This window comes from Collinsella sp. AM09-41, assembly GCF_003473245.1.
In the GTDB taxonomy this organism is placed as follows: domain Bacteria; phylum Actinomycetota; class Coriobacteriia; order Coriobacteriales; family Coriobacteriaceae; genus Collinsella.
This window is the reverse complement of record NZ_QRMJ01000001.1, coordinates 471,947-529,617: the sequence shown is the minus strand read 5'-3', so window position 1 is coordinate 529,617 and position 57,671 is coordinate 471,947. Positions and strand designations below refer to the sequence as shown.

The window sequence follows — 57,671 nt, the reverse complement described above, 5'->3', positions numbered from 1 at the left end:
CGCGGTTCCCACCGAGCAGCTTTCACTCGATTCGGGCATTGTGGACGCAGTCGCCGCTATGGTGGGGCGCACCCACCCGCTGACGATGGTCGTGGGCGTGGCCTTTTTGGTGACGTTGTTCGCCAATATGATCTGCTGGAGCTTTGGCGTCAACAACGTAGCGAGCTATGCCGCGCGCCATGGCAACATGCCGCGTCCCTTTGCGTTGGTGTCCAAAAAGACCGGCATGCCCAACGGCTCGGCGCTCATTAACGGCTGTTTTGCCAGCCTGGTGCTGCTGCTCCAGATTCCGCTGGGTGAGGGTTCCGACGTCTTTTGGGTCTTCTTCTCGATGAACGTCGTCTTTCTGCTCATGAGCTATATCCCCATGTTCCCAGCGTTTTGGCGTCTGCGCAAGCACGATAATCGCTCGCGTGTGTTCCGTGCGCCTTTCGAGGGCAAGGTGCTCGCGGTGGCGCTTGCGATTCCCGTGGTGGAGCTCGTGCTTTCGATTGTTGCTACGATTGTGCCGCTCAACAGCTCACCTGCCGAGATGGCAAAGTTGCCGATTCTCGCGGGCGTAGTGATTGGCCTGTTATTGGGCGAGGTTTCGCGCCTCATATCGCGCCGCGGCCGAAGCGTCGACAATCCCGGCGTTGGTGCACGGGGGTCAGGTTACTTTGCACCAAAACAGTAAGCGCCGCGAGTTGCGCAGCGCTTGGTGCATCTTGGATTACTGTTCGCGGTGCTCGGGATCGGAAACGAGCTTAGGCGCAAAGAAGGGGACGTGGCCCAGATAGGGGCAGCTGTCCGAACGCTCTTCGACGACACAGGGGACGTCATTGTAGGTAAGTGAGTCGCACAGGTGGACGATGGCCTTGGCGGCAGGGGCAACGAGTATTTTGAGCGGTGCGATAGGCGCCATGGCATCTCCTTTCATCGGTGAGACACAGCTTGTTTATCTAAACGATACAGTACGTTTAATCGGTGAGTCTAATCTTGCGGCAAAGAATCTGTCAACATCCTCACGGCATCTAGACAGGGGAGGCGGGCATGAGTTTCGCGTTCTATATCTACACCACGATTATCATGGGTGTGGCTCTGGTGACCAGTGCCGTGGCATTGGTGGTTTGGCTCATGACGCGCCGTCGCGACAGCCTGGTGGCCGCGGCGGGCTTTTTGCTCTACATGCTCGATATGTCGGTCATTTTTTTTGACGAGTACAATCGGCTCAAATACGAATACGCTGTTACCTTTAGCGAGCCGTTGCAGCACCCCTTGCTGCGCTGCGTGCTCGGTATTGCCATCTATGCCTGCGTGGTACTGTGGATGTTTGCGCGCTTGCGCAAAAGACCGACGTCGCGCATGCTCGGACTTGCTATCGTGCCGTTTTCAATCTTGCAATTGGTGCTGGTGCCTCGCAGCGGTGCTGCCGGAGAGGTGCAGCAGTATCTCTTTTGGCTCACGCGTGACCTGGGCAATGTAGGATGTCTTGCCTATGCCGCCTGGCATTACCGGCACAGGGCCACGCGTGTTGAGAAACTCGACCTCGACCGCTCAAAGCTCTTTTGGAAGGTGGCACTCGTTCTTGCGTTTTGCGTAATCGCCGAGGACACCTACATGATTTTGCTCTGCCGCCCCGACTCTCAAAACCCCGTCATCAGCCTCTTTTTGTGGTATCTGTCCGAGCGCAATATCTCCGAAAACGTGCTGCTCGTGGTATGCGCGGTCCAACTCTTTTGCCAGTTTAGCCATATCCTGCGCGTGTATGCCCGTCATCCGCGTGCCGATGAGGACGTGGCGGCCGAGAGCGCACGCTCTGGGGACGATCTAGCATCACGCGTTGTGATCTATGCCGATGCCCATAAGCTGTCGCGGCGCGAGCAGGAGGTGCTCACGCTGGTGCTGAAGGGCAACGACGCCCAAAACATCGCCAGCGAGTTGGTCATCAGCCCTGGCACTGTCAAGGCGCACTTGCATCGCATCTACGTTAAAAGCGGTGTCTCCAACCGAGATGACCTCATAGATGCCTTTTGGCGTTCCTAGCCCTATTCTTCCTTGCATGCGGGTCTTGCCGTGTGGGCGGGCACGCCGTTGGGCGTAATGACGCGGTAATAATCTCAGACAATAAACCTGCAGGTAAAGCGTGTAAACCTGCTTAAACTGACCGTTTGCGGTCCCTGGCCTTGGCATGGATTTGCCCCTGTGTATCAATGGGTGTAGCGCGAAGCCGCGGACGTGGGACAGACGTCCGAGCACGGCTTGTAGGCACGCGCCGATGCGGGAGCGCTACGCTCCCAACCGAGTGCCCACGCGGGCGGTGCGTCCGCGTTGCAACCAAAGATGCCTGAGGAGGCTCACATGGACAAGGCTGATGTAGTTATCAAGAGCAACGCCGTTTTTACCGGCGATGGGCTCGAGCCGTTTAAGGGCGGCGTTGCCGTGCGGGGCGATAAAATCGTTGCCTGCGGTGACGATGCCCACCTGGCACCGTTTATCGGTCCCGATACCGAGGTGCGCGACTTTGGCGACCAGCTCGTCATGCCCGGCCTGATTGACTCGCACACGCATTTTGCCCAGGGCGCGTTCATGACCGACCCCGATTTTGCCGTCAACCTCATCGACTGCACCAGTTTTGAGATGGCGATGGAACGTGTCGTGGCGTTTGCGGCCGACCATCCCGATAACGAGTGGATCCTGGGCTGCCAGATTATCCAGTTCCAGTGGGATGTCCCCGAGATGCCCACAGCCGCGATGATCGATGAGTACATCTCGGACCGCCCGGTCTTTCTGCAGCAGGTTGACCTGCATACCTTTAGTGCCAATACCTGCGCCATCAACAAGGTGGGAGTAACTTCGCAGACGCCCGATCCCGCAGGCGGCAAGATCCTTAAGGATGCCGAGGGCAATCTGACGGGCGTGTTTTCCAACAACGCCGGCGTCTTCTTTATGGACGAGGTCTACGACCCAGCGCCCGAGGTTGTTGACGCGTCGTTTGCAAAAACCGCCCGGCGCGCCAATGCCCTGGGAATCACTACGGTCGGCATGGTCAATCCTACGTTTGTGAGCATGGAAAACCCGTATGCGGTGTTGGCAGGTCTTAATGCCAAGGGCGACTTGCCACTGCGCGTGTTCCTGTACACCGATCTGTTCGAAAACGAGTCCTTAACGCTCGAGCAGATCAAGGAGAAATACGCCTTCTCGGGTACGCAGGTCGAGTGGCACGGCTTTAAGCAGTTTCTTGATGGCGTGTGCTCCGACCACACCGCTTGGATGCTTGAACCCTATTCCAACGCGCCCGATACCTGCGGTGAGCCCGCGGAGGATCCAGAGCGCATCCGTGCCGCCATTGTCAGGGCGCAGGAATGGGGCGTTGACACGCGCGTCCATACGATCGGCGATCGCTCGGTGCGTTTTGTGCTTGATTGCTTTGAGGAGGGCGAGCGCTTGCATGGTAAGCGGGGTTGCCGCCACTCCATGGAGCACAACGAGACGGTTGAGCCCGAGGATCTGCCGCGCTATGCCGAGCTGGGTATATGCCCTGGTATGCAGCCGTGGCACATGCTGCTCGATATGGCTGACCTTGCCAAGGACGATGCCGTGGGCCCCGAGCGTGCTGCGCTTTCGTGGCCCCTGCATAGCCTGCTTGCCAGCGGTGCCGTGGTGCACCTGGGCAGTGACTTCCCCGTTGTGGGCTTGGAGCCCATGGAGGAGGTGTACGGCGCGGTCTTCCGCATGCTCGAGGACGGCTCCAACCCAGAAGGGTGGTTCCCGCAGGAGCGCATCACCATGGCCGAGGCCCTGCGCGCCTACACCTACGGCAGCGCCTACGCCATGCATGCCGAGGATCGCATCGGTACGCTCGCATGCGGCAAACAGGCTGATATCTGTGTGCTCGACCGTAACCTCTTTGACTGCGAACCGGCTGAGGTCCTCGAGGCCACGGCGTCTCTCACGATGATTGCCGGCAAGGTGGTCTACGAGGCCTAGCGGGGCTGCTGCATCGCTGGGCGGTGCCGCAGCCTGTGCGTGCCGCCCATCCATTCATGCATCCATTCATCAATCTCTCATGGAAAGGGGAGAACAATGGCAGAAGAAACGACCGCCGCTGTTGAGGAGGAGCGTGAGCTTGCCTCGCAGCCGATTCCCGGCCTGGTGCGCAAGTACACCATCATCACCGGCCAGGGTATGCTCGCCCAGATTATCATGGTGGTCCTTGAGGGCCTCGTGATGGGTTGGGGCCTGGGTGCACACGGCCTGGCCTGTGTTTCGATCATCATGTCGGTCGAGTACATTAACCTGGCCTTTGGCAACCTGTTTGGCACCGGCGTGCCCGCCGTGGTGGGCAACCTTTTGGGTGCCGGCGACATTAAGGGCGCCAGCAAGGCGTTTAGCCAGGGTTTTTGGCTTACCACGATTGTGAGTGTGCTGCTTGCTGTGGTGATGGCTGTGTTTACCGAGCCCATCTGCGCATTCTTCGGCGCCACGCCCGACATCATGGCCGATACCGTTGCCGGCGTGCGCACCTTCTCCGTGCTGCTGCCGCTCACGGTCATTGGTCAGATGGTCACCGCCGTCATGCGTGTGGACGAGAAGGTTCAGATCCAGGCCAACCTCATGACCGTGTCTGCCATCGTCGCTATCTGCTGGCTTGCGCTTTCCACGTTTGTGCTCAAGCTTGGCGTTATGGGAGCTGGTGTGTACTACGGTCTTTCCATCGGTATCTGGGCCATCGGTATCTTCTGGTTCATCGGCGGTAAGAAGTCGCAGCTCCAGATCAGCGCCGCCGACCTCAAACTCGACATGGCCATCTGCGGCCAGATCATCAAGATTGGTTTCCCGTTCTTTTTGGTGCAAGCTGCCACGTTCATCTTCAACACCGTTGCCAACTCGTTGCTTGGCCAGCTCGGCGGCGACATGGGTTCGCTCTACATCGCGGCCTTTGGTGTGATCAACGGCTACATCCTCTACATTACCATGATGGTCGCCCAGTGCTTCTCGTACGGCCTGCAGCCCATTGCCGCCTTCAACGCCGGCGCCAAGGCGTGGGCGCGCCTCAAGGAAACGCTCTCCTGCACGCTTAAGTACCAGGTCGTGACGCTTGCTGCGGTGTCTGCTGTGCTATGGGTGGCCGCAACGCCGGTCTGCGCCTTTTTTGCTGGTAGCGATCCGGCGCTCGTCGAGGTTGCCGCCAACGCCACGCGCATCGTTATCCTGGCCGTGGCCCTGGGCTATCTTGCCATGACCATGTCGATGTACTTCCAGGCGGTTGAGAAGGTGGGTATCGCCACGTTCACCGGTCTGCTCCGCTACGTGATCTGCTCCGTGCCGCTTATGTACCTGCTTGGCAACATGATGGGCGTTCAGGGTGTCTGGTTTGCCTTGGTGGCGGCTGACGCCATCACTGGTCTTATCTCCATCGCCCTCGCCGTCCGCGAATCCAAGCGACTTGCCACGCTCTAGACTCGGACACGGCCGGCCCGCGATAGTCGAATAAGTCAACTCGCCTGCAAGCCACCACAATGGGGACAGTTCCCATTGTGGTGGCTATTGTTATTTAGGGTCTGAGATTTCGGCTCTATAAATAACGTTTTTGAACTGGGCTACTAAAAGATTGTGGAAAACACTACTACAAGATTATGGAAAACGCTACTGCAAGATTATGGCAAATGATACTATACGATTATGGTAACAGCGTTATAAGGGGCGTTGATATGGCCGAGTACATTAACAGGGATTTGCATGAGTTGCTCATTCGCATGGCGGGTTGGTTTCCTGTTGTGTCGTTGACGGGGCCTAGGCAGAGCGGTAAGTCTACGCTGGTTCGGCATGCCTTTCCCGACTATTCCTATGTCACGCTTGAGGACCCCCAAACGAGGCGCGCGGCCTTGGAGGATCCGGTGAGTTTTATCCGCAACCGAAAGGGCGGACTCATCATCGATGAGGCGCAATACGCCCCGGATTTGTTCTCGATGATTCAGGTTGTTTCGGATGAGCGGGGAGACGCCGGTCAATACATCCTTACGGGATCGCAAAACTTTTTGATGATGAAAAGCATCGGCCAGTCTCTTGCCGGGCGAGTCGGGATCTTAAAATTGCTGCCATTTTCGTTTCGAGAAGCGGAGAGGGGCCAGCAGGGGCAGTTGGAAGTGGATTTGTTTGCGCTCGAAGGGGGATACCCTCGCCTGCGTTCCGCCGGAATGCCGTCCTCGGTTTATTTCCCCAGCTATATTGATACCTATGTTGAGCGCGATGTTGTGGGCTTGCTTGACGTGCGCAATAAAGCAGAGTTTCATAAGTTTCTGTCCATAATTGCCCAGAGCGCCGGTGCTCTCATTAATATATCTTCGCTTTCTCGAGATACGGGTGTGAACGTATCGACCATTAAAAGCTGGTTGTCTATCCTGGAGCAGAGCTACCTGACGTTTTCACTGCAGCCCTATTATGCAAATGCCAGGAAACGTTTGACTAAAACGCCCAAGCTTTATTTTTACGACACGGGGCTGCTCTGCTACTTGCTCAAAATTGGATCACTGGAGCAACTTTTGGAGAGCCCTTATCTGGGGGCAGTTTTCGAAAACCTCATCGTTTCCGAAACGGCGAAGAGCCATCTCAACGTGGGCGAGAATCCCGAGTTGTATTTCTATAGGGACGACGGCAAGCGAGAAATCGATTTGCTCGACTGCACAAACTCAGGGAGGCCCAAGGCTATCGAAATAAAATCATCCAGAACGTATCACGATAAGTACGCCCGCCATTTACAGGCTGTATGCGATGAGATCGACATTGCAAAAGATGCGCGCTATGTTGTGGCCCGCGTGGATTCAACGTATGAGTCGAAAGACTGTAGCGTGGTCTCGGCGCGTGATTGGCTTTTGCGATAACAAGTTCGGCGTATTAACAACTGCCGCGAAGAGGATCGGACCCCTTTCGCGGCGGTTTTTTGCCGATCCGGTGCGCCTCAGATGCAAGTGAGTAGGCTTTTTTGGATCTGTCGAGCACACCGCGACAAACGCTAAATAAAACCGCAGGTCAGAGCTGTGGCGTTTTGGAGTGTGCTCGGCCTCCTGCAAAAGGTCTACTCACTTGGTTTTTCGGCGAGAAGGCCGCCGCAAGGGCAAGCAGCTCTCCTCACGGCGGTTGGCGTTTGCCCAGATAAAACCTGCCAAAATAAACCTGTCCCTTTTGGCGTGGCTGATTGGTTTGGGCTGTTTTGGAGAAAGCCCATGAGGCGGCACTCAGGCTAATCCTGCGTGTCGCCTCCGTACATGTAGACGATAAAACCGTCGCCGGTGTCTTGACTGTGATCCTCCAGGATGCGCTTCATGTTGAGGTGCTCGTAGAACTGCCAGTCGGAGTTGCAGTCGCTCATCAGGAAGAACTTGGTGCAGCCTGCCTTGGCGAGCTCGGCGCGCGCAAGGTCGATAAGCGCGCGGCCGAGCCCCTTGCCCTGCCACTCGGGCACGATGATGATCAGGTTGAGCTGGCCCTGGGCATACTCGTTGCCTGTGGCGGCAAAGCGATCCGCCGTGGCCTTTTCGCGACTGTCGCCGAAGAGCGAGCCCTCGAGCTTGGCGTCGGCAGCCTTTGCCATTTCGGTTGCCTGGGCGAGCATCTCGTTGTAGCAGGACTCCCACGTGGGGTTGGTGCGCGGCTTGCCGTCCTCGAAGATGCCGATGCAGCAGGCGGCGATAATGCGGCCCTCGGCCTCGGCGACAAGCGCGATAGGTGAGCGTTGCAGCTGCATAGCGATGTTAAAGCGCGCGCAGAAATCGGCAGCTTCGACGTCGCCGCGGTTGCGCAGCGTGTTGCACCACAGCTGGTTGTAGATGGCAGCGATGCCGGTCAGGTCGTCGAGCGTGGCGGCGCGCAGGGTTACGTTGTCAAGGCTCATGAAGGCTCCTTCCAAGTTGGGTCAGGCCACCTCTGAGTGTGACATGGACGCAGGGCGGCCGCATCAATCATTCGGCAGGCGAGCCCCGATCCCTCGGGGACGGAGGAAAAGGGGTCACGAGTGAGGATTTTCGGACGCTTGCCCGACGAGAGTGGATAATCTCCCACTTTGAGCGCGAACATGGGCCAAAAACGGGAGATTATCCACTCTCGTGGTGAGCGGGCCCTTGTGTCGATTCATTCCCTTTTTAGTAGGCTGTGCTTGCACTTTAGCGTGCGACAGCGGATAATGCCGAGCACTCGACAATACGCTTTTTGCTCTCTCTATAGATTGAGGAGGCCCCTATGGCCATGGATTTCAAACGCAGGCTGCCGATCCCCATGGAGATCCGCGAGGAAATGCCGCTTTCCGCCGAGCTTACCGCTAAGAAGCAGGCATTCGACGCCGAGGTCGCCAAGGTCTTTACCGGCGAGGACGCGCGCAAGGTGCTCATCATCGGCCCATGCTCTGCCGATCGGGAGGATTCGGTCCTCGAGTACATGAACCGCCTGGCCAAAACCGCCGAGGAGGTCAAGGACAAGCTCATCATCATCCCGCGTGTCTACACCAACAAGCCGCGCACCAAGGGTACCGGCTACAAGGGTCTACTGCACAATCCCGACCCCGAGGCGCCCGATGACCTGCTCGAGGGCGTCAAGGCCATTCGCCACATGCACCTGCGCGTCATCGAGGAGACCGGCTTCTTTACCGCCGACGAGATGCTCTACCCCTCTAACTATCAGTACCTTGTCGATCTGCTGAGCTACGTCGCTGTGGGCGCGCGCTCGGTCGAGAACCAGGAGCACCGTCTGGTGTCGAGCGGCATTTCGGTGCCGGTGGGCATGAAGAACCCCACTGCCGGCTCCACCACCGTCATGCTCAACTCCATCTACGCCGCTCAGGCGCATCAGAGTTTCATCTTCCGCAACTGGGAGGTCGAGTGCGACGGCAATCCGCTCGCGCACGCCGTTATGCGTGGCTACATCGGTCTCGATGGGCGCACCTACCCCAACTACCACTACGAGCACCTCGAGCGCCTGGCCGAGCGCTATACCGAGCACGCCGGCTATGCCAATCCGGCAGCGGTCATCGACTGCAACCACGACAACTCGGGCAAGCGTCCACTGGAGCAGTATCGCATTTGCAAGGAGGTGCTCGACAGCTGCCGCCGCAACGAAGCCATTTCAAGGCTGGTCAAGGGCTTTATGATCGAGTCCTACCTTGAGGACGGCAACCAGCCGGTCGACGGCGGTGTCTTTGGCAAGTCGATCACCGATCCGTGCCTGGGCTGGGAAAAGACCGACTACCTCATTCACGAGATCGCGGAGCGGGTTTAGTTACGCGGGTTTTCGCTGACTCTGCCAAGACATCGGCGGTCCCGTTGCTGCCGGGCACTCATTGGGGACAGACTTAAATGAGTGCTCGCAGAATGAGAGTGGATAATCTCCCGTTTTTAAGTAGTCGTTGGGGACGTTCTTGTTTGACTGGTCGTTTAAGAACGTCCCCAATGACTACCCTGTTGGCCTTTTCCAGGCCCTGTGGGCAAAAAATGGCAAATATGAGTACTGTTGCTATCGTAGTGTCATATTGCCGGCATAAGATAATAGACATAACAGAAAATATGTTCATTAACCTTAACACATATAAGCCCGCTATAGAACTATTTGAGTAATTTAGGGGCGCTTGCAAGCCGTGCGGGCAGCATATGGGGCTGTTTTGGCTGTTACTAAAAAGGTAACAGTACTCATATTTGCCATTTTTTGCCCACAGGGGCTGGAAAGGACCGTCAATTCGGCTCCAGGGGATGCGGTCCAAGGGCCGCAGAACGAAAAATGGGGGCGCTGGTTGTCCTGCGCCCCCATTCTTTGGGTATTGCGGTTGTTTGCCGCCGGTTTTACGCCGCCTCGTCGAACTGCGAGTTGTACAGGTCGGCGTAGAAGCCGCCCTGGGCGAGCAGTTCGTCGTGTGTGCCCTTCTCGACGATGTCGCCGTCGCGGATCACCAAGATCACGTCGGCGTTACGGATCGTGGACAGGCGGTGCGCGATGACAAAGCTTGTACGGCCTTGCATCAGCGCATCCATGGCGCGCTGAATGAGCTCCTCGGTGCGGGTGTCCACGTTGGAAGTCGCCTCGTCTAGAATCAGCGCCGGGCGGTCGGCCAAAATGGCGCGGGCGATGGTCACGAGTTGGCGCTGGCCCTGTGAGAGGTTGGTGCCCTCCTCATTGATCATAAAGTCGTAGCCGCCGGCGAGCGTATGGATAAAGTGGTCGCAGCGTGCGGCGCGTGCGGCGGCCTCGACCTCGGCGTCGGTCGCATCGGGGCGTCCGTAGCGGATGTTCTCGCGGATGGTGCCGTTAAACAGCCAGGTGTCCTGCAGCACCATGGCAAACTCGCCGCGCAGCGCCGCGCGGTCCCAGTCGCGCACGTCGACGCCTTCGACGCGCAGCGAACCGCCGTCCACGTCGTAAAAGCGCTGCAGCAGCTTAATGAGCGTGGTCTTGCCGGCGCCGGTGGGGCCGACGATGGCAATGGTTTGGCCGGGCTGCGCCTCGCAGCTAAAGTCGTGGATGATGGTCTTGTCGGGCGTGTAGCCAAACTTGACATGGTCGAACTCCACGTGGCCGGGACGCTTCTCGGGGATCTGCGCGTCGGCCTTCTGCTCCTCCTCGGGCGCGGCCAAGAACTCAAAGACACGCTCGGTGGCGGCGGCCATCGACTGCATCGTGTTGCTCACGTTGCCCAGCTGCTGCACGGGCTGCGTAAAGTTGCGAACGTACTGGATAAAGCTCTGAATATCGCCAGGCGTGGCATTGCCGGTCAGCGCGAGCTGCGCGCCCACCACGACGACGCCCACGTAGCCCATGTTGCCCACCAAGCTCATAAGCGGCATCATCAGGCCCGACAGGAACTGCGAGCGCCAGCCACTAATAAAGAGGCGGTCGTTTTGACGGTCGAACTCCTCGATCGAGGCCTCGGCGCGGTCGAACACCTGAATGACGTTCTGGCCGGCAAAGTCCTCCTCGATAATGCCGTTGACGGTGCCCAGGACCTGCTGCTGCTCGCGGAAGTACGGCTGCGAGAAGTGAATCATTACGGTTAGGATAATCGCGGCTGCCGGCAGCGTGAGCACGGTGACGCCGGTAAGTGGCAGGCTGATCGATAGCATCATGACGAGCACGCCGATAATCTGCGTCACTGACGTGATGAGCTGCGTCACGGACTGGTTGAGGCTCTGACCCAGCGTATCGACGTCGTTGGTGATGCGGCTGAGCACGTCGCCCTTGCTGTGGCCGTTGAAGTAGCTCATCGGCACGACGGCGATCTTGGCGGCGATTTCCTTGCGCATACGGTAACAAATCTTTTGCGTGACGCCGGTCATAAGCCAGCCTTGGATGAGGCTGCAGACAGAGCTTGCCAGATACAGGCAGAGCAAAAAGCCGAGCGTCTTGGCGATCCAGGCAAAGTCGACATCGCCGGTACCGTTGACCTTGGAGACCAGGCCTTCGAACAGTTTGGTCGTAACCTGGCCGAGCACCTTGGGTCCCACAATGTTAAAGATGACCGAGCACACGGCAAAGGCGACGGCGGCAAACACGGCAACCTTGTGTTGACCGATATAGCCGAGCAACTGCCTCATGGTACCCTTAAAGTCCTTGGCCTTTTCGCCGCGGCCCATGCCACCCATGCGGCCCATGGGACCGCGCCGGCGGGTGGGCTTGGGAATCTGAGTCTTGGTCTTGTCTGCCATTAGCGCTCGCCTCCTTCCATGACGGCTTCAATTTCTTCTTGGGTGAGCCCCAGCTCCTCGGCGGAAAGCTGCGACTGTGCGATCTCCAGGTACGCTGGGCAGCTGTGCAGCAGCTCCTCGTGCGTACCGGTGCCCACCACGTGGCCGTCGTCGAGCACGATGATCTGGTCGGCGTGCATGATGGTCGCGATGCGCTGGGCCACGACCACGAGCGCGGCGTCGGTAACGTTTTTGGCAAGCTCCTCGCGCAGGCGCGCGTCTGTTTTGTAGTCGAGGGCGCTAAACGAGTCATCGAACACCACGACCTCGGGCTTTTTGGCCAGGGCGCGGGCGATGGCCAGACGCTGGCGCTGGCCGCCCGAGACATTGGATCCGCCCTGGCTGATGGGGGAGTCGTAGCCGCCCTCGCGCTCGGCGATAAAGTCCTCGGCTTGGGCGATGCGCGCGGCCCGGTGCATGTCCTCGTCGCTCACCATGTTGCCGGCAAACTTGAGGTTGCTCTCAACGGTGCCCGAGAACAGACGACCCTGCTGCGGGATGTAACCAATGCGGCGGCGCAGCTCGGAAAGGGTCATGTCGCGCACGTCGATGCCGTCGAGCGAAATGCTGCCGCCCGTGACGTCGTACAGGCGCGGAATCAGCTGCACGAGCGTGGACTTGCCCGAGCCCGTGGAGCCAATGATGCCGAGCATCTGACCGGCGTGCGTGGTGAAGTTCACGCCGCTGATGACATCGGCGCGGGCGTCGGGGTATTGGAAGCTCACGTCGCGGAAGCACAGCTCGCCGTGCGGCGCGCTGGCCGCGGGCAGTTTGGGCGAGGCGGGGTCGTTGATGCTCGTGGGGCAAGTGATGACCTCTTCCACGCGCTCGGCTGCGACCTCGGCACGGGGCAGGATAACCGAAACCATGGTGAGGATCATAAACGCCATGACGATCTGCATGGTATAGGAGATAAACGCCATCATGTTGCCGACCTGCATCACGCCGTCGGACACACCCTGCGCGCCAAACCAGACGATAAGCACGGTGATGCAGTTCATGACGAGCATCATGAGCGGCATCATAAAGCTCATAGCTCGGTTGGTGTAGAGCTGTGTGGTCATCAGGTCGAGCGATGCCTTGTCAAAACGCTCGAGCTCATGCTCCTCGCGGTTGAACGAGCGGATGGGCATAAGGCCGTCGAGCAGCTCGCGGGCGGTGAGGTTCACGCGGTCCACAAAGCTCTGCATCTTTTTGAACTTGGGCATGGTAAGGCCCATGAGCACGCCGACGACGGCCGAGACCGCGATGATGGCCACGGCGATGGTCCACTCCAGGCCGGTGTGGTTGGCCAGGACGCGCATGACCGCGACGATACCCATGACAGGCGCCATGAGGCACATGCGAATGAACAGAGTCGCTGCCATCTGGATCTGCTGAATGTCGTTGGTGCAGCGGGTGATGAGCGAGGCCTGGCTAAACTTGCCCACCTCGGCCGGCGAGAAGTGCATGACCTTGTTGAAGGTCTCGCGGCGCAGGTCGCGGGCGATGGAGCAGGCGGTGCGCGACGCCACAGCGCCGGTCAGGATGGTGGCGACCAGCGAGATCAGGCACAGGCCAAACATCGTGGTCGCCATGCGGCTCAGGTAGGCGTTCTGCACGTCGGCGGGGTCGATGCCCTGCGCCTTGTACTCGTCCTGCACGTAGGTCACGGCGCGCTGCGTGACGATAGAGCCCGACATGGAGCCCATTTTGTCCGCCATTTCGTTGGCGCCTTCGACGAGCTTGCCCTGGTCGATCAAGCCACCTTCAACGCCCAGACGCAGGCTCTTCATGGTGATCTTGCCGCCGTCGGCATCAATCTGCTTTTGCATGTTCTGTGCCGCTGCGGCCTTCTGCTGCATCTCGGCGAGCTGCTCGGGCGTCATCGCCGCCATCTGCTCGGGGGTGGGCATGTCCTGGGCGGCGCTGTTGTCTTTTTCGCTGGACGTGCCCATCATGTCGCCCATGGAGCTGGCGTCGATGCCCTGGTTGAGCGAAAGGACGACGGTCTCGGGCAGGCTCATGATGTCGGCAATCTTGCCGCCGTCGGCGCGCTCCTCCTCGGTGCCCTTGTACGTTCGAATGCCGTTGTTGTCCGCCTTGCTAAACACGGCATCCACAGCTTTGGCGTCCTTGGCGCCCATAAAGAGCTTGAGGTCATCGAGCGATTCGGCGCGAATGGTGTCGGGCACGGGTGAGGCGATGCCGCCTTGCTGCACGCCCACATCGACGATGTCACTCATATACGTAGGCAGCGCTAGGTCGGCATTGCAACTGATTACGATAAGTACGATAGCCGTGAGCAGCGCCAGGACATGTTTTTTAAAGAGCTTGAGAATCCTCACTCGGCATCTCTCCTTTCTTGGTTGCGGTCGATAATTTCGTTGGCACGCCTTAGAAGGCGCACCATCTCTTGGGTATCCGTTTCGCCGAGCTGCTCGAGAAAGGCCGCGGTGCGGTCCTCGAATTCCCGACGTTTGATTTCGAGGTCTTGTCGGCCTTTGTCGGTCACCGTGACGTGTACGCGACGACGGTCGGTTTTTGAGTGCTCGCGCTCGACCCAGCCCTTGCCCTCGAGGGCGCGCAGGATGTTGGCGATGCGGGCGCTCGAGACCCAAGCGCGATCGGCGAGTTCGCTCGGCGTAAGCGAACCGCCGGCGAGCATGAGAGCGCGCATGACGGCCATCTCGCCGCTCATCGCCTGGTCGACAAAACGCGAAACGTGCTGGTGCATGCTGCCAAACTCGGTAAAGAGCTGACGCCCAAGCTCATGGAAATCGGTATCTTCCACCGAAAACCCCTAACACTAGAAACTATTTTCGGTGGAAGATGATACCCCTGCACGCGCACCCTATACGGTAGATTTTTGGGACATGTCTAGAAAACTACCTTTAGGCGACCTCCGTGCACCGTCGGTACCAGCAAAGTTAGGGGTAGATCTCTAGGCATGTCCCAAAGCCTACTCAGAGGCACTTTACCCTGCTAAAGCTGGCATAACAGCTAGAGTGAACGTCGTACAAAGGCAAGGAAAAATACCAAACAAATCGGTGAACGGTAGTTGTTCGCGATCGCATTTCCTGCGGATTTGTTAAAAACGCCCTAATGGTATAAAAAAAGAAACATATAACAGCCCTGATGAAGGGGGTGGCTATGTTATCCTTCTCAAACGGGTGAAATCTTGGGTTTGGGTTGCAGTTCCAAGGTGGACAAACGTTTTTCCCTGCACCAACGTGTGGTGAAGAACGGAAGAAGCCGGTAGTGCAAGCCGAAAATTCAAGAATTCAATAAGCAGCGGTGTGAGAGAGCGCCGCATTACACGTAACTAGGAGCGTGGTTACACAATGCAGGAGGCATGGGAAGGCTTCAAGGAAGGCATCTGGACGGGAGAGGTTGACGTCCGAGACTTCATCCAGAAGAACTACACCCCCTACGAGGGCGACGAGTCGTTCCTCGCCGGTCCGACCGAGCGTACCAAGGAGCTGTGGGGCGAAGTTCTCGACCTGCTGCTCAAGGAGCGTGAGCAGGGCGGCGTCCTCGATATGGACACCAAGACCGTCACGGGCATCGTGAGCCACCCCGCTGGCTACATCGATAACGCCCACCGCGAGAAGGAGACCATCGTTGGCCTCCAGACCGACAAGCCGCTCAAGCGCGCGCTGCACGTCAACGGCGGCATCCGCATCGCTTGCCAGGCTGCCAGCCAGCACGGCTACAAGGTCGACGAGAACGTTGTCGAGCGCTACACCTTCGAGCGCAAGACCCACAACGCCGGCGTCTTCGATGTTTACACCCCCGAGATGCGTGCTTGCCGCTCGGCTCACATCATCACCGGTCTGCCCGATGGCTATGGCCGCGGCCGCATCATCGGCGACTACCGTCGTGTCGCCCTGTACGGTGTCGACTACCTGATCAAGGACAAGGAGGCCCAGAAGGCTTCCACCCCGACGGTCATGACCGCCGACAACATCCGCGATCGTGAGGAGCTGCAGGAGCAGATTCGCGCCCTCGGCGAGCTCAAGATGATGGCCGAGACCTATGGTTTCGACATTTCCAACCCTGCTACCAACACGCAGGAGGCCATCCAGTGGATGTACTTCGCCTACCTCGCTGCCGTTAAGGAGCAGAACGGCGCCGCTATGTCCATCGGCCGCACCTCCACGTTCATCGACATCTACGCTGAGCGCGACCTTGCCAACGGTACCTTCACCGAGGAGCAGATCCAGGAGTTCGTGGATCACTTCATCATGAAGCTCCGCATGGTCAAGTTTGCCCGTACCCCCGAGTACCAGGCCCTGTTCACCGGCGATCCGCAGTGGGTCACCGAGTCCATCGGCGGCATGGGTGTTGACGGCCGTACGCTCGTTACCAAGATGAGCTACCGTTACCTGCACACGCTCGAGAACATGGGCACCAGCCCCGAGCCCAACATGACCGTTCTGTGGTCGACCCGTCTGCCCGAGAACTTCAAGAAGTTCTGCGCCAAGACTTCTGTCGCCAGCTCCTCGATTCAGTACGAGAACGACGACCTCATGCGCGTCTACCACGGCGACGACTACGGCATTGCCTGCTGCGTGTCCTCCATGCGCATCGGCAAGGAGATGCAGTTCTTCGGCGCCCGCGCCAACCTGGCCAAGTGCCTGCTGTACGCACTCAACGGCGGTGTTGACGAGGTCTCCAAGAAGCAGGTCGGCCCCAAGTATCGCGCCGTCGAGGGCGATACGCTCGATTACGACGACGTTGTGGCCAAGTACAACGACATGATGAAGTGGCTCGCTGGCGTGTACGTCAACTCGCTGAACATCATCCACTACATGCACGACAAGTATTGCTACGAGCGCATCCAGATGGCTCTGCACGACAAGCACGTGCACCGCTGGTTCGCTACGGGCATTGCTGGCCTTTCCGTCGTGGCTGACTCCCTGTCCGCCATCAAGTACGCCAAGGTCCACCCCGTCCGCGACGAGAACGGCATCATTGTCGACTTCGAGACCGAGGGCGAGTTCCCCAAGTACGGTAACGACGACGACCGCGTCGACCAGATCGCTCACGACGTTGTGCACCAGTTCATGGAGTACATCCGCATGAACGACACCTACCGCAACTCCGTGCCCACGACCTCGGTTCTGACCATCACCTCCAACGTCGTGTACGGCAAGAAGACCGGTTCTACGCCTGATGGCCGCAAGGCTGGCCAGCCCTTCGCCCCGGGTGCTAACCCCATGCACAAGCGCGATAGCCACGGCGCCATCGCTTCGCTGTCTTCGGTTTCCAAGCTCCCGTTCCGCGATGCTCAGGACGGCATCTCCAACACCTTCTCCATCATCCCGGGTGCGCTCGGCAAGGAGGACCAGGTGTTCTTTGGCGATATCGACCTTGATCAGCTGGGCGAGTAACTATTGTTAGTGCTATACTAACAATAACGATTACTGATTAGTGCGCCGGTTTCGGCCGGCGCCTATCGATCGAAGGAGACACATTATGAAGGTTTCTGAAGTTTCCGAGACTCAGGCCGATAACCTGGTCCACATGCTCGACGCTTACGCCGAGAAGGGTGGCCACCACCTGAACATCAACGTCTTCAACCGTGAGACGCTGCTCGACGCTCAGGCTCACCCCGAGAAGTACCCGCAGCTGACCATTCGCGTTTCCGGCTACGCCGTGAACTTCCACACGCTCACCAAGGAGCAGCAGGACGAGGTCATTTCGCGTACCTTCCACGACAAGTTCTAAAGGGGTTTAACTCCCGCAGGATCGCCGGGCCGCTTTGGGTTACTTTCCAAAACGTCCTCGGACATGCAAAGGGCTCCGCTGCGCGCTTCGCGCGGCGGAGCCCTTTGCGTCCTGCGGAAATGTTTTGGAAAGTAACCCAAAGCGGCCCGGCGGGGGTCCTGTGTAGTCACCCTTTAGGCGGAACTCTCCTAATTATTTGGATGAGTCGTTTACTTACTTGTGCTGTTACCGTCTTCCCGCTGTTGTTGGGGTATGCTGTGTTCGTATGTAAACGTATGACATGTTGATGGGGGAGGGTGCTATGGCTCGCGAGGGCGCTCGTTCTAAGGATTCTGCTAAGCCTGGCATCAAGGAAGTTGCAGCGGTGGCGGGGGTTTCGCCTACTACGGTATCTCGCGTGCTGAATAATCGCGGCTATATTAGCCAAGAGACCCGCGATAAGGTCCATGCCGCGATGGAGCGCATCAACTATACGCCCAACGATATCGCCCGTGCCATGCTCAACGGTCGCCTTAATCTTATCGGTATGATCGTTCCCTTTGTGAGCAGCCCGTTCCATGCTCAGGTTGTGCAGGCGGTCGAGCGCACGTTGGCGGAAAATGGCTTTAAGATGTTGCTGTGCAACAGCGCCAATCGACCCGATCTTGAGCGTTCCTATATCGACATGCTCCGCCGCAATATGGTCGACGGCGTCATCGTCAACTCCCTCAATATCGGTGCCGAGGCATATGCCGAGATGGGCTTGAGCCTGGTTGGCATCGACTGCGATCTTGGCGAGGGCTCTGTCCAGATTGCAAGTGACAGCTATGGCATTGGCGAGCTCGCCACGCGCCGTCTGATTGATGACGGCTGCAGGCGTATCCTGTGCCTGCGCAGCAATAGCCGCATGCGCATGCCTGCCAATAAGCGTACCGATGCCTACCTCGATGTTGCTGAGCAAGCCGGCTTGTCCGCGCTTGTCCGTGAGGTTGAGTTCGTTAAGCCCGACGACGAAAAGGGCGCGGTCGTTGCGAAGATCCTCGATGAGAACCCCGATATTGACGGCATCTTTGCGGGAGACGATACGATGGCGGCCATCTGTCTCAACGTGATGAAGCAGCGCGGCTTGAGCGCTCCAGACGACATTAAGGTCGTGGGCGCGGATGGCGCCCGCCGCACTATGACGTTTATGCCTGACTTAACAACCGTTCGTCAAGATATCGATCGCATCGGAGAGCTCGCGGCGCAATCCATCATCGCTCTTGTTAACGGTGAAAAGCCCGAATCGAATACCAAGCTCCCCGTTGAACTCATTGAGGGCAAAACCGCGTAGTTCATCCCGTGCCAAAAGAATTCCTCAAACGCCTCTGATGACCGTTCGCCGCCATATGTCAACCGTTTGCCGACGACTGGAACTGCGAAAAGACGTATTAGTGTGAAAACGTTTGACATATGAAAACGATTGACATATCTTGCAGTTGTACCGAGTTAGTATCTTGTGGGAAAGGAAGTCTCGGATGCACAAGGTGTATTACCAGCCTGGGGGAATTTGGGTAGGCGACATCATGCCGTACGGCGAGGACGGCACGTTCTATCTCTATCATCAGCGTGACACGCGTAACCCCGAACCTTTCGGAGAGCCGTTTGGCTGGGCACTCGCTACGACCAAGGATTTCGTCAACTACAAGGACTTTGGCGAGAGCCTTGAGCGCGGCGGCGACGAGGAAGTCGACCAGTACATTTATGCCGGCACGGTGTTTAAGGTGGGCGACAAGTACCATGCGCTCTACACTGGTTGCAATCGCGATAAGGTCCGCGCACGTTTGATGAAGCAGGTTCTTCTTCACGCAACGAGCGACGACGCCGTCAAGTGGGAGAAGAACATCGCCGAGACGCTGCTTCCGCCCCAGGAGGGTTACGATGACCGCAACTGGCGCGATCCCTTTGTGCTTTGGGATGAGGAGAACGAAGAGTACATGCTCATCCTCGGCACGCGTGTGGGCGAGGACAAGCGTCTGATGACCGGCCGCCTGGTCAAGTTCACCTCCAAGGATCTGACCAACTGGGAGTTCCAGGGCGACTGGTGGAATCCGGGCCTGTACACCATGTTTGAGATGCCTGATCTCTTTAAGATGGGCGACTGGTGGTACCTCGTCTTTTCCGAGTACAGCGACGGCAACAAGACCCGTTACCGCATGTCCAAGTCCATCAACGGTCCTTGGATTACCCCCGCTGACGACTCCTTCGACGGCCGCGCGTACTACGCCGCTCGCACCGCATTCGATGGCGAGCGTCGCGTTCTCTTTGGTTGGGTTCCTACGCGTGACGAGGGCGGCGACCCCAGCTCTTACCTATGGGGTGGCACCTTTATGCCCCTCGAGATCGTTCAGCGTGCCGACGGAACGCTCGGCACCAAGCTCCCCGACAGCATGCTTGGCGCCTTTGGCGAGGCTAAGGCAGTCGAGACCTTTGAGCTTTCCTGCGAGTCGGGCAAGGTCGAGCAGGTGCTCGCCGCGGATGCCGGCTCCACCTATATGCTCGATGCCGACATTGAGCTCGGCGGTAACGCTGCCGGCTTCTCGGTCAAGTTCGCCGAGGACGCCGAGACCGGTCTTGCCTATGAGTTCCGCGCCAACCTGCGCGAGGGCAAGCTCGAGTTCACGCCGGCTCCCCAGTACCCGTGGTTCCAGGTCAACAACATGGGCCTCGAGCGTCCGTTGTTCTTTAAGGGCGAGGGCACTCACCATGTGCGTCTGGTCGTCGACGACGACATCGCGACCATCTTTGTCGATGACGTTGCGCTCAACGCTCGCTTCTGCAACAAGCAGGGCCAGGGTGTGGCGCTTACCGTCACCGACGGTGCGCTCAAGTGCGCAAACGCAACGATCGCGTCTCTGTAGCGGCAACGAATCGTTTTATGATTTAGAAAAGGAATGGAGAGGAACATGGACTACAAGGCAGTGTCCCAGCAAGTCGTCGACAACGTCGGCGGACTGGAGAACATCGAGGGCGCCACGCATTGCGTGACCCGTCTGCGTCTGGTGCTCAAGGATACGAGCAAATACAACAAGGCCGAGCTCGAGAACATCGATGGCGTCAAGGGCGTGCTGTACAACAGCGGCCAGCTCATGATCATCTTCGGTACCGGTACCGTCAACAAGGTTTACGATGAGTTTATGGCTCTGACGGGCGTTAAGGAGATTAGCGCTTCCGAGGTCAAGGGCGCCGAGGCGGACAAGAAGGGCAAGTTCTTCTCGGTCCTCAAGGTATTCTCGGACATCTTTATCCCCATCATTCCCGCCTTCGTCGGCGCTGCTATCATCATCGGCCTTAAGTCGTTGATCGTTGCCAACGGCCTCTTTGGCATGGAGGGCAGCCTCGCCGATCACAGCGAGTTCCTCAAGAACCTCGCAAGCTTCTTTGCCATTATCGCCACCACGTTCGACTACCTGCCTGTCCTGGTTATGTACAGCGCGGTCAAGCGTTTTGGCGGTAACCCGATCCTGGGCATCCTCGTCGGTATCGTCATGGTTCACCCGAGCCTTATGAACCGTAACACGTTCGTTATGGACCCGACGGGTGCTGAGTACTGGAACTTCGGTCCGCTCTCCATCCCCATGGTTGCTTTCCAGGGCGGCGTGTTCCCTGCAATCCTGACTGCCTGGTTTATGGCCAAGGTCGAAAAGATTGCCCAGAAGTACATCCCCGAGGTCGTCTCGTTTGTCTTTGTCCCGACCGTTACCCTGATTCTTGCTAACGTTGCCCTGTTCACCGTGTTCGGCCCGCTCGGCAACCTGATCGGCGACGTCCTCGCTGGCGTAATCGATGTCCTGTACAACAGGATGGGCGTCTTTGGTGCCTTTGTCTTCGCCGCGTTCCTGCAGCCGCTCGTCGTTACCGGTACGCATCAGTTCATCCAGGGTATCGAGGCAAACCTCGTTGCCACGACTGGCTTCAACTACATCCAGGCCATCTGGTCGGTCTCCATCATCGCCCAGGGCGGCGGCGCCATCGGCATGTACCTCATTCACAAGAAGCACTCCAAAGAGCGCAACATCTGCATGTCGTCCTTTATTCCGACGCTGGTCGGTATCTCCGAGCCCGCTATCTTCGCTGCAAACATGCGCTATTCGATCATTCCGTTCATCTGCGCATGCATCGGTGCAGGCTGCGGCGGTGCCTTCGTGAAGTTCTTTGAGGTGCGCGCCATCGGTCAGGGTCTGACCGGTGTGCTTGGCCTGCTCATCGTTACGCCCGAGACTCTCGTGTGGTATGTGGCTGGTAATCTCATCGCCTTTATCGTGCCGATCGTCTTGATCTTTGCCTACAACAAGGCAAAGGGCGTTCCGACCACCGATGAAGAGGGCGCTGGTGCTGGCTTCGATGTCAGCTTCTAGTTGAGCCGTTCAGCGTAATGTGCGGATAAGTCCATTTGAGGAAGGGCGCTCGGCTCGTGCGAGTCGAGCGTCCTTCCCTATAGACGAGAAAGTCAATGGCGATGTTTAATCAAAAAAATAAGGTGACACGCGCGGACTATGAGCAGTGGCGTGCCGGACAGGATGAGACGGCTGGTCGCATCGCGTCCGACCCCGATAGGCTCCTGTTCCATGTGGAGCCTGAGCTTGGCTGGCTCAACGACCCCAACGGTTTGGTTCAGATTGGTGATACGTATCACATCTATCATCAATACGATCCGTTCGATGCTGCGCATGGCGGTCCAGTGCTTTGGAACCATCTGACGACAAAGGATTTTGTGACGTACGAGAATCATGGCTCCGTGCTGTTCCCCGATTCCGATTTGGATTCGAACGGAGCGTATTCTGGTTCTGCCTTTGTACGCGATGGCAAGATTCACTACTTCTATACCGGCAACGTCAAGCATTTTGACCGCGATGATTACGACTACGTGTTGACGGGTCGTGAGCAAAACCAGATTCATATGGTTGCCGAGAATCCCGACGAATTGGGCGAGAAGTGCATAGCTGTTGGACCGGTCGATTACCCCGACGATATCGGTACGCACGTGCGCGACCCCAAGATCCTTGAGCACGACGGTATCTACTACATGGTTCTGGGCGCTCGTACGAAAGACGATCGCGGCTGCGTGCTTGTCTATACCTCGCGCGATCTAGAGGACTGGAACTATGCGACGCGTATTGAGCTGGGCGAGAAGTTTGGCTTTATGTGGGAGTGCCCCGATCTGTTCGAGCTCGATGGTGAGCTTATTCTCGTTTGCTGTCCGCAGGGTGTGCCTGCCGATGGATGGCGTTACCGCAATCCGCATCAGTGCGTGTGGTTCTCCATCGAGGCCGATTGGGAGGCGCCGAGCTTTAAAATCGTCGGGCAGGGCATGCCCCCGATGGTCGATGCCGGTTTTGATTTCTATGCTCCGCAGTCCTTTGAGGATGCTGCAGGCCGGCGTTTGATGATCGGATGGTCGGGTTGCCCCGACGCGACGGCAGAAAACCCGACGGTGGCGCGCGGGTGGCAGTGCGCGTTGACGGTGCCGCGAGAGCTGAGCATGCGCGATGGTAAGCTCTGCCAGCAGCCGGCGCACGAGATTGAGAGGATGCGCGGCGACTGCGTTCGCGCGACAGGCGGTGAAACCGTTGAGGAGCCGGGCCGCCTGTTTGATGTTGTGGTTTCCTGTGAGGGCGCCAAGATGGTCGAGCTCGAAATCCGCAAGGGTGTCTTTGTGCGCTATGCAGACGGGATGCTTGCCCTCGACATGGGTGACGAAGGCTATGGGCGCGACCAGAGGTCGATCGAGCTCAGCGAGCTTCGCGACCTGCGCGTGCTTTCGGACACTACGATGGTCGAGATTTTTGCAAATGGCGGCGAGGCGGCACTTACGAGCCGTACCTATTCGCCGGCGGTTCCGGCGATGGGGTTGCATGCCGAGAGTGCGGCGTCGATGGATTTCTACCGCCTCGCGCATTAACCATGCGTGAGGCACGATTGGACTTGCTGGGCGGAATGTGTTGCAGTTGCCGCAGCGAACTACCGTTTATCGCGTATAGCTACCGTTTGCGGGATAAGTAACACTCATTTATAAACCGTGTAAAATCTCAGCCAAGCACGGAGTTTTCCAGGGAGACGCTGTCCTTTGTTATGTGCAAGGGACGGCGTCTCTTTGGCGCTTGGACGCCGTTGTGCAACAGTGCGGCGGCGCGTGCCATGTATTGAAAAACCAATGTCGAGATGGGTCGTGATAAGAATGGGCAAGTACGTAATCGTGGTTGAATCTGGTTCGGATGTGACGCCAGAGCTCTGCGAACGCTACGGCATCGTGCGCGTGCCCATGCATGTCACGATTGGTGACGAGACCGTCGAGGACGGCTCGATCGATCCGCTCGAGATTTATTCGCGCTGCAACGAGTTTGGCGTGATGCCCAAGACCAGTGGCTGCGCACCGGCAGATTTCTCCCGTGTGTACGACCGCATTCACGCCGAGCAGCCCGACGCGACTATTCTGCATCTCGCGTATTCCGAGGCCACGACCTGCTCGCATCAGTCCTCAAAGATTGCGGCCCAGGGGCGCGACTACGTGTTCTCCATGGACACGCGCTTTGTCTCGGTGGGCCAGTCGCTCGTTGTCGTCGAGACCGCCAAATACATCGAGGCTCACCCCGATGCCACCGTCGACGAGATCTTTGCATTTACGAACTCCGTCATGGACCGCGTGCTGTTGGGCTTTGTTCCTACGGACCTTGCCTTCCTTAAGGCGGGCGGTCGCTTGTCCAACGTCGCGTTCCTAGGCGCCCATCTGCTCAAGATTAAGCCCTGCATTGAGGTGACGGGCGGCAAGTTCGTGGCGACTAAGAAGTTCCGCGGCTCTATGCTCAAGTGCGCCCGCGCCTTTATTGACCACATGGTTGCCAAGGGCGAGATCGACTACTCGCACATTGGCCTGGCGTATTCGGTGGGCCTTTCCCAGGAGCTGCGCGACGACATGGAGGTCTATGCGCATGACCTGGGCTTTAAGGATATTACCTGGACTCAGGTTGGCGGTGTCATCTCGAGCCATTGCGGCCCGACCGCCTTCGGTGCGGTGCTCACGCTTAAGGCGTAAGGCCTGGCGTCTATCGATTTCTATTGCCTCGGCGACGGGCGGGTTGTGACAACCTTCCCGCCGCTTTTGCGTGAAGTAAAATAGGACGACCTAATTGACCCCTAAACCGTTTTGCCATCATGCGTATGGGCTAGAATGGCTCTGACATTTATGTAACTAAAACCAATGAGAGGCAAGGTAGCGGGAATGGCTGAGATGACGCTCGAGGGTGTGGACGCTCGTCCCGAGGACTCTGCGTTTGCCCTGGGCCGCGTGCATTCGATTGAGACGATGGGTACGGTCGACGGTCCCGGCATCCGCTTTGTGGTGTTTGTTCAGGGCTGCCCCATGCGCTGCGCGTATTGCCACAATCCCGATACCTGGTCTGTTAACGGTGGCACGATGGTGACCGTCGAGCACCTCATGGATGAGTTCCAGAGTAACCATGAGTTCTATCGCAGCGGCGGAATTACGGTTTCGGGTGGCGAGCCGCTCCTCCAGCCCGAGTTTTTGGCCGGTCTGTTCCGTGCAATGCACAACAATTCAGATGGTCGCGTGCATACCTGCCTTGACAGCTGCGGATATGCGTTTGACCCCAACCACCCCGAGAAGTTCGATGCCGTTCTCAGCGAGACCGACATGGTGCTGCTCGACATCAAACATGCCGATCCGGCTGAGCATAAAAAGCTGACCGGCTGCGATCCCGCACGCATTCTGGCGTTTGGCGATGAGCTGGCGCGTCGCAAGATTAAGGTCGTTATCCGTCACGTGGTAGTGCCGGGCATTACCGACACGGTGGAGGAGTGCGAGGCACTCGGTCGCCTGATCGCTCCATGGCACAACGTGGTGGGTTTGGAGATGCTGCCGTATCACACGATGGGTGTCGTCAAGTACGAGCAACTGGGCATTCCCTATAAGCTTGAGGGCGTACCTCAGATGGATACCGCGCGCATGCCCGAGCTGCGCAATGCCGTTATGGCCGGTATGAAAAAGCGCCGTGCGGAGCTCAGGTCGGCCATCGGCTAACAAGCCATTTTTGCCCCTTTATGATACCCGAGCTGTACTGGCCTAACGGCTTGGTGCTGACACGGTTGAGCCAAAATGCTGGTACCATACCGTGGATAAGCAATTTGCACGGATTTGGGGGATGGCATGGCAACCATCGCGATCATAGGCGCACTCGAAAAAGAGGTTGCGCAGATTAAGGAAGAGCTGAGTGGCACGCATGAGTCGCAGGAGGCGGGCTTGACCGTTGTGAACGGTGGGCTTTCGGGTCTGACAGTAGTCGCCACGACGGCAGGCATGGGGACCGTGAACGCCGCTGCCGCAACGCAGCATCTCATCAGCAAATACGCCCCGCAGGCCGTTGTGTTTTCGGGCATTGCGGGCGGCCTAAACCCTAAACTCCATATTAACGACGTGGTTATAGGCAAGTGCCTGCGCTATCTGGATACCGATACGGCACTCATCGCCGAGTCCGCGCCGGGGCTCGAGGAGTTTGTCTCGACACCGGCGTTGGCTGATGTTGCCGCCGCCGTGCTTGCCGAGCATGGATTTGTGGATGCCTCGGCGGATGAGACTTCTGCGGAGAAGGACCCCAAGCAGTTCCTGTGTGGCACTATCGCCACGGGTGATCGCTTTGTTACGGGTGACGCCATGCGTAACGCTGCGATTGAGGCCACGCATGCCGATTGCGTCGAGATGGAGGGCGCGGCAATTGCGCACATCGCGGCCAAGAATGGTGTCGATTGCCTGGTACTGCGCGCTATCAGCGATAATTGTGACGAGGCATATGACGCGTTTTGCGAGCGCGAGTTCGATCTGGACGAGTACGCTCGCACCGCGAGCGGCATCACGCTTGACATCGTTCGTCGTATCGCCGCCGCGCAATAGCACGCCCGTTTTGTAAGAACCTACGACCAAGGAGTGTCCATGGCCGATTCAATTAACTACCAGCTTGCCAAGTTCGTCGCCAGCTACGGCAAGGTTTCGCAGATTCCCGAGTCAACCTGTCCCGAGGTGAGCTTCGTCGGCCGCTCCAACGTGGGCAAGTCCTCCATCATGAACAAACTCTTTGGCCGCAAGAACCTGGTCAAGGTTTCGAGCACGCCGGGCAAGACGAGCAACATCAACTTTTTTGAGGCCGACGACGTGCATTTTGTGGACCTGCCGGGCTACGGTTTCGCCCGTCGTTCCAAGGCCGAGCGCGACCGCTGGGCCGAGCTCATTGGCGATTTCTTTGACTCCGAGCGCAGCTTTAACTTGGTCGTCTCTCTGGTGGATATCCGCCACGACCCCAGCAAGCTCGATCACGACATGATTGACTACCTGCAGGGCAACGAGTTCAACTTTATCGTCTGCCTCACCAAGGCCGACAAGCTCAGCCGCACCCAACAGGCCCGCCAGGCAGCAGCCATCAAAAAGCAGCTCAACGTCCCTGCCGAGAATGTGATCATCACGAGCTCCCAGACCGGCACCGGCATCGACGAGCTTAAGCGCCGCATTGCCGAGGCCTGCCTCTAGTGAGTGCCCCTTACCAGCAAGAGCCCCTGCCAATAAAAATCAACTATCAGCCTGGCGCCCCTTCAAAGCGTGGGTCCCTGTAGACATCCTCAGCAAGGTAGGCGCAGGGACGGTCGGGATATTCCCTCAAAATCATTCCGCAGCGCGAAGGCCCCTTGTCCGTCGCTCCGTAGGAGCAGGACAAGGGGCCTTCATGCGCGAGGACGATTTTGAGGGAATATCCCGACCGTCCCGGACAGGTATATGAGGAGGATGTCTACAGGTACTCGATTTGAGCGCCTTCCGTGTCGCACGTGAGGATATGCGTGTCGCACTTGGGGAACTGCTCGCGCAGCTTGACCTGCAGGAACTTTGCCACGATGGTGTCGTCGGTCACAGCCATGAGGGTCGAGCCCGAGCCGCTAATCCAGATGGTTTTAGCGCCGCCGTTAAGGCAGGTGTCGCGCACGGCGTTGTAGTCGGGAATCAGGCGGCGACGATAGGGCTCCTGAATGCGGTCGTCATTAGCGGCGGCAATCAGGTCAAGGTCGCTGGTCTCCAGGCCGCGCGTCATGCCGGCGATGCGGCCCATTTGCCATACGGCAGTGGAGAGTGGAATCTCCTGCGGCACGACCTTGCGCGCCTCGCTCGTATGTACCTCGTAGGGCGGAATCACGGTAATAAAACGCAAGCGATCGCTCACCTCGTAGCGCAGACATTGGGGGAGCGAATCGGTCGGCGTAAAGGAGCAGACGGCGCCGCCAAGGATGGCGGGAGCGACGTTATCAGGATGCCCCTCGACTTCGGTGGCAATGCGAACAAGCTCGGCACGGTCGACGGTGTGGCCCGTCAGTGCGGCGGCTGCCATGATGCCGGCGACGACGCAGGTGGAGCTGGAGCCCAGGCCGCGGGCGACGGGCACGTCGGTCTGGATGTCGATGGCAACGGGGAAGGCCGGCTCGCCCCATGCGGCCAGCGCATCGACAAAGCTCACATAGACCAGGTTATTCTCGTTTTGGAACTCCTTGGGGCAGCCCGTGATGGTGAGCTTGTCGGCGCGCTCGAAGGTGAAGTGCGAGTAGAGGCTGACGGCCATGCCGAGGGTGTCGTAGCCAATGCCTAGGTTTGCGCTGGTGGCGGGGACGGTGATCTTGATCATTGTTGTTGGTCCTCCTGGGGGTCGGTTTCACGCTTGCTCCGCTGCTCGGACAGTCCTGCTCGCACGAAGGCCACATTTAGTGGCCTTCGGCTCGTGCGGAACTCGCGACGGAGCAAGCGTGAAACCGACCTACGCCGTCTCCTCACCGCGCTGGGGAGCCAAATTAAAAGAAAGTGCGCCGGCTTTCGCCGGCGCCTTATATGGGGTTTAGTTGGTAGCCATCTTTTTTGCAGCCTGCTCTACGTAGTTGGCCATGTCGGCTACGTCGCAGACGTCTTCGAAGCGGACAGGCTTGGACTCAAGCTCGGCGAGTTGGACCGGGGCGACCGTGTTGGTGGCCTGCTCGAGTACACGCATAGCCTCAAAATCATCCTCGGGAACGTCGAGGCCCAGGGCGTCGCAGCAGGCGCGCGGGAACTTGTAGGGGCTGGCGGTCGAAAGCAGCACGCGAGCCTTGGCGCCCTCGGCGGGAGCGACCTTTTCAAAGACGTGATAGCCGCAAGCGGTGTGCGGGTCGATCACGTAGCCGTTGGCGTCCCAGCAACTCTTGATGGCAGCGCGGACCTCGTCCTCGCTGGCCCAGCCGCAGCCAAAGACGCTCTGAATCTTGGCCAGCAGCTCGGCGGGTACCTCGTAGCGACCGGTCTGTGCCAACTGCTCCATAAGGCCGGCAACGAGTTCGCAGTCGCCATCGGACAGGAAGTACAGCATGCGCTCCAGGTTAGAGCTGATGAGGATGTCCATCGACGGCGAGATGGTCGTGAAGAACGGGCGGTTACGGTCGTAGACGCCGGTGGTCAGGAAGTCGGCAAGCACGTTGTTCTTGTCGCTCGCGACGATGAGCTTGGCGACGGGCAGGCCCATGCGCTTGGCGTAGTAGCCGGCCAAGATATCGCCAAAGTTGCCGGTGGGCACACAGAACTCTACGGCGTCGCCAGCCTCGATAGCGCCGGCGCGCAGCAGCTGCGCATAGGCGGCAAAGTAGTAGACGACCTGCGGCACCAGACGGCCGACGTTGATGGAGTTGGCGCTCGAAAGCACCGTGCCGGCGGCCTCAAGACGCTCGGCAAGCTCCTTATCGGCAAAGATGCGCTTGACGGCACTCTGGGCATCGTCAAAGTTGCCGCGGATGCCGCAGACGGCGACGTTATCGCCCTCCTGCGTGGACATCTGCAGGTTCTGGACGCGGCTGACCTTGCCCTCGGGATAAAAGACGGTAATGCCCGTGCCCGGAGCATCGGCAAAACCAGCGAGTGCGGCCTTGCCCGTGTCGCCCGACGTGGCGGTGACGATCATGATGCGCTCGGCGCCGCCGTCTTTGGCGGAGGTGCGGGCCATCAGGCGGGGGAGCATCTGCAGGGCGACGTCCTTAAAGGCGCTCGTGGGGCCGCCAAAGAGCTCCATCACATAGGTTTGCGGGGCGTCGGCGCCCGGTGCGGCGTCGAGTTTGACGAGCGGCGTGACCTCTTCGCTCGCGAACGTGCCGCGATATGCCTCGTCGACACACGCCGAAATTTCTTCGGCCGTGTAATCATTCAGTAACATTCCCAACACATCTTGAGCGATTTCAAAGTACGATTTATCTGCAAGCGAGCTGATATCGACCTGCTGGGTGCCGAGCTCGTCCGAGACAAACAAACCCCCGTCGGGAGCGATGCCGGTACGGATTGCCACCTTACTTGAGCACGATAAAGTGCGTCCTCGTGTACTATGATAAGTTCCCATATAACACTGCTCCTCGGATGCCTTGGTCCCAATCGGTGAAACCATGGTATCAGAGCGCGCAAAACAGGTTTGCAGAGGCTTTTAGAAAGGTAACCTCAAGCCCATGATTAAGATTGCCAAGTTTGGCGGCTCGTCGGTCGCCGACGCCGAACACTTCAAGAAGATTAAGGCCATCGTCGATGCCGACCCTGCCCGCCGTTTTGTGGTGGTTTCCGCCTGCGGCCGCCGCTTTAAGGGCGACACCAAGGTGACCGACCTGCTCTACCTGGTTAACGCGCACGTTAAGTATCACGTTTCGTGCGAGGAACTGCTCGAGGACATTGGCCAGCGCTATTTTGATATCGCTGACGAGCTGGAGCTCACCTATCCCATCCGCGAGGAGTTCGCGGCCTTTGCCGAGCGCGCCCGCTCGGGCGGCTACTCTACCGAGGAGCTCGTGAGCCGTGGCGAGTACTTCACCGCTCGTCTGATGGCCGAGTACCTGGGTCTGCCGTTCCTGGATGCCGCGACGGTCGTGGCGTTCCATCACGATGGTACGCTCAGTATGAATCGCACCTCCGAGCTGGTGCAGGAGTACGGCCAGCAGGGCGGCTTTGTTATGCCCGGTTTCTACGGCGCGACGCGTGAGGGCCAGATCAAGCTGCTCGACCGTGGCGGCGGCGATATTTCCGGCTCGATTCTGGCCAAGTGCCTGGGCGCCGATCTGTACGAGAACTGGACCGACGTCTCGGGCTTCTATTCTGCCGATCCGCGTATTGTTCCCGAGGCTCAGCCCATTGCGCGCGTTACCTACGAGGAGCTGCGCGAGCTTTCGTACATGGGCGCAAGCGTCCTGCACGAGGAGGCCGTGTTCCCCGTGCGCGAGGCGGGTATTCCGCTGGTCATCAAGAACACCAATGCGCCGCAGGACCCCGGCACCATCATTAGCGAGACGGCTGATGAGGGCGAGGCAGAACCCATCATTACCGGCGTGACCGGCAAGCGCGGTTTTGTCGCCATCAACGTGGCCCGCGACCGCACCAAGCCGCGCGTCGGCTTTATGCGCCGCGCGCTTTCGGTGTTCGAGCGCTATGACGTCTCCGTCGAGCACATGCCCACCGGCGTCGACCGCTTTGGCGCCGTGGTGCAGGAGCAGGACGTTCACGATTCGCTGTACTCGCTCGTGGGCGACATTCAGCAGGAGGTCGAGCCGCTCGAGATTGAGGTTGTCGAGGGCTTGGCGCTCATCGCGACCGTCGGCCGTAACCTGCGCGGCCGTGCTGGTATTTCCGGCCACCTGTTTGGCATGCTCGGTCAGGCTGGCGTGAGCGTGCGCATGATTTCGCAGAGCTGCGATGAGATCAACATCATCATCGGCGTCGAGGAGAAGGACTTTGACCTGGCGATTCAGACCATCTACCGAGCCTTCTCCGACGAAAACGGCATTGTGAAGGTCTCCGACCTGGAGGCTCCTGCGCCGGGCGAGCCTGCCCTGGCCGCGCTCCACAAGTAGTTTCCATCCCGGTAGATTTTTAGGATGTCCCAAAAATCTACTGCTGGGCGTTTCGTTTCGGTTTCGTTTCGACGGGGCGGGTTTTGTATCCGCCCCGTTCTTGTATAAACTGGGCAAGAATATCCGGCCTGCTTGGCGTGCGGGCGATAGCCACAACCTTTAAAGGGGGAAGCATGAAACAGTACACGGTTGCTATTTTGGGCGCGACGGGAGCCGTGGGCACCCAGATGCTCGAGTGCCTCAACGAGCAGGAGTTTCCGGTCGGTAAGCTCAAGCTGCTGGCGAGCGCGCGCTCTGCGGGCAAGACCGTTGAGTTCCGCGGCGAGCAGGTTGTGATCGAAGAGGCTTGCCCCGAGGCCTTTGAGGGCTGCGACATCGTACTCGGCGCTGCCGGCGACGATATCGCCAAGGATCTGCTGCCCGAGGCCGTCAAGCGCGGCGCCGTCGTGGTCGACAACAGCCATGCCTTCCGTCTGGATCCCGAGGTGCCGCTGGTCGTGCCCGAGATTAACGCCGATGACATTAAGTGGCACCACGGCCTGATCGCCAACCCCAACTGCGCGACCATCATCGGTTTGGTTCCCACCTGGCCGCTGCATCAGCTCGCCGGCGTGAAGCGCATGATCGTGTCCACGTATCAGGCAGCTTCGGGCGCTGGCGCTCCCGGTATGGCCGAGCTCGAGGCTCAGCTGGCCGCCCTGGGCCGTGGCGAAGAGATTCCCGAGCCGCGCGCTTTTGCCGCCCAGTTGGCGAGCAACCTGATTCCGCAGATTGGCGGCGTCAAGGAGGAGGGCTTTACTTCCGAGGAAATGAAGCTGCAAAACGAGGGCCGCAAGATCATGCATCTACCCGAGCTGCGCGTGAACTGCACCTGCGTGCGCGTGCCCGTGCTGCGTTCGCACTCCGAGAGCATTACGCTCGAGTTTGAGCGCGACATTACGGTCGAGGAGGCCCGTGCTGCGCTGGCTGCCGCTCCCGGCGTCAAGCTGGTTGACGACATGAGCGCCGAGGATGCACACGACCGCTTCCCCATGCCGATGGATACGTCCGACCAGGACCTGATTTGGGTCGGCCGCGTGCGTCGCGACATCTCGAACCCCGAGGCCGCGCGCGGTATCACCTTCTGGTGCTGCGGCGACCAAATCCGTAAGGGCGCGGCAACCAACGCCGTTCAGATCGCTAAGCTGCTCTGCGAGTAGTGTGACCTGTCCGGCGGGGGCCGGGCTTGGTTTTCAGAACGTCCTCGACCATGTGCGGCGCCTTGTCCTGCTCCTTCGGAGCCGCGGACAAGGCGCCGCACTGGTCTGCGGAGTGTTCTGAAAACCAAGCCCGGCCCCCGCCTGCGGTGACGTTGTTGCGAGCGGCCTGCGATGGGGCCGTTGTTGGTTGGGGCCGCTGGGCTGATGTGGGGGCGCGTGGCTGTTGCGGGCCCTGGTCCCGGCGGCGGCCTCGGCGCTTTGCGCCTGCCGCCTTGGGGGACTTTGGGGCGCGGCCGGCAGCTGCGGCGCGTTGCGCCTGCTGCCTGCGGGGACTTTGGGGTCGTGCGGCAGCTGTGGCGCTGTCGCGCCTGCTGCCTTGGGTGACTTTGGGGTTGGTGCGAATCGAAGGTGAATGGTTTCCCGGGATGTGAACGACCTATTTTGGACCCTTGAAGCATCGGCATATTTTGGCCGCCATTTCCTGCGGTTTTATCGCATGAATCCTGCTGTTTTGCAATCAAAAAATGCGGATGCTTCGGGGCCCTATTTTTACTCGTTCACTTCTCGGAAAACCATTCACCTTCGTTTTTGCCGGACATCGTTTTGGGCATTGCGACTCGGTGTCGGCTGATATTGAGAGGGAAAACGCCCTCCCTTGGACAATCGGGTCTGTCCGGACGTATCTGCGGGGTTGTCTGCACAGTTCGCGGTATTATGTTGCGGAGTTTTGAAAGGAGCCGCCGGTGGTCACGACGACATTTGCTTCGCCTTTGGGCGAAATCTTGCTTGCCGCTGATGGCCGCGGTTTGACGGGGCTTTGGTTTGAGGGGCAGGAGCACTTTGGCTCTACGCTGCTCAAAGAAGATGCGGAGCACGTTGAAGGCGCCGATGCGGTTTCCGGTACCGGTGGGATGTCTTCGGTGAGTCCGGCAAATGGCGCGGCTTCTTCGGTGCTTGAGCGTTCTTGGGCTTGGCTGAATGCTTATTTTGCGGGGCAGGAGCCTCGGTTTACGCCGCCGTTGCATTTGATCGGTACGGCGTTCCAGCGTGAGGTTTGGTTTGAGCTGCTTTCAATTCCGCGTGGCGAGGTCGTTACGTATGGCGAGATCGCCCAGCGTGTTGCGGCTCGACATCGTGTGCCGGGAAACGAGGCACCCGTTGTGTCTCCCCGTGCTGTGGGGGCTGCGGTCGCTCGCAACCCTATTTCGATTATCGTGCCGTGCCATCGCGTGGTGGCAGCCGACGGATCGCTCAACGGATATGCCGGCGGCCTCGACCGCAAGGAGTGGCTGCTTCGGCTTGAGGGCGCGTACGAGGAATAACGCCAGGACACTTTGCATAGCCAAGACGCCGTGAAAGAACGGGACGCGCTTTTCGAATGGAAGCTCAGACGGAAACCACGTCCCGGAATTCCGTTTTAACGCGGGATGCGCTTTCCGAATGGCTTCCCAAGCGGAAACCGTGTCCCGGAATACAGCCTCAGAGTGGGACGCCGTTTCCGGTTGAGGCCACCTGCTTGGACATCTTCCTACACCCGCTCCTGCAGGGCGTAGATCGATTTGTCCATGTTGAACAGATAAGCCACAACGCAGACGATGAAGAACGCCGGCAGATTACCGAAACCGAAGACCTCGCAGCCAATGAGGATCGGCGCGAGTAGCGTGTTGGTGGCGCTGCCAAAGACGGCTGCGTAGCCCAGCGCGGCGCAAAGCTCGATGGGCATGCCGAGAATCCCGGCGATCACGACACCCAGGCTTGCTCCGATGGAGAACAGCGGCGTCACCTCACCACCTTGATATCCTGCGGCAAGCGTGGCGATGGTGAGTACGAATTTGAGCGCCCAGTCCCAAGGCATGATCGACGCCTCGCCGTTGTCACCCAGTGCCGCGGATATCAGGTTGGTGCCAAGGCCGCAGTATCGCCCCTGCCACAGCGCGAACAGAATCGCCGACAGCGCAAGGCCCATAACGGCAACGCGTATGTAAGGGCTGGGGAGCAGCCGCGCTGCAAGGGTCTTGGCATGGGCAAGGCACCAGGCAAAAGCTCCACCTACCATACCAAACGCGATACCCAACAGCGCCAGTCGTCCAAGACCGGGGAGGTCGAGCGCATACGAGGCGGTAATGGCGACCTCGAACTTCTCGAGTCCCAGAGCGCCGGAGGTCATGCTTGCGGCAAGCGAAGCCGTAAGCGCGGGAAACAGCGCGCGGTATTCCATGCGTCCTGCGACCAGTACTTCGATCGCAAAGACCGTGGCGGCGAGGGGCGTTCGGAAGAGTCCGGCAAAGCCGGCGGCCATGCCGATAAGCAAAAACGTGTTGCCGGGGTCTCGGAAAGGTAGACGTCGGCCGATCCAATGCGAGACGGTTGCGCCGATCTGCACGGCTACGCCTTCTCGTCCCGCGCTGCCGCCAAAGAGATGCGTGGCCCACGTGCTCAGCATAATGAGCGGCACCAAACGTGGGGAGATGGCGTCCTCGCGTCCGTGGCCTACGTCGAACACCAGACTCATGCCGCGGTCGGTGCCCTTGCCCCAGGTGCGGTAGGCAAACACGATGGCAAGGCCCGCAAGAGCGAGAAAGGGGAGCAGCAACGCGACGTGCGAGTCCCGGAAGGCGCCAATTGCCAGGAGCACACGACCAAAAAGGGCACAGATGGCGCCAACGATAACGCCGATAGGGATTCCGACGGCGCCCATGAGCACGAGACCGCTATAGGTGTTGACCAGGCGTTTAATCCTGCTCGATGCGCTGCTTTCTGACATTTTGCTTTCCGACACTTGCTCTCTTGATAGAAAAAGAGCTGGAGTTGCGCATCGTTGAGAGGCTTTCCAGCTTTAGCAAAACAAACTTATAAGATGCGACGGGCCGCGTCAAGATAATTACCGGACGGCCTAGGAGGCGGCTGGTTGGCTGGCTTAAAACCTAGCGCGTGAAATGACGCCCCACGCTATTCAGCGCGCTTGATAGGATGACGAACCACGGTCTTAAGTTTCTCCGGTGCGCATTTGCGTGGATCGGAGAGATAGATTTCGTGATGTAAACGGGTGTCTGAGAAGTCGGGAACATAGCCCAGCTCGGTCGTGTATTCATGCATAGCGTCTACGGTCGCCGGTTCGTTGTCGTAGGGCCCGGTGTGCATACATTGAACGCAGAGACCCTCGTCAACTTTAAGCAGTTCGACGGCGGAAAAGTCCAGTTTCTTTTTGGTCGTGGCTTCCGCGACTGCCCAGCCAAAGTCATCTCGGGTGACGAAATCGGGCAGGCGGATGCACGAGATAAAGTTGAAATTGTCCTTGCGTACATAATCGATGTCGCCGCTCGGGGACTCTTGCCACCAGAAACCCTCGAGCGGCGGTACCACAAAGTCGAAATAGCCCTCGATACTCTTTGAGCCTTTCTTCGACATCTTGACGGTATAGGCGATGCCGTAAAGTAGCGGCAGGGCGTTTTGATACTCGCCACCTTCGGTATTTGGGTCACCCTTTCCGCGAACGGCAACGTAGCTCATAGGCGGGACAGTTACGATACTCGGCTTGCTTGCAGGTTTGTAGAGCTCCTTGCATTCCTTCTTAAAGTCGAACGCCATGTTGGCCGCCTTTCTGCGTATTGGCCTGCTTAGATAGTTGAATCATATCATAGAAACGAACAACTGTTCGAATGATTTGGCTGACAGATTGAGATGCGTGCGTTGTGTTTGGCGGTCGGCCTGACCCCGTTGATGATTTCTCGGCCTCCCCGGCGCCCTATCTATAGCTGCCGTTTCCCCATATAAAACCTGCCAAAATAAACCTGTCCCTTTTTGGTAGGTGGGAAATGGGTAATACTAAAGAGTTATCCGACCAGATGGGAATTAATCGATGGCCTATATCGAATTCAAAGACGTCATCAAGGCATACGGCGAGGGCGATGCCCGCATCCACGCGCTCGACGGCGCGAGCTTTACCGTTGAGCGTGGCGAGCTTGCCATTATCTTGGGCGCTTCGGGCGCCGGTAAAACCACGGCGCTCAACATTCTGGGTGGCATGGATACGGCGACTTCCGGCACCGTGACGGTGGACGGGCGCGATGTGAGCTCCGCTAACGAGGCGCAGCTCGTGGAATACCGCCGCGCCGACGTCGGCTTTGTCTTCCAGTTCTACAATCTGGTCCCCAACCTGACGGCGCTCGAAAATGTTGAGCTTGCGGCGCAAATCTGCCCCGATTCGCTCGATGCCGAGCAAACGCTTTGCCAGGTTGGCCTGGGCGACCGCCTTGCTAACTTCCCCGCGCAGCTATCGGGCGGCGAGCAGCAGCGTGTGTCCATTGCCCGCGCGCTGGCCAAAAACCCCAAGCTGCTTCTATGCGACGAGCCCACGGGCGCCCTCGACTACAAAACCGGCAAGCAGATCTTGCAGCTGCTGCAGGACACCTGTCGCAAGCAGGGCATTACGGTCATTATCATCACCCACAACTCTGCGCTGGCGCCCATGGCCGATCGCCTGATCCGCTTTAAGAGCGGCCGCGTGGAGAGCGAGACGGTCCAGCAAAATCCTGTGCCTATCGAGACGATCGAGTGGTAGCGCCCATGAATCAGGACCGCCAAAACAGTCAACGCCGCGACGCGCAGAACACGGAGCGCGAGCAGGATTTTACGACCTACCGTACCGCCCAAAGCTCAAACGATATGGTGCCGACGGTTTTTCGCCGTGGCATCTACCGCACGATTCGCGGCAGCCTCAAACGCTTCTTGTCTATCGTTGTGATCACCGCGCTTGGCGTGAGCGTGATGTGCGGCCTTAAGGCGGGCTGCGAGGACCTGTGTGATTCGGTCGACGCCTATTTTGACCAGCAGAATGTCTATGACATCAACGTGCAGTCGACCTATGGTCTGACCGATGACGATCTTGCCGCGATCCAAGAGGTCGATGGCGTCGAGACGGCCGAGGGCATCTATACCGAGACCGCCTATACCGCCGTGGGTACGACGCGCGAGCGTGTCGTCGTACAGAGCCTCTCCAAAGAGAATATTGACCAACCGGTGCTAGTACGCGGCGAGCTGCCCGAGACTTCGGGCGAAGTGGCAGTGACCTCACGTTTTTTGAAGGCTTCGGGCAAGAAAATCGGCGATACGGTGAGTTTTGCCGCCAACGATGCGAGCTCGTCGAACCAAAGCGCCAAGGACCAGTTTGCCGATGGGGACTACACCATCACGGCCGAGGTTCTCGATCCTACCGACGTGAGCTCCGACTCGACAGTCAACGCCTTTCGCGCTGCTTCGACTGCGGACTACAAGTTCTACGTGAGCGAGGATGCCGCGACATCTTCTTCCTACTCCGCTGTCCACGTGGTCGTCGAGGGAGCCAAGAGCCTCAACTCCTATTCGGATGCCTACTCGGCAAAGATCAATGAGGTCAAGGGCAATATTGAGAAGATCCGCGAGGGGCGTGAGAAGGCGCGCGCTCAGGAGCTGACGGTCGACACACCGGCGAGCTTGGACGCGGCTGAGCGTCAGGCGAATATGGTCTTTGGGATCGAGCAGGACAACATCAATCGCATGGCCGAGGGCAGCGACGAGCGTGCGCAGGCGCAAGCCGACCTGGACCAGCGCCGCGCCGCCGCCGACCAGCAGTTTGCCGATGCCCGCGCCGAGCTTTCCGATTTGGGTGAATGCACGTGGTACATCCAGGACCGCGGCAATATCGCAAGCTACTCGAGCGTCGAGAGCGATAGCTCGTCAATTGAGGCCATCGCCACGGTGTTCCCGTTCATCTTCTTTATCGTCGCCGTGCTCATCAGCCTCACCACCGCCACACGTATGGTCGAGGAGGAGCGCACGCTCATTGGTCTGTACAAGGCGCTCGGCTATTCGCGCGGGCGTATCCTGTCCAAATATGTGGACTACTCGCTGTGGGCGTGTCTGATTGGCGGCGTACTCGGCAACATCATCGGATTTGTGGGCCTGCCGCTGTTCCTGTTTACGGTCTTCGACGACATGTACTCGCTGCCCCAGATGCTGCTTTCGTACGACATTGTGTCGTCGCTCGTGTCGGTGGCGCTGTTTGCCGTGGGCGTGGTGGGCGCCACGATTATCGCCTGCCGCCACGAGATGGCCGAGACCCCAGCCTCGCTCATGCGCCCCAAGGCCCCGCGCGCCGGCTCGCGCATCTTGCTCGAGCACATCGGCTTTATCTGGCGCCGCATGGGCTTTTTGAACAAGGTGGCAGCGCGTAACCTGTTCCGCTACAAAAAGCGCGCCTTTATGACCATCTTTGGCATCGCGGGCTGTACGGCGCTTGTGATTTGCGGTATGGGCATCCGTGATACGTCGGTCGCGCTTTCGCCCAAGCAGTACGGACATATCACGCGTTATGACCTGCTGGCGGTCGCCAACCCCGACGACTTTACGCAGGCGTGCGCGGCGCTCGATGAGCGCAGTGCGGCCAATGATTCCAACGTGACGGTGACCTCGACCCTGCCGATTATGACCGACAACGTCACCTTTACGTTTGGCGGCAAGAGCGAGACCGTGCAGCTCATCGTGGTGCCCGATGACCGCACGGGTGACTTGGGCGATTACGTGCGCCTTGAGGATGAGTCCAAAGAACCGCTCGCCCTGCGTGACGGGGATGTGTATTTGAGCAAGAGCTCTCAGCTGGTGCTGGGGATCAAACCGGGTGATACGGCGCACGTCCAGGATTCGTCGCTCAATGTTGCCAAGGTCAAAGTCAGCGACATCTCGCTCAACTATCTGGGCAACACGCTTTACATGACGCAGGGCACCTATGAGCGCGCGTTCGGTCGAAGCGCACACCTCAACGGCATCCTTGCGCTGCTTAAGGGTTCGTCGACCGATCAGATTGCGTTTACCAACCGTCTTAAGAGCGATGGTTGGATTACGTTGTCGAGTACCGCCGAGCATTGGGAAAACTATGAGGCAAACTTTACGATTATCAATTCGGTCGTGGTGCTTGTGACCTTTATGGCGGCGTGCCTGTCGTTTGTGGTGGTGTTTACGCTGTCTAATACGAATATTTCGGAGCGCGAACGCGAGCTAGCGACCATCAAGGTACTGGGCTTTCGCCGTGGCGAGGTGCACCATTACGTCAACAAGGAGACGTTGATTCTTACGGCGATTGGAGCCGCACTGGGCGTACCGCTGGGCGGCTTGCTGGCCGAGAGCTTTACCTACATTTTGCAAATGCCGTCGCTGTACTTTGACGTTGAGGTCGAGCCTCTGAGCTACGTGCTGTCCGTTTTGCTTGCCTTTGCCTTTACGTTTATCGTCAACCTCGCTACCAATCGCACCCTCAATAAGATCGACATGGTCGGCGCCCTCAAGAGCGCCGAGTAACCTGCCAAAAAGGGATAGGTTTATTTTGGCAGGTTTTATCTGGGCAAACGCCGGACAACCATTGTCGCTGCCACAATGACAGGATAAGGAACAAGGGCATTTTCCGGGTAGCCGGGTTCGTTACCATTCGTCCCATTCATCAGCATTTTCCTCCAGATATTTTCTTAATTTCTCAAAAGAGCTTGTGCCTGTACTGTATCGTGCTTCTCGACGTGTTGAACAGCTCCGCAATCTCGGTATCGTTCATTCCCTCGAAGTAATACAGCAATATGGCTTTGCGCTTTTCTTCCGGCAAAGTACGGATTGCTTCAAGAAGCAGCTTTGGCGTGATTTTCTTCCCGGCTTTCTCAAAGACGGTTTCGGCGGCTTCACGTTTGAAATATTCATCAAACGTATGAAGCTGCCGCGCTTCGTCTAAGGTCATGTCGGAAAAGGTCACTTCCTTTGCCTTGTGTCTGCGAAGTTCTCTATGGGTGTCGCAAGCTTCATTGTGCAATACCGTATTACAAAACTTCTGAAAAGCACACTGTTTGTAAAACTCCCTGCTATTAGGTTCCACATTCTCACCTCCTTTCTCGTTGGAAAGTTGGTGGTGCTTCCCCCCTTTTCGCGGGGCAATACGGCGTTTTTCAAAAACGCCGAAGATTTTTTGAAATTTCTTCAAAAATTTTTTGAACGTACAAAATGCGCCCGTCCGAAAAGCCCGGACGGGCGCATAGGCATTGTAAGCAGTATCCAGATGATTAGACAGTTCATATATATAAGCGTAGTTTCCCCCGGTGGTGGGCGGGCTTTTTTTGATAAGTCAATAACTGTCGGATTTTGTCGATATGCTTTTTGCTTCATGGCGGCTACCTCCTTTAGCCGCCGATTTCAACAGTGATACCGCGTCATTTCATTAGAAGATAAAAAGAAACGGCGGCTTTGATTTTTCAAAGCTGCTGCGGAAATCAAAGAACGACAAGCAACAGTTCTGATTTTGCTCCAATATGGTTATTAGGGGCACAAATTAAAATCAAAAAAGAGCCGATAACAGCAGTATTTCAAACTGCATATTATCGGCTCTGCGTCTGTGCGTCTGGCTCTTTTAATTAAATTATTTCTGTTGTTTTTTGGCTTTATTATATGTATTAGCTAACTGTCCACAAGCTGCTTTAATCTCTCTACCATGAGAAACTCTCATGGTAACTTCAAGTCCTGTTTGCTCTAATTGATGTTTGAACGCAACCATTTCTTGTTTTTGTGGTGCTCTAATTTTTGAATTACTCGTCGGGTTGTATTGCAGCACGTTAATCATAACATTTTTGCCCTTAAACCATTTTGCAAGTTGCCTTATATCTGAGGAACGGTCATTTATACCTGGTAAAAGCAAATACGCAAATACCACTTTTCGATTATGCCTTTGAGAATAGGACAATGCTTGCTTAACAACATCTTCAATAGCGTACATGTGCATATGAGGAATGATACAGTTTCTCGCAGCCTGTGTTGCTGCATGTAAAGATATTGTCAACTGAATTTTTAGATGTTCTTCGCGCAATTTTTTTAATTGATTAACTGGACCAACTGTTGATACGGTAATGCCGTCGGTTGGAAAGTTAAGTCCATTTCTATCTCGAAGAATATGGATTGCTGCAATCAAGTTGTCGTAATTGAATAAAGGTTCTCCCATTCCCATAAAAACGATACGATTTACTTTTTGACGTATCAATACAACCTGCTGCACAATTTCAGACGGTGTTAGATTACGAACAAAACCATTGCGTCCGGACTCACAAAAAATACAGCCAACAGAACAACCAACTTGCGTATAATAGGAATTGAAATTAAATTAGATGCTAAAAATTTGTAATTAAGAAGGAGGGATTCGTCATGTTGGTATTCCAAATGCGTAATGTAGATAAAACATCTACTGTTTTGAAACAGACTAAAAACAGTGATTACACAGATAAATAAATACGTTAGATTAATTCCTACCAGTGACTAATCTTATGACTTTTTAAACAGATAACTAAAATTACAAACAAATCGTTTAACTTCTGTATTTATTTATAGATGTAATCACTTCAGGAGTGATTACATGAACAAAAATATAAAATATTCTCAAAACTTTTTAACGAGTGAAAAAGTACTCAACCAAATAATAAAACAATTGAATTTAAAAGAAACCGATACCGTTTACGAAATTGGAACAGGAAAAGGGCATTTAACGACGAAACTGGCTAAAATAAGTAAACAGGTAACGTCTATTGAATTAGACAGTCATCTATTCAACTTATCGTCAGAAAAATTAAAACTGAATACTCGTGTCACTCTAATTCACCAAGATATTCTACAGTTTCAATTCCCTAACAAACAGAGGTATAAAATTGTTGGGAGTATTCCTTACCATTTAAGCACACAAATTATTAAAAAAGTGGTTTTTGAAAGCCATGCGTCTGACATCTATCTGATTGTTGAAGAAGGATTCTACAAGCGTACCTTGGATATTCACCGAACACTAGGGTTGCTCTTGCACACTCAAGTCTCGATTCAGCAATTGCTTAAGCTGCCAGCGGAATGCTTTCATCCTAAACCAAAAGTAAACAGTGTCTTAATAAAACTTACCCGCCATACCACAGATGTTCCAGATAAATATTGGAAGCTATATACGTACTTTGTTTCAAAATGGGTCAATCGAGAATATCGTCAACTGTTTACTAAAAATCAGTTTCATCAAGCAATGAAACACGCCAAAGTAAACAATTTAAGTACCGTTACTTATGAGCAAGTATTGTCTATTTTTAATAGTTATCTATTATTTAACGGGAGGAAATAATTCTATGAGTCGCTTTTGTAAATTTGGAAAGTTACACGTTACTAAAGGGAATGTAGATAAATTATTAGGTATACTACTGACAGCTTCCAAGGAGCTAAAGCGCTCGGGACCCCATTAAGTATTTTTAAAAGCATGGTCGCAAGTTTCACTAGCAGCCATGCTTTTATTGAATCATTGTAGGACATTTTAAAGATAATTGCCCACTTTAAAATTAAACATGTGCTTAGAATCGTTCTAGGCAACACCAATAACAATCACTAATCACAAGTGATTTATAACTAAATATCCTTCCTTTTCAAAATTAAAAAGTTTGTTTTTCAGAGTTTTTGATTATGATTTCTAGTTTTTCAACATCAACGATATGCGTTAATTTACATTTAGGGCAGAAAAGAGGAAAATTTCTTAATACCGTATTATAAAATACTTGAACCCTCGTCTTTCCGTTACAAATTGGACATTTTATCCAATATTTTTCAAGCATAATATTTCTCCTTTTGCGCAAAAAAATGCCGGTCAATTCTCAACATGAGCATTGACCGGCATTTATACATATAATACTACAACAAAATTAAGGCATAGTTTTTATACTATGTCTATACGTCGTTAGTTTTGTTGTATAGCATACGCAAAATAAGCATGACAAAAAAGCCCATATTGAAAATGGGAAAATCTTTTTTGATTTCAATGCTTATCGAATACGCATGCTATGTAACATAAACATTCCCCCCCTTTTATATAATATTATATACAAAAGCAGCTTGTTGTCAACATATATATATATGAATTATTTTGGCTAACTGATAGAACTACGTAGACATATCCAAGAAGAAAGGGGAACAGTAAAATGTAATAGGGTGAATAACTATGGCAAAAAGACCAGTACCACGATACGACTTTAAGGCTTTTGGGGCAGCGATAAAGGCAGCGCGTGAGGGATGCAAGGAGAGCCGCAAGAAAGTAGGCGACGAAATGTTTATCTCGCCGCGCTACCTTGCGAACATTGAGAACAAGGGGCAGCACCCAAGTTTACAGATATTCTTTGAGCTGATACAGCGTTACCATATATCCGTAGACCAATTCCTTTTAGAAACGCCGCCGGAGAAGAACACGCAGCGGCGGCAGCTTGACGCGCTTCTTGACGGTATGAGCGATACAGGCATACGGATTGTAACCGCAACGGCAAAGGAGATTTCCGAAGTCGAAAAAGAGGGCGAATAGGAATGTCCGACTTAAAACTGAACAGGATTTAGAAAGCGTTGTAATCTTTTTTTGAGATTGCAGCGTTTTTCTTTTGCGTAAGTTTGGCAAAATCGCTTTTTCTCCGTAGTAGGTGATAAGAGCCTAAAGGATAAAAACATTCGTAGCAAGCATAGGAAGCGGGTACCCACTTCCGTATTTTCCCCTCCCGCGCTGCGGCGCGTCGGTTGAAAATTGCTTGTTGGGAAGTGTCCCAAACCCTCGGAACGGAAAGGAAAGGAGCGAATACATGAACGGACGCAAAAGAACGGTGCAAATCAAATTCAGAGTGACGGAAGCGGAACGGGATTTAATACTGGAAAAAATGAAGCTCGTACCCACCCGGAACATGGCGGCATATCTGCGGAAGATTGCCATTGACGGGTATATCATTCAGATAGACCATGCCGATATAAAGGCAATGACCGCAGAGATACAGAAAATCGGTGTCAACGTCAACCAGATAGCACGCCGCGTAAACGCGACGGGGAACGCATACCAAGAGGACATAGAGGAAATAAAGGGGGTGCTTGCGGAGATATGGCGGTTACAAAGATTAAGCCTATTAAAAGCACTCTAAGCAAAGCCCTTGACTATATCGAAAACCCGGACAAGACGGACGGAAAAATGCTTGTGTCCTCTTTCGGCTGCTCCTATGAAACGGCAGATATTGAATTTGAATATACCTTGTCCCAAGCACTCCAAAAGGGGAACAATTTAGCCTTTCATCTGATACAGTCCTTTGAGCCGGGGGAAGTCGATTATCAGAAAGCCCATGAAATCGGAAAGCAGCTTGCCGACGCGGTAACAAAGGGGCAGCATGAATATGTACTCACGACGCACATTGACAAAGGACACGTCCACAATCACATTATTTTCTGCGCCGTAAATTTCGTAGACCACCGCAAATATAATTCCAACAAAAGGAGCTATTACGGCATACGGAACATGAGCGACAAGCTGTGTCGGGAAAATGGCTTGTCCGTCGTCGTTCCCGGCAAGGGCAGCAAGGGAAAGAGCTATGCGGAGTACCAGGCAGAAAAGACGGGTACAAGTTAGGTGGCCCGGCGTTTGCCCCGTTTTGCTGGGGATGTCTGTCGTTCAGTGCTCTTACTGGCCAATCCAGTGTTGCGCATAGCTCTTAATGTCCTCGGTAAAACCGTCAAGGTCGTCAAGGGTGATCACGCTGTCGATAAGCAAATTGGCTATCTCGCGGTGCATTGTGCTGCGGCGAATGTCGTTTGCAATTACGCCTGAGGACAGCTTGTCTCTATTGAGGCGCTCTTCTAGTGCCCAAAATCTACTGGACGCTTCACTGTCGCCGTTCAGTATCTCAACATACTGGCCGATGAGCTTTTCCATATAACGTTCTTGCCATTGAGGAAGCATTTTCTTGAACAGCTTCCAGTCGCTTTCGGCTACGTCGCGCATATGTCCTCCGCTCGTCAAACGGGCTTTCCATTTGCCTTTCATTCTATTTGGCTTTCGCTCACAGGCGTGGATGAGAGGCTCTCTTTAGCCTTCGAGATTGGGCCTGAATGGGTGGTTTAGGCCTGTTTGCGGTGCTTCCATTGTTTGCGGCACCAGCGCATGAGCGCCTTTATGACGGGAATCGTGATGAGGATGATCCATGCAGGATGGGGCTGTCCCAAACAGAGCCACATGTAGAGGAACCAAGCGATGGCGGCTGCCGGGTAGATGGCCTCGATCAGCTTAGACAGGTGGCGCCGATCGATGAAGTCACCAATCGCGTAGTAGACGGGAACCAGAAAGACGAGGAAAAGCCCCATGCCCCATGTGCCGTAGACAATGCCGAGCACCAGATAGGCGAGAGTGACAAGTGCGGGGAAGGGGAATTTGTTCCATGCACGTCCGACCTTGGTGTGGAAATGCTTGCCATGATGGTCGAGCTTGTCGTGTGCTTCCTTCCAGCTGGAAAACGTCTCGCCGTCGATGGTGACGGTGCCGTCGTCATTGGTGCGTACGCTATGTCCATCGTCCTCAAGCGTATCGATATGCACGCCGTCCGGCCCCACATGCACCTCTTCGCCCTTGCGCTCGTTGGTCACATGGATGCCGCTCCAACCAACATGGACTTCCTCGCCTTTATTGGGATCAATGACGTGGATACCGCGCGCGAGGGAAATATCGACAAGTGGCTTATCGCTGCAATCAGCGTGCTCAGTAGAAGCCTCAGCCTCTTCAGCCTTATCTGAAGCTTTGGTGCCGGCGTTGCTGTTCTGCGCCTCATCATCAGCCTGTGAGTCATCAGCGCTAGCCACCGCCTCCCCATACAGCAGCTCATCCAGCGACACGCCATACAGCGCGGCGAGCGCAATAAGGTTATCGGTATCGGGTGAGGACTCGCTGCGCTCCCATTTACTGACAGCCTGACGACTCACACCCAGCTGGGCGGCAAGCGCCTCCTGAGAAAGCCCGGCAGCCTTGCGGCGATCAACGAGCCGCTGCGCCATCGCAAGATCCATGGTGGTTCCTTTCGTTTGATGGTCGAATCGAATGAGCCGAGTATGCCGAGAACAACCGGTAGCGACCACCATTTCTAGTTAGAATCTGCCCCAACCCTACCGCAACTACCGGTAGCAACCCCTAACGACCAGCCATTTTAGGACAAATGTCAGTGCAAGTAGCAGCCAAGAGCCCCCACTCAGTAAGTTGCGGTGGAATAGTTTCTGGATTCAGCCATTTGCGGACTAAGCAGGAACTATTTCACCGCAACTTAATTTCAGACCAGGCACCCGCAGCAAGAAGACGAATAGCCTCGGCGAGTATGTAAGCGCAGGGCCCTCCGACCCCGCCCGACGATTTCGATTGGCGACCTTTGACGGAGCCAAGGGAGGAGCCAAATCGAAATACGTCGGGCGGGGTCGGAGGGCCCGATGGGATGGATTTCGGCCGAGGCTATTCGTCGCCGAAGCTGATGCCCAACGCTTTGGCCTCGCGCACCAGATCGCTCTGGGGATCGACGTACTTGAGCTTGCCGGCGACATCCTCAAGCGGCATATGGCACATCTTGCCGTCGCGCAGGGCAATCATGTAGCCAAACTCGCCGCGCAGGCAGCCGAGCGCTGCCTCGACACCGCACTGGGTCGCAAAGATGCGGTCCTGGGCGTCGGGCTGACCGCCGCGCTGCGTGTGGCCGGGGATGGCGACGCGGGTCTCGCGACCGGTCTTGGCCTCGATCTCCTTGGCGATGTCGTAGACGATCGACGGGCTCGTGCGCTCGGCGAGCTTCTTCTTGTACTCCTTCTTGGACAGCGCCGCGTCCTCCTTGGAGATAGCGCCCTCGGCGACGGCCACGATGGTAAAGCGGCTGCCGGTCTCCATGCGATGCTCGATGGTCTTGATGACGTTATCCATGTCGTAGGGAATCTCGGGAATCAAGATGACATCCGCGCCGCCCGCGACGCCGGCGTACAGCGGGATCCAGCCAACCTTGTGGCCCATGATCTCGATGACAAACACGCGGCCGTGGCTCGAGGCGGTAGTGTGGATGTCGTCGATGCACTTGGTGGCGACGTCGATGGCGCTCGTAAAGCCAAACGTCAACTCGGTGCCCCAGGTGTCGTTATCGATGGTCTTGGGCAGGGCGATAACGTTGAGGCCCTCTTCGCGCAGGCGGTTGGCGGTCTTGGTGGAGCCGTTGCCGCCCAGCATAAACAGGCAGTCGAGCTGCAACTTGTGATAAGTGTGGACCATCGCGGGCACCTTCTCGACGCCGTCGGCCTCGGGAGTATCCAGGCGCTTGAACGGCGTACGGCTCGTGCCCAGGATGGTGCCGCCGCGGGTGAGGATGCCGCTAAAATCGGCGGGCGTCATGACGCGGAACCTGCTGTAGATAAGGCCCTGGTAGCCGTCCTCAAAACCGTAGATCTCGATAGGCTCTTCGCTATTGGTCATAAGCGTTTTGACAATGCCGCGCATGGTAGCGTTGAGCGCCTGGCAGTCGCCGCCACTGGTAAGAAGACCGATCCTAAGCATGATGAATCCTTCCGGGCAAGTTATAACATGCGCATAAGTTTACCCCCGCACACTGTTGATACGGGGGTAAAACGTGTTAGCTCAAGCGTATAGAAATGTAAGCAACGTCAGGCGAGCGTAAGGTCGACGGGCCTGGCTCCTTACAGTGCGAAGGCGTCGACGTCGCCCCAGTGGCGGCGCAGCGTGATGGCGGCAGCGGGCTCGGTGTTGTCAAAGACGACCGACCACTGCGTGTTGCTGGTGATGTCTTCCGGATTGGGCTCTTGCGCTGCAGCGCGTAGGGCCTTCCAAGCGACTGCCTCATCTTGGGCGCCGGCATGGGCGTCAAGGACACCGGCGATTGCGACGGCGCGCTCTTTACCATGGCCCAGCTCGCCATTCTTTTGGTTGGACAGCACTTCGTCGCCATAGCAGGCGTAGAAGTTCGTAACCTGGGTTACAGGAGTCGCTTTGAAAGCGCGGTCCGGATCGCGCGGATCCCACTCTACTACGCGCGCGTCACCGGCGGCGTCGTTTATAAAGAAGTGGTAATCGCGTCCTGCCATGGCGTGCATGTCGTAGGCGGAAAGCAGGTCGACAGCTTCTTGCGTGGTGGCGGCACGGTCGAGCACCAGACGGATGGCGAGCGAGGTATTGATGACGGGGCGTTGCGTGTCCTGGTCACAGGGCTTGGAATCCAGGGTGAGTACGGCAATGGACACGCCGCACTCGTTAACACCGTCGAGCTGGGCAAACGGGCCCATCAACGCCGCAGCGCGTCCGCCGACGGAGTCAAGCGGAGTGTTATCGCCCAGGTTGTTAAGGGCGGCAAACCCGATGGAGGCATAGCCGTCGCACGGGTGATTACGCACCAGCAGCGCTGAGGTGTCGTCCTTAAAGTCGTAATTGCGACCGGTGCGCACGCGGCCTTCGGCATCTACGGCGACAAAAGCGCTGCAGGCAAACTGGGGCGCCTGGACATGTGCCGGCACACCGGGCAGCACCTGCGCCACCACGGCATCGATGTAGGCCTGGTCGTCGCGCACGCCAGCGGCGATGATGCAATCAAGATCGTAGTCGTAGGCAATGTCGATTGCGTACAGGTCATAGCCATCCGCGTAGCCAGTCAAGCGTTTGAGTGACGCGGCGGACTTGATTTGTTTGTGATAAACGATGCCGGTGGCAGCGGCAAGGCCGACGGCGACTCCCGCGACACCGCAGGCGATGGCAATGTTACGTGGCTTCATGACGGCTCCTTTCGTCCTGTTAGCGTAATTGTCGCAAAAGGTGCACGGGCATGATGGCTCAACTTGGCGAGCGGCGCGGGATTAAACACGGAATGAAGAGTGCAGCACTGGCGCGGCGGGGTATGCTGGAGGGGACCATCAACCCAGCGAAAGGGGAGAGCATGACGGATCAGGAAACGCCCGAGCGCGCGCATGTGACGGCCGACGATATCGAGGCCGCTAACGACCTTATCGACTTTATCGAGGCATGCCCCAGCATGTTTCATACGGCGGCGACCATTATGGCCGAGCTCGACGAGGCGGGTTTTACCTACCTGCCCGAGAACGCGGCGTGGGACATCGAGCCGGGCGGGCGTTATTACACGCAACGCAACACCTCGAGCGTTGTTGCCTTTAAAGTGGGCGAGGACCTGGCCGCGACGTGGGGCGAGGACGGCGTTGCCGGTGACTATCATTTTCAGCTGACGGCGTCGCACAGCGACTCGCCGACGTTTAAGGTTAAGGCCGTGCCCGAGCTCGACGGCGCGGGCGAGACGCTGCGCCTGAACACCGAGGCCTACGGCGGCATGATCGACTACACCTGGTTCGACCGTCCGCTGGCACTCGCGGGCCGCGTGCTGGTACGCGAGGGCGACCGTATCGAGAGTCGTTTGCTCGCTACCGAGCGCGAAGTCGCCATCATCCCGAGCCTTGCCATCCATATGAACCGTGGCGTTAACGAGGGCTTTGCGCCCAACCGAGCCGTTGACCTGTGCCCTCTCATCAGCGCTGGTGACCTTAAGCAGGGCGACTTTGACGCCCTGATCGCCGACGAGCTGGATGTTGAGCCCGAGCAAATTTTGGGCCGCGATCTGTTCCTGGTCAATCGTCAGGATGCGCGCATTTGGGGCTGGGCCGACGAGTTTATCTCGACGCCCAAGCTCGACGACCTGGCCTGCGCCTACACCTCGCTGCAGGCATTTTTGGGTGCCGAGAACGCGCACGACGTTTCGGTCTTCTGCTGCTTTGATAATGAGGAGGTTGGCTCCGAGACCAAGCAGGGCGCCATGTCGACGTTCTTGGCCGATGCACTGCGCCGCATTAACGGCTCGCTGGGCTTTGACGACGAGTCGTACCACCGTGCGCTTGCCGCTTCGATGCTCGTGAGCTGCGACAACGCGCATGCCGTGCACCCCAACCACGCCGAGAAGTGCGACGCCCGCAACCAGGTTGTGCTCAACGGCGGCATCGTCATCAAGGAGGCCGCCAACCAGCACTACTGCACCGATGCCTTTAGTCGCGCGGTGTTCCAGGCCATCTGCGATGACACTGACGTACCCACGCAGGCCTTCGCAAACAAGAGCGATATGGCGGGTGGCTCCACGCTCGGCAACCTGTCGAACATGCAGGCGAGCATGCATGCCGTGGACGTGGGCCTGCCGCAGCTTGCCATGCACTCGAGCTACGAGACCGGCGGCGTGCGCGACGTGATGTACGCCATCCGCGCCCTCACCGCCTTCTACGAGCGCAACCTAACCATCAACGGCGCCGAAAGCGTGGAACTCTAAATGCGAGCCGAAGAAATGAAGGCCGAGCGTGGGGCTCAGCTTATTGATCGGGGTTTACAGCTGTTCGTCGCCGCTTGCCATGAGTCAGGGGTCGACGTGTCCAAGGCGCGACCAACGAGTGCTGAAGAACTCAAGCGTAACGCCTATTCGGACCGCTATGACGAGGAGACGGACTGGCTCTAATAAGCGAAGTGTCGAAAACGCTAGATGTATGTTTGATATCACTTTGGCGAGAGTGTCGCAGACAGAACTACCGGTATGGCGCAAGCCAACCTGACCCCATTGCACCAAACCTACCAAAAAGGGACAGGTTTATTTTGGCAGGTTTTATCTGGGCAAATGCCACAACGCCAACGGCAAGACGGAACTGCTAAGGCTTGCAGATGAAGCCGACGCCAGCGAAACGCCGCAGGTAGAGCGCACGCCAGCGAGAGCCCGCCGTTTGAGCCAAGGTGCCGTGAAATGAAAAGGCGCTGACCTTCTGGTCGCGCCTTTGAAATTGAACGGCAGATTGGCCAAACGGCGGGCTCGCAGCGTCGAGTGGTCCGCCGTTCGTTAGAACGGCGGAACCTAAGGGCGCAGCGTCGAGGGGTTCCGGCGTTTGGTAAAACGCCGGAACAAATCAGTGCTCGATCCAACAACGTAAAGTTTCGCCGGCCTGCAGGTGACGCAGATTCTCCGCGGCGATGTCGACGACGTTGTTGAGCGTGGCTGCCAGGTGGAACCAGCCGGAGACGTGCGGCGTGATGAGCATGTTGGGCGCATCCCACAGGGGGCTTGTCGCGGGCAGCGGTTCGGGGTCGGTGACGTCGACCGCGGCGCCGGCGAGATGTCCCGATTCCAGAGCGGCAACCAAGTCGTCGGCGACCACAAGATCGCCGCGGCCGCCGTTGGCAAAGAAGGCACCCGGTTTCATCGCGGCGAAGAACTCGGCGTTCGCCAGGCCGCGGGTCTCGGGTGTGCTCGGCATAAAGGATGCAACGATGTCAGCCTCGGCCAGGCGCTCGGGCAGGGCATCCATGCCGTCCATGTCCTCAAACACAATGGGGTAGACGAGCGGATGGCGCTTGATGCCGCGGACGTGCGCGCCCATGCTGCGGCAGAGCGTGGCGAAGTGGCCACCGACATCGCCCGCGCCCAGCACCAGCACATTGGCGTTTTTGAGCGAGGTGACCGGCCCCAAATCCTCCCAGCGATGCTCGCGCTGCAAGTCGTGATAGCCGGGCAGGCGCTTCATCATGGAAAGGACCATGGCAAACATGTGCTCGCTCACAGCCTGACCGTAGGCGCCCACCGAGCAAGACAGTTTGGCGTCGGCCGGCACGGTGCCGGCGGCAAGGTAGTCGTCATAGCCGGCGGTCTGCAATTGCAGCAGCTGGAGATGCTCGCATGCCGTGAGCATGTCAGAGTCGATGTTGCCCAAGATCACGTCGGCGTCGGCGACCTGCTCGCGCGTGATGGCGTCGGCGCTCGTGTAGATAAAGTCCTCGCCCGGAGCGCTCGACTCAAGAATTGCGCGATGGCGGTCATTGACGGGCAGCAAAACCAGGATGTTCACAAACAGTCCTCTCCGCTCGACCTGCCAAAAAGGGACAGGTTTATTTTGGCAGGTTTTACCAGGTAAAACGCTAAAAAACGCCGGGCTTCGTGATGGTTAACATATCCATCGCGTAGCCCGGCGCATCCACGGCTACCAGCTGAGCAGTTCGTAGCCGTCCTCGGTCACCACGAGCTGTACCTCGCACTGGGCCGAATCGCTGCCGTCCTTGGTGCGCACGCACCAGCCGTCGCCCTTGCTAATCTTGATGTCGGGCGCTCCGGCATTGACCATAGGCTCGATGGTAAAGACCATGCCCGGGGCCATGATGGTATCCACATCGGGCGCCTCGGTGGTAAAGCCCACAAATGGGTCTTCGTGGAACTCCTTACCGATGCCGTGTCCGCCGTACTCGCGCACCACGCTAAAACCGGCGTCCTCGACGGTCTTTTGCACGGCCTCGGCCATAACGGACAGTGGCAGCCATGGCTTGACGGCCGCCAGACCCGCTTCCACGCTGGCGCGGGTGACATCGACCAGGCGCTGGCGCTCGGCCGAGACCTCGCCGATGCAGAACATGCGGCTCGAGTCGCTAAAGTAGCCGTCTAGGATCGTGGAACAGTCCACGTTGATGATGTCGCCCTCGTGCAGCACGTCCGTATCGCAGGGAATGCCGTGGCAGACCACATCATTGATCGAGGTGCACACGCTCTTGGGGTAGCCCTCGTAGTTGAGGTCGGCCGGCGTGCCACCGTGCTCGACGGTGTAGTCGTAGATCATCTGGTCGATCTGGTTGGTGGTCATGCCTGCGGCGATATGCTCGCCCACATAATCGAGCACGCCCACGTTGATGGCTGCCGAGCGCTTGATGCCCTCGATATCGGCGGGAGTCTTGTAGAGCGTGCGAGGCAGAACCTCCCAGCCTTCTTCCCACAAGCGCTCGAGGCGCTCATCAAAGGCGCTATGGCATTTCTTGTATTTCTTGCCGCTGCCGCACCAGCAAGCGTCGTTGCGGCCGGGCACGGGTCCTTTGTCATACATGGCTAACTTCCTTTCATCCGCAGCTAGTATAGCCCACCCGCAGACCAGCTCATTTGGGATGGGGCTAATTTAGCTGCTGGCGGGCGGCCGCGCTAGTAGCTCACCTGGCAGGGAATACCGAGGGCGCGCACGCGCGCGGCAATGGCGTCGAGCACCTCGGGCGCTGCTTTGGCAAGGCCGGCGACTGGTGTCTCGCGCGCGACCGTGTAGATGGTCGCCTCCTGCGGACGAATGCGCTCGAGCGCCGCGAGCCAAGGGCCGACGTACTCCTCGCCGGTGTTATCGAGAGACTTGCCCCGGTACTCACCGCTCAAAAACATCGTCTGGATAATGACATGACCGTTAAAGCCTGCGAACGTCTCGATCTGGTGCTCGACGTCATAGGGGCCAACGGGCTGGTCGAGCAGCTGGATAAACGCCGGGTCGACGGTATCGAGCTTAAGAATGTTGTCGTCGACCATCATGAGCGCATCGTGCACAGCGGGCTGGTCGGCGCGCGTGCCGTTGGAAAGCACGGCAATCTTGGTGTTGGGGGCTAGCTGATCGCGCAGCGCGACGGCGCCGGCGATGGCCTGTGGAAACTCCGGTGCGGCGGTGGGCTCGCCGTTGCCTGCGAAGGTGATTACATCGGGGGGCTCGCCCTCGGCTGCCATCTCGCGCAGCTTTGCCTCGAGCGCTTCGAGTACCACGGCAGCCGTGTTATACGGCTCATGGCAGGGGCGCTCGGCGTTGAGGCCGTTCTCGCAGTAGATGCAGTCGAACGTGCAGATTTTGCCGCTGGCCGGCATCATGTTGACGCCGAGCGAGAGACCAAGGCGACGGCTGCGAACGGGCCCAAAGATGGGGCTGGCATTCAAAAACGTAGACATAGGCATATGCTCCTCAAGACAATTGTGCCTAAGCATAGCATCGGCTCCAAAGCAAGGTGTGGGCTCTTGCTTTACAAGTTTCGTTTTTTCACGTCGCTCATGATGCCGTGCCATGAAAAGCCTCGGGTCGGGTACAGTTAATCTGTTAACAAGGCGTAAAGCAATGCGGGTCCATCCAACCGTGCTGACGTGCAACTGGATGAGCATTGATGATGGGGGCACAACATGGATTTTACGGTCGAGAATGCGGGCACCACGATTGCCTGTCGCGAATATGCCGGCCCGGATGTGTCGCCTGATACTCCTGCCTTGGTGTGCGTGCACGGCGCTTGTGTTGACGGCGTCTTTTTTGACGGTATCGCCCGCGAGCTCGCCTGTGACTACCGCGTCATTGCCTACGACCGCCGCGGCTGTGGTGGCAGCAGCGAAGCGGCAGACGGCAGCTATGATCTTGCCGCTCAGGCCGCCGACCTGCAGGCCGTGATCGAACACGTTGGCGCTCCGACAAATGTGCTTGCGCACAGCGCCGGTACGTTGGTGGCGCTGGAGCTTCTTCGCACTGAACCCCATCTCGTCGCCCGTGCGATTCTGCATGAGCCGGCTGTGTCGGCCGAAGGCGTCGGCATGGGCGCAGCTCCGGTTTTGCTCGATATGATTGCGGCTGGAAAGGTTTCAAGGGCGCTCCGGCTTTTCTTGGGAGCCCTCGGCGACTTGGACCCCGAGGCTCCTGGAACGACCGAGGCAGAAGCCAAGCATGCCCTGCGCAACGGCCGCAGTTTCATGGCAAACGAATACGGGATTACTATGACCTGCGTTCCCGATTGGGATAGCGTTCGCGCGTCAAAAACGGTGGCCGCCGTGCTCCTAGGCGAGCTCTCGATTGGCACGCCCCGCGAGGCTGGCACGCGAGCGGCTGCCGAATATCTCGATTGCCCTCTCGTGACGATCCCGGGCGCGCATAACGGTCTGCGCGATCGCCCGGCAGCGGCTGCCCGGGCTGTCCGTGGCATCCTGGGGCTCTAGCATCCGCAATAGCCAAAGCAGGCTTCATCCGCAAACGTTTCGGCCGTATTAACAAACGTGCTCAAAACCTCGCGTCTGCGGCTTCAATCGCGCCGTCTGCCAACTCATAAGAATGTGGCAGCATTCACGTGCTTACCTGCATCGGCAAGGTGTTACCCTTGTAACATTTGGAACCCACCGCTACCATGCGAAACTATCGAAAGGGCCCCATATGCTCAATAATCACGAGGTCAATCTAACCGACGAGGAGGCTGCCGCCGAGGTCGCCCGTGTCGCGAAGACCTACCCCGTGGTGCGTTTGCTGTCGGCCGATCAGATTAAGAGTGAGCCTAACTGCCTGCTCGCCGGTGATCGGTGTCCTTGTCTGCGTCAGTCAAGTCTTGAGGCTTTGGCAGACTCCGATGAGGTGTCGGAGCAACTGCTCAATGATGGCACTGAGTACCGCGCCCGTCTACGCCCTTTGAAGGTCGAGGGCGAGCCTCACGTCTTGCTGATGGTGCGTCCGATCGATGAGCAAGAGGCCGCAGAAGAGGACCTTGTCTACACCGACGTGCTGACGAATGTGCGCAATCGCCGATATTACGAGGAAAAGCTCCGTAGCACCCGCGTGAATGCCGGCGTTGCGGTGATCGACCTTGATGATTTTAGGGTCTTCAACGATACGTGTGGCCGTCATGCCGGCGACCTTGCGCTCGGTGCTGTGGCGACAGCCATACGCAGCGGAATCCGTTCGACTGACGAGCTTGTGCGCTATGGCTGCGACAAGTTTGTGGTTGTCATGCCCAATATTCCCTCCGATGACTTCACCCGTCGCCTGCATCAGGTGTCCGATGCCGTTCATTCCACGATTATTCCGGGCCATGAGTACGTGAGCTTGACGGCATGTGTTGGTGGCGTTCGCATTCATGGCGAGACGGTCGATGAGGGCGTTGGCCGCGCTGCTCAGTTACTGAGCCGCGCTAAGGCAAAAGCCGGTACGGTCGTGACCGATGCCGATTCCATCGAGGCCTTCCAAAGCGAAAAGCCTTTGGTGCTTATCGCCGATGACTCCGAGATGAACCGAGCCATTCTCAGCGAGATGCTCAAGGACGAGCATTGCATCCTCGAGGCCGATAACGGTCGTGCGGCGCTCGACATGGTCGACCGCTATGGCGATGAGTTGTCGCTCGTGCTGCTGGACATTGTGATGCCGGGCATAAGCGGCTTTGAGGTGCTGGCCGATCTGTCGCGCCGATCGGGTATCGATAATCTGCCTGTCATCATGATTTCGAGCGAAGATTCCGATGATGCGGTTCTGCGCGCGTACGAGCTGGGCGCCTCGGACTATATCAACCGCCCGTTTGACTCCCGTATCGTGCGCCGCCGCGTAAGCAACACCATCCGCCTGTACGCCAAACAGCGCCGCCTGACGAACCTGCTGTCCCAACAGTACAACGAGCGCGTCAAGAACAGTCGCATGCTCATCGACATCATGGCCGGCGTCATGGAGCTTCGCAACGGCGAGAGCGGTAGGCACGTTACGAACATCGAAAAGCTGACCGAGCTGCTGCTTGGCTATCTGGTCCAGCGTAGCGGCACGATCTCCCTCGACAATGAGGAACGCTCCACGATCGCCCTGGCTTCGGCGCTGCACGATATCGGCAAGATGTCGATTGACGATGCGATTCTCAACAAGCCCGGACGCCTTACGCCCGAGGAATTCGAGATTATGAAGACGCATACCACGATTGGCGCCAACATGCTGCTCGAGCTGGGCAGCCATCACGCCGGCAATGCGCTTTTGGAATATGCGTACCAGATTGCGCGTTGGCACCACGAGCGCTGGGACGGCAGGGGTTATCCCGACGGTCTTAAGGGCGACGATATCCCCATCTCCGCGCAGGTGGTTTCGGTGGCTGACGTGTACGATGCGCTGACGAGCGTGCGCGTATACAAGGACGCTATCCCGCACGAGGAGGCGATCCAGATGATCCTGGACGGTAAGTGCGGCACCTTTAACCCGCTGCTGCTCGATTGCCTGCTCGAGGTGCAAGACCAAATTGCCGAAACATTGGCGCGCCCCGCCGAGGTCGTTGCGCTTCCTACGATTTAGTTTGACCAAAGGAGTTTCAATCCATGATTTCCATGCGTGAGGCGTATGAGAAGATCGGCGCCAATTATGATGACGCTTGCACTCGGCTGATGGGCGAGGAGATGCTTGCCCGTTTTGCCCTCAAGTTTTTGGATGACGAGAGCATGGACAAGCTGGAGGCTGCCATGGCGGCAGGAGACGCCAGGGAAGCGTTTATGGCGGCGCACACGCTCAAGGGCGTGAGCCAGAACCTGGGATTCGATAATCTGTACGAGCCGGCGCTCGTGGTGACCGAAGCACTGCGCGGTGCCGATACTGTTGACGGCGCTCGCGAGGGAATGCATGCACTGCAGCAGCAGTATGCGGCCACGATGTCGGCCCTGCGCGAGGCAGCCGAGTAAGAGGTTGTGAGCCTTGGCTGTGTGTCTGCCGCGTATAGGCAAAAGGGCGC

General features: G+C 57.3%; 48 protein-coding genes and 3 pseudogenes (1 of these 51 cut by a window edge). 31 read left to right on the top strand and 20 right to left on the bottom strand.

What is annotated here, in order from left to right; translation table 11 throughout:
* Positions 1–676 carry the final stretch of an APC family permease gene (locus DW112_RS02340; RefSeq protein WP_117654946.1) on the top strand. Its footprint begins 734 nt before the window's first position, so only the last 676 of its 1,410 coding nucleotides appear in the window; its start codon lies beyond the left edge, outside the window; the stop codon is at positions 674–676.
* A 36-nt stretch (positions 677–712) separates the two neighbouring features.
* Here the strand turns inward: DW112_RS02340 and DW112_RS02335 are convergent, their stop codons facing one another.
* Positions 713–904, bottom strand: a complete 192-nt coding sequence (locus tag DW112_RS02335) for a hypothetical protein (protein ID WP_117640166.1) — start codon at positions 902–904, stop codon at positions 713–715.
* A 128-nt stretch (positions 905–1,032) separates the two neighbouring features.
* Between DW112_RS02335 and DW112_RS02330 the strand changes: the two genes are divergently transcribed.
* The 4 genes from DW112_RS02330 to DW112_RS02315 all read left to right on the top strand — a co-directional run bounded on the left by DW112_RS02330 (position 1,033) and on the right by DW112_RS02315 (position 6,863).
* Entirely contained in the window at positions 1,033–2,025 is a 993-nt protein-coding gene (locus DW112_RS02330; RefSeq protein ID WP_117640167.1) for a helix-turn-helix transcriptional regulator, read from the top strand.
* 315 nt (positions 2,026–2,340) lie between these two features.
* Complete coding sequence (locus DW112_RS02325) at positions 2,341–3,969, top strand: amidohydrolase (RefSeq protein WP_158568391.1); 1,629 nt, start codon at positions 2,341–2,343, stop codon at positions 3,967–3,969.
* A gap of 96 nt (positions 3,970–4,065) precedes the next feature.
* On the top strand, positions 4,066–5,442 hold the full coding sequence (locus DW112_RS02320) for an MATE family efflux transporter (protein WP_089572364.1): 1,377 nt from the start codon (positions 4,066–4,068) through the stop codon (positions 5,440–5,442).
* Between the two features lie 251 nt (positions 5,443–5,693).
* Entirely contained in the window at positions 5,694–6,863 is a 1,170-nt protein-coding gene (locus DW112_RS02315) for an ATP-binding protein (RefSeq protein WP_199408051.1), read from the top strand.
* 359 nt (positions 6,864–7,222) lie between these two features.
* On the opposite strand, the gene DW112_RS02310 is transcribed toward DW112_RS02315, so the two are convergent.
* Complete coding sequence (locus tag DW112_RS02310; RefSeq protein ID WP_117736107.1) at positions 7,223–7,873, bottom strand: GNAT family N-acetyltransferase; 651 nt, start codon at positions 7,871–7,873, stop codon at positions 7,223–7,225.
* 344 nt (positions 7,874–8,217) lie between these two features.
* Here DW112_RS02310 and DW112_RS02305 point away from each other — a divergent pair, with 344 nt between their 5' ends.
* Positions 8,218–9,249 (top strand): 3-deoxy-7-phosphoheptulonate synthase, encoded by a 1,032-nt coding sequence (locus DW112_RS02305; protein WP_117564710.1) that lies wholly within the window; start codon positions 8,218–8,220, stop codon positions 9,247–9,249.
* 557 nt (positions 9,250–9,806) lie between these two features.
* On the opposite strand, the gene DW112_RS02295 is transcribed toward DW112_RS02305, so the two are convergent.
* From DW112_RS02295 to DW112_RS02285, 3 genes are read right to left on the bottom strand one after another with little or no spacing between them, the layout of a single operon-like run.
* Entirely contained in the window at positions 9,807–11,663 is a 1,857-nt protein-coding gene (locus DW112_RS02295; RefSeq protein ID WP_233545842.1) for an ABC transporter ATP-binding protein, read from the bottom strand.
* Positions 11,663–14,029 (bottom strand): ABC transporter ATP-binding protein, encoded by a 2,367-nt coding sequence (locus tag DW112_RS02290; protein WP_117799753.1) that lies wholly within the window; start codon positions 14,027–14,029, stop codon positions 11,663–11,665. Before DW112_RS02290 ends, DW112_RS02295 begins: the two co-directional genes overlap by 1 nt.
* A complete protein-coding gene (locus tag DW112_RS02285) occupies positions 14,026–14,475 on the bottom strand; it encodes a MarR family winged helix-turn-helix transcriptional regulator (protein ID WP_117775934.1) in 450 nt (149 codons plus the stop codon). The genes DW112_RS02290 and DW112_RS02285 overlap by 4 nt, the downstream gene beginning before the upstream one ends.
* Before the next feature lie 550 nt (positions 14,476–15,025).
* Here DW112_RS02285 and pflB point away from each other — a divergent pair.
* The 10 genes from pflB to yihA all read left to right on the top strand — a co-directional run bounded on the left by pflB (position 15,026) and on the right by yihA (position 26,967).
* The gene (gene pflB, locus DW112_RS02280; RefSeq protein WP_117629918.1) at positions 15,026–17,077 is read left to right on the top strand and encodes a formate C-acetyltransferase; all 2,052 of its coding nucleotides are present in this window, start codon (positions 15,026–15,028) and stop codon (positions 17,075–17,077) included.
* Positions 17,078–17,162: 85 nt separating this feature from the next.
* The gene (gene grcA3, locus DW112_RS02275) at positions 17,163–17,414 is read left to right on the top strand and encodes an autonomous glycyl radical cofactor GrcA3 (RefSeq protein ID WP_117583521.1); all 252 of its coding nucleotides are present in this window, start codon (positions 17,163–17,165) and stop codon (positions 17,412–17,414) included.
* Positions 17,415–17,715: 301 nt separating this feature from the next.
* Positions 17,716–18,726, top strand: a complete 1,011-nt coding sequence (locus DW112_RS02270) for a LacI family DNA-binding transcriptional regulator (protein ID WP_233545841.1) — start codon at positions 17,716–17,718, stop codon at positions 18,724–18,726.
* Positions 18,727–18,910: 184 nt separating this feature from the next.
* The gene (locus DW112_RS02265; RefSeq protein ID WP_118328249.1) at positions 18,911–20,293 is read left to right on the top strand and encodes a family 43 glycosylhydrolase; all 1,383 of its coding nucleotides are present in this window, start codon (positions 18,911–18,913) and stop codon (positions 20,291–20,293) included.
* A 45-nt stretch (positions 20,294–20,338) separates the two neighbouring features.
* Positions 20,339–21,790, top strand: coding sequence for a PTS transporter subunit EIIC (locus tag DW112_RS02260; RefSeq protein ID WP_118328248.1), 1,452 nt, complete (start codon positions 20,339–20,341; stop codon positions 21,788–21,790).
* A 101-nt stretch (positions 21,791–21,891) separates the two neighbouring features.
* Entirely contained in the window at positions 21,892–23,334 is a 1,443-nt protein-coding gene (locus tag DW112_RS02255) for a glycoside hydrolase family 32 protein (protein WP_158571722.1), read from the top strand.
* A gap of 276 nt (positions 23,335–23,610) precedes the next feature.
* Complete coding sequence (locus DW112_RS02250) at positions 23,611–24,465, top strand: DegV family protein (protein WP_233503811.1); 855 nt, start codon at positions 23,611–23,613, stop codon at positions 24,463–24,465.
* Between the two features lie 186 nt (positions 24,466–24,651).
* Positions 24,652–25,470, top strand: coding sequence for a pyruvate formate-lyase-activating protein (gene pflA / locus DW112_RS02245; protein ID WP_118328246.1), 819 nt, complete (start codon positions 24,652–24,654; stop codon positions 25,468–25,470).
* A 126-nt stretch (positions 25,471–25,596) separates the two neighbouring features.
* Positions 25,597–26,337 (top strand): 5'-methylthioadenosine/S-adenosylhomocysteine nucleosidase, encoded by a 741-nt coding sequence (gene mtnN / locus DW112_RS02240; protein ID WP_117766538.1) that lies wholly within the window; start codon positions 25,597–25,599, stop codon positions 26,335–26,337.
* A 39-nt stretch (positions 26,338–26,376) separates the two neighbouring features.
* Positions 26,377–26,967, top strand: a complete 591-nt coding sequence (gene yihA, locus DW112_RS02235; protein ID WP_055252447.1) for a ribosome biogenesis GTP-binding protein YihA/YsxC — start codon at positions 26,377–26,379, stop codon at positions 26,965–26,967.
* Positions 26,968–27,223: 256 nt separating this feature from the next.
* Here yihA and thrB read toward each other — a convergent pair whose 3' ends face one another.
* Together thrB and thrC are read right to left on the bottom strand one after the other, a co-directional pair.
* Positions 27,224–28,105: a homoserine kinase gene (gene thrB, locus DW112_RS02230; RefSeq protein ID WP_118328245.1), complete on the bottom strand. Its 882-nt coding sequence runs from the start codon at positions 28,103–28,105 to the stop codon at positions 27,224–27,226.
* A 207-nt stretch (positions 28,106–28,312) separates the two neighbouring features.
* Entirely contained in the window at positions 28,313–29,830 is a 1,518-nt protein-coding gene (thrC, locus tag DW112_RS02225; RefSeq protein WP_118328244.1) for a threonine synthase, read from the bottom strand.
* Positions 29,831–29,933: 103 nt separating this feature from the next.
* Here thrC and DW112_RS02220 point away from each other — a divergent pair, with 103 nt between their 5' ends.
* The 3 genes from DW112_RS02220 to DW112_RS02210 all read left to right on the top strand — a co-directional run bounded on the left by DW112_RS02220 (position 29,934) and on the right by DW112_RS02210 (position 33,843).
* A complete protein-coding gene (locus DW112_RS02220) occupies positions 29,934–31,322 on the top strand; it encodes an aspartate kinase (RefSeq protein ID WP_118328243.1) in 1,389 nt (462 codons plus the stop codon).
* A gap of 173 nt (positions 31,323–31,495) precedes the next feature.
* A complete protein-coding gene (locus tag DW112_RS02215; protein WP_118328242.1) occupies positions 31,496–32,521 on the top strand; it encodes an aspartate-semialdehyde dehydrogenase in 1,026 nt (341 codons plus the stop codon).
* A gap of 743 nt (positions 32,522–33,264) precedes the next feature.
* Complete coding sequence (locus DW112_RS02210; protein ID WP_118328241.1) at positions 33,265–33,843, top strand: methylated-DNA--[protein]-cysteine S-methyltransferase; 579 nt, start codon at positions 33,265–33,267, stop codon at positions 33,841–33,843.
* Between the two features lie 206 nt (positions 33,844–34,049).
* On the opposite strand, the gene DW112_RS02205 is transcribed toward DW112_RS02210, so the two are convergent.
* Together DW112_RS02205 and DW112_RS02200 are read right to left on the bottom strand one after the other, a co-directional pair.
* The gene (locus tag DW112_RS02205) at positions 34,050–35,285 is read right to left on the bottom strand and encodes a chloride channel protein (RefSeq protein ID WP_118328307.1); all 1,236 of its coding nucleotides are present in this window, start codon (positions 35,283–35,285) and stop codon (positions 34,050–34,052) included.
* Between the two features lie 185 nt (positions 35,286–35,470).
* Positions 35,471–36,109, bottom strand: coding sequence for a GyrI-like domain-containing protein (locus DW112_RS02200; protein ID WP_118328240.1), 639 nt, complete (start codon positions 36,107–36,109; stop codon positions 35,471–35,473).
* Between the two features lie 271 nt (positions 36,110–36,380).
* On the opposite strand from DW112_RS02200, the gene DW112_RS02195 reads away from it, so the two are divergent.
* Positions 36,381–37,082, top strand: a complete 702-nt coding sequence (locus DW112_RS02195; RefSeq protein WP_118328239.1) for an ABC transporter ATP-binding protein — start codon at positions 36,381–36,383, stop codon at positions 37,080–37,082.
* 5 nt (positions 37,083–37,087) lie between these two features.
* The gene (locus DW112_RS02190; RefSeq protein WP_233545840.1) at positions 37,088–39,853 is read left to right on the top strand and encodes an FtsX-like permease family protein; all 2,766 of its coding nucleotides are present in this window, start codon (positions 37,088–37,090) and stop codon (positions 39,851–39,853) included.
* A 62-nt stretch (positions 39,854–39,915) separates the two neighbouring features.
* Here the strand turns inward: DW112_RS02190 and DW112_RS02185 are convergent.
* The 3 genes and pseudogenes from DW112_RS02185 to DW112_RS02170 form a co-directional block, all read right to left on the bottom strand.
* A pseudogene (locus DW112_RS02185) lies at positions 39,916–39,993 on the bottom strand (helix-turn-helix domain-containing protein); the annotation flags it as partial.
* Positions 39,994–40,025: 32 nt separating this feature from the next.
* Positions 40,026–40,412: a sigma-70 family RNA polymerase sigma factor gene (locus DW112_RS02180; RefSeq protein WP_369834904.1), complete on the bottom strand. Its 387-nt coding sequence runs from the start codon at positions 40,410–40,412 to the stop codon at positions 40,026–40,028.
* A 537-nt stretch (positions 40,413–40,949) separates the two neighbouring features.
* Positions 40,950–41,663 (bottom strand): annotated as a pseudogene (locus tag DW112_RS02170) (radical SAM protein); the annotation flags it as partial.
* 62 nt (positions 41,664–41,725) lie between these two features.
* On the opposite strand from DW112_RS02170, the gene DW112_RS02165 reads away from it, so the two are divergent.
* Positions 41,726–41,809 carry a 23S rRNA methyltransferase attenuation leader peptide gene (locus DW112_RS02165; protein WP_001865637.1) on the top strand — a complete coding sequence of 28 codons (84 nt, stop codon included), beginning with the start codon at positions 41,726–41,728 and terminating at the stop codon, positions 41,807–41,809.
* Positions 41,810–41,933: 124 nt separating this feature from the next.
* Entirely contained in the window at positions 41,934–42,671 is a 738-nt protein-coding gene (gene erm(B) / locus DW112_RS02160) for a 23S rRNA (adenine(2058)-N(6))-methyltransferase Erm(B) (protein WP_002292226.1), read from the top strand.
* 301 nt (positions 42,672–42,972) lie between these two features.
* Here erm(B) and DW112_RS02150 read toward each other — a convergent pair whose 3' ends face one another.
* Positions 42,973–43,152 (bottom strand): cysteine-rich KTR domain-containing protein, encoded by a 180-nt coding sequence (locus DW112_RS02150; protein WP_002588768.1) that lies wholly within the window; start codon positions 43,150–43,152, stop codon positions 42,973–42,975.
* Between the two features lie 383 nt (positions 43,153–43,535).
* On the opposite strand from DW112_RS02150, the gene DW112_RS02145 reads away from it, so the two are divergent.
* From DW112_RS02145 to DW112_RS02135, 3 genes and pseudogenes are all read left to right on the top strand, one after another.
* Positions 43,536–43,889 carry a helix-turn-helix transcriptional regulator gene (locus DW112_RS02145; protein ID WP_002569186.1) on the top strand — a complete coding sequence of 118 codons (354 nt, stop codon included), beginning with the start codon at positions 43,536–43,538 and terminating at the stop codon, positions 43,887–43,889.
* A gap of 268 nt (positions 43,890–44,157) precedes the next feature.
* Positions 44,158–44,487 carry a plasmid mobilization relaxosome protein MobC gene (gene mobC, locus DW112_RS02140; protein WP_002585086.1) on the top strand — a complete coding sequence of 110 codons (330 nt, stop codon included), beginning with the start codon at positions 44,158–44,160 and terminating at the stop codon, positions 44,485–44,487.
* Positions 44,448–44,963 (top strand): annotated as a pseudogene (locus tag DW112_RS02135) (relaxase/mobilization nuclease domain-containing protein); the annotation flags it as partial. The gene mobC and the pseudogene DW112_RS02135, both read left to right, overlap by 40 nt.
* 54 nt (positions 44,964–45,017) lie before the next feature.
* Here the strand turns inward: DW112_RS02135 and DW112_RS02130 are convergent.
* The 4 genes from DW112_RS02130 to DW112_RS02115 form a co-directional block, all read right to left on the bottom strand.
* Entirely contained in the window at positions 45,018–45,338 is a 321-nt protein-coding gene (locus tag DW112_RS02130; protein WP_117635687.1) for a multidrug transporter, read from the bottom strand.
* A gap of 116 nt (positions 45,339–45,454) precedes the next feature.
* On the bottom strand, positions 45,455–46,393 hold the full coding sequence (locus tag DW112_RS02125) for a helix-turn-helix domain-containing protein (RefSeq protein WP_117563855.1): 939 nt from the start codon (positions 46,391–46,393) through the stop codon (positions 45,455–45,457).
* A gap of 433 nt (positions 46,394–46,826) precedes the next feature.
* Positions 46,827–47,906, bottom strand: coding sequence for a 6-phosphofructokinase (locus DW112_RS02120; RefSeq protein ID WP_117778620.1), 1,080 nt, complete (start codon positions 47,904–47,906; stop codon positions 46,827–46,829).
* A gap of 140 nt (positions 47,907–48,046) precedes the next feature.
* Positions 48,047–49,132: a carcinine hydrolase/isopenicillin-N N-acyltransferase family protein gene (locus DW112_RS02115; RefSeq protein WP_118328238.1), complete on the bottom strand. Its 1,086-nt coding sequence runs from the start codon at positions 49,130–49,132 to the stop codon at positions 48,047–48,049.
* 161 nt (positions 49,133–49,293) lie between these two features.
* Between DW112_RS02115 and DW112_RS02110 the strand changes: the two genes are divergently transcribed.
* Together DW112_RS02110 and DW112_RS02105 are read left to right on the top strand one after the other, a co-directional pair.
* The gene (locus DW112_RS02110; RefSeq protein WP_233539104.1) at positions 49,294–50,679 is read left to right on the top strand and encodes a M18 family aminopeptidase; all 1,386 of its coding nucleotides are present in this window, start codon (positions 49,294–49,296) and stop codon (positions 50,677–50,679) included.
* Positions 50,680–50,694: 15 nt separating this feature from the next.
* Positions 50,695–50,862 carry a hypothetical protein gene (locus DW112_RS02105; protein WP_158556983.1) on the top strand — a complete coding sequence of 56 codons (168 nt, stop codon included), beginning with the start codon at positions 50,695–50,697 and terminating at the stop codon, positions 50,860–50,862.
* Between the two features lie 439 nt (positions 50,863–51,301).
* Here the strand turns inward: DW112_RS02105 and DW112_RS02100 are convergent, their stop codons facing one another.
* From DW112_RS02100 to DW112_RS02090, 3 genes are all read right to left on the bottom strand, one after another.
* The gene (locus DW112_RS02100; protein WP_118328237.1) at positions 51,302–52,237 is read right to left on the bottom strand and encodes a D-2-hydroxyacid dehydrogenase; all 936 of its coding nucleotides are present in this window, start codon (positions 52,235–52,237) and stop codon (positions 51,302–51,304) included.
* A gap of 132 nt (positions 52,238–52,369) precedes the next feature.
* Positions 52,370–53,257 carry a type I methionyl aminopeptidase gene (gene map, locus DW112_RS02095; RefSeq protein WP_055286839.1) on the bottom strand — a complete coding sequence of 296 codons (888 nt, stop codon included), beginning with the start codon at positions 53,255–53,257 and terminating at the stop codon, positions 52,370–52,372.
* Positions 53,258–53,349: 92 nt separating this feature from the next.
* A complete protein-coding gene (locus DW112_RS02090) occupies positions 53,350–54,126 on the bottom strand; it encodes a radical SAM protein (RefSeq protein WP_117637636.1) in 777 nt (258 codons plus the stop codon).
* A gap of 225 nt (positions 54,127–54,351) precedes the next feature.
* On the opposite strand from DW112_RS02090, the gene DW112_RS02085 reads away from it, so the two are divergent.
* The 3 genes from DW112_RS02085 (at position 54,352) to DW112_RS02075 (ending at position 57,621) form a co-directional block, all read left to right on the top strand.
* The gene (locus DW112_RS02085) at positions 54,352–55,149 is read left to right on the top strand and encodes an alpha/beta fold hydrolase (protein ID WP_117637637.1); all 798 of its coding nucleotides are present in this window, start codon (positions 54,352–54,354) and stop codon (positions 55,147–55,149) included.
* 211 nt (positions 55,150–55,360) lie between these two features.
* Positions 55,361–57,241 (top strand): diguanylate cyclase, encoded by a 1,881-nt coding sequence (locus tag DW112_RS02080; protein WP_158571721.1) that lies wholly within the window; start codon positions 55,361–55,363, stop codon positions 57,239–57,241.
* Between the two features lie 23 nt (positions 57,242–57,264).
* Positions 57,265–57,621, top strand: coding sequence for an Hpt domain-containing protein (locus DW112_RS02075; protein ID WP_199585294.1), 357 nt, complete (start codon positions 57,265–57,267; stop codon positions 57,619–57,621).
* Positions 57,622–57,671: the final 50 nt, after the last annotated feature.

What these genes read in the sequence shown, in the direction of transcription:
- DW112_RS02190 (WP_233545840.1), top strand. Translation starts at nt 37,088, where the DNA reads ATGAATCAGGACCGCCAAAACAGTCAACGCCGCGACGCGCAGAACACG.
- thrC (WP_118328244.1), bottom strand. Translation starts at nt 29,830, where the DNA reads ATGGGAACTTATCATAGTACACGAGGACGCACTTTATCGTGCTCAAGT.
- DW112_RS02220 (WP_118328243.1), top strand. Translation starts at nt 29,934, where the DNA reads ATGATTAAGATTGCCAAGTTTGGCGGCTCGTCGGTCGCCGACGCCGAA.
- DW112_RS02075 (WP_199585294.1), top strand. Translation starts at nt 57,265, where the DNA reads ATGATTTCCATGCGTGAGGCGTATGAGAAGATCGGCGCCAATTATGAT.
- DW112_RS02105 (WP_158556983.1), top strand. Translation starts at nt 50,695, where the DNA reads ATGAAGGCCGAGCGTGGGGCTCAGCTTATTGATCGGGGTTTACAGCTG.
- map (WP_055286839.1), bottom strand. Translation starts at nt 53,257, where the DNA reads ATGTATGACAAAGGACCCGTGCCCGGCCGCAACGACGCTTGCTGGTGC.
- thrB (WP_118328245.1), bottom strand. Translation starts at nt 28,105, where the DNA reads ATGATCAAGATCACCGTCCCCGCCACCAGCGCAAACCTAGGCATTGGC.
- DW112_RS02115 (WP_118328238.1), bottom strand. Translation starts at nt 49,132, where the DNA reads ATGAAGCCACGTAACATTGCCATCGCCTGCGGTGTCGCGGGAGTCGCC.
- DW112_RS02250 (WP_233503811.1), top strand. Translation starts at nt 23,611, where the DNA reads ATGGGCAAGTACGTAATCGTGGTTGAATCTGGTTCGGATGTGACGCCA.
- DW112_RS02310 (WP_117736107.1), bottom strand. Translation starts at nt 7,873, where the DNA reads ATGAGCCTTGACAACGTAACCCTGCGCGCCGCCACGCTCGACGACCTG.
- pflA (WP_118328246.1), top strand. Translation starts at nt 24,652, where the DNA reads ATGGCTGAGATGACGCTCGAGGGTGTGGACGCTCGTCCCGAGGACTCT.
- DW112_RS02315 (WP_199408051.1), top strand. Translation starts at nt 5,694, where the DNA reads ATGGCCGAGTACATTAACAGGGATTTGCATGAGTTGCTCATTCGCATG.
- DW112_RS02215 (WP_118328242.1), top strand. Translation starts at nt 31,496, where the DNA reads ATGAAACAGTACACGGTTGCTATTTTGGGCGCGACGGGAGCCGTGGGC.
- DW112_RS02270 (WP_233545841.1), top strand. Translation starts at nt 17,716, where the DNA reads ATGGCTCGCGAGGGCGCTCGTTCTAAGGATTCTGCTAAGCCTGGCATC.
- DW112_RS02080 (WP_158571721.1), top strand. Translation starts at nt 55,361, where the DNA reads ATGCTCAATAATCACGAGGTCAATCTAACCGACGAGGAGGCTGCCGCC.
- DW112_RS02145 (WP_002569186.1), top strand. Translation starts at nt 43,536, where the DNA reads ATGGCAAAAAGACCAGTACCACGATACGACTTTAAGGCTTTTGGGGCA.
- DW112_RS02335 (WP_117640166.1), bottom strand. Translation starts at nt 904, where the DNA reads ATGGCGCCTATCGCACCGCTCAAAATACTCGTTGCCCCTGCCGCCAAG.
- DW112_RS02330 (WP_117640167.1), top strand. Translation starts at nt 1,033, where the DNA reads ATGAGTTTCGCGTTCTATATCTACACCACGATTATCATGGGTGTGGCT.
- DW112_RS02205 (WP_118328307.1), bottom strand. Translation starts at nt 35,285, where the DNA reads ATGTCAGAAAGCAGCGCATCGAGCAGGATTAAACGCCTGGTCAACACC.
- DW112_RS02305 (WP_117564710.1), top strand. Translation starts at nt 8,218, where the DNA reads ATGGCCATGGATTTCAAACGCAGGCTGCCGATCCCCATGGAGATCCGC.
- DW112_RS02090 (WP_117637636.1), bottom strand. Translation starts at nt 54,126, where the DNA reads ATGTCTACGTTTTTGAATGCCAGCCCCATCTTTGGGCCCGTTCGCAGC.
- DW112_RS02130 (WP_117635687.1), bottom strand. Translation starts at nt 45,338, where the DNA reads ATGCGCGACGTAGCCGAAAGCGACTGGAAGCTGTTCAAGAAAATGCTT.
- DW112_RS02200 (WP_118328240.1), bottom strand. Translation starts at nt 36,109, where the DNA reads ATGGCGTTCGACTTTAAGAAGGAATGCAAGGAGCTCTACAAACCTGCA.
- DW112_RS02325 (WP_158568391.1), top strand. Translation starts at nt 2,341, where the DNA reads ATGGACAAGGCTGATGTAGTTATCAAGAGCAACGCCGTTTTTACCGGC.
- DW112_RS02195 (WP_118328239.1), top strand. Translation starts at nt 36,381, where the DNA reads ATGGCCTATATCGAATTCAAAGACGTCATCAAGGCATACGGCGAGGGC.
- DW112_RS02260 (WP_118328248.1), top strand. Translation starts at nt 20,339, where the DNA reads ATGGACTACAAGGCAGTGTCCCAGCAAGTCGTCGACAACGTCGGCGGA.
- yihA (WP_055252447.1), top strand. Translation starts at nt 26,377, where the DNA reads ATGGCCGATTCAATTAACTACCAGCTTGCCAAGTTCGTCGCCAGCTAC.
- DW112_RS02255 (WP_158571722.1), top strand. Translation starts at nt 21,892, where the DNA reads ATGTTTAATCAAAAAAATAAGGTGACACGCGCGGACTATGAGCAGTGG.
- DW112_RS02110 (WP_233539104.1), top strand. Translation starts at nt 49,294, where the DNA reads ATGACGGATCAGGAAACGCCCGAGCGCGCGCATGTGACGGCCGACGAT.
- DW112_RS02125 (WP_117563855.1), bottom strand. Translation starts at nt 46,393, where the DNA reads ATGGATCTTGCGATGGCGCAGCGGCTCGTTGATCGCCGCAAGGCTGCC.
- mobC (WP_002585086.1), top strand. Translation starts at nt 44,158, where the DNA reads ATGAACGGACGCAAAAGAACGGTGCAAATCAAATTCAGAGTGACGGAA.
- DW112_RS02320 (WP_089572364.1), top strand. Translation starts at nt 4,066, where the DNA reads ATGGCAGAAGAAACGACCGCCGCTGTTGAGGAGGAGCGTGAGCTTGCC.
- DW112_RS02265 (WP_118328249.1), top strand. Translation starts at nt 18,911, where the DNA reads ATGCACAAGGTGTATTACCAGCCTGGGGGAATTTGGGTAGGCGACATC.
- DW112_RS02085 (WP_117637637.1), top strand. Translation starts at nt 54,352, where the DNA reads ATGGATTTTACGGTCGAGAATGCGGGCACCACGATTGCCTGTCGCGAA.
- DW112_RS02295 (WP_233545842.1), bottom strand. Translation starts at nt 11,663, where the DNA reads ATGGCAGACAAGACCAAGACTCAGATTCCCAAGCCCACCCGCCGGCGC.
- DW112_RS02150 (WP_002588768.1), bottom strand. Translation starts at nt 43,152, where the DNA reads ATGCTTGAAAAATATTGGATAAAATGTCCAATTTGTAACGGAAAGACG.
- grcA3 (WP_117583521.1), top strand. Translation starts at nt 17,163, where the DNA reads ATGAAGGTTTCTGAAGTTTCCGAGACTCAGGCCGATAACCTGGTCCAC.
- DW112_RS02165 (WP_001865637.1), top strand. Translation starts at nt 41,726, where the DNA reads ATGTTGGTATTCCAAATGCGTAATGTAGATAAAACATCTACTGTTTTG.
- mtnN (WP_117766538.1), top strand. Translation starts at nt 25,597, where the DNA reads ATGGCAACCATCGCGATCATAGGCGCACTCGAAAAAGAGGTTGCGCAG.
- DW112_RS02120 (WP_117778620.1), bottom strand. Translation starts at nt 47,906, where the DNA reads ATGCTTAGGATCGGTCTTCTTACCAGTGGCGGCGACTGCCAGGCGCTC.
- pflB (WP_117629918.1), top strand. Translation starts at nt 15,026, where the DNA reads ATGCAGGAGGCATGGGAAGGCTTCAAGGAAGGCATCTGGACGGGAGAG.